Origin of the sequence: Pseudoalteromonas umbrosa, from assembly GCF_030125375.1 — a bacterium.
Taxonomy (GTDB): domain Bacteria; phylum Pseudomonadota; class Gammaproteobacteria; order Enterobacterales; family Alteromonadaceae; genus Pseudoalteromonas; species Pseudoalteromonas umbrosa.
In genome coordinates, this window is sequence record NZ_JASJUU010000008.1 from 121384 (window position 1) to 179054 (window position 57671).

The 57671-nt window shown below is 41.5% G+C and carries 48 protein-coding genes (1 of these 48 running past the window's edge); 27 read left to right on the forward strand and 21 right to left on the reverse strand.

Features of this window, described 5'->3' with window-relative positions:
* The coding region (locus QNM16_RS21820) for a pentapeptide repeat-containing protein (protein WP_284022396.1) at positions 1-1184 on the forward strand (1184 nt) is incomplete at its 5' end.
* A 31-nt stretch (positions 1185-1215) separates the two neighbouring features.
* Here QNM16_RS21820 and QNM16_RS21825 read toward each other — a convergent pair.
* A complete protein-coding gene (locus QNM16_RS21825; protein WP_284022397.1) occupies positions 1216-1527 on the reverse strand; it encodes a hypothetical protein in 312 nt (103 codons plus the stop codon).
* 411 nt (positions 1528-1938) lie between these two features.
* Between QNM16_RS21825 and QNM16_RS21830 the strand changes: the two genes are divergently transcribed.
* From QNM16_RS21830 to QNM16_RS21855, 6 genes are all read left to right on the forward strand, one after another.
* Positions 1939-3600: an H-type lectin domain-containing protein gene (locus QNM16_RS21830; RefSeq protein ID WP_284022398.1), complete on the forward strand. Its 1662-nt coding sequence runs from the start codon at positions 1939-1941 to the stop codon at positions 3598-3600.
* 360 nt (positions 3601-3960) lie between these two features.
* Positions 3961-5289 (forward strand): alpha/beta hydrolase-fold protein, encoded by a 1329-nt coding sequence (locus QNM16_RS21835; RefSeq protein ID WP_284022399.1) that lies wholly within the window; start codon positions 3961-3963, stop codon positions 5287-5289.
* An 81-nt stretch (positions 5290-5370) separates the two neighbouring features.
* The gene (locus QNM16_RS21840) at positions 5371-6060 is read left to right on the forward strand and encodes a response regulator transcription factor (RefSeq protein WP_284022400.1); all 690 of its coding nucleotides are present in this window, start codon (positions 5371-5373) and stop codon (positions 6058-6060) included.
* A complete protein-coding gene (locus tag QNM16_RS21845; RefSeq protein WP_284022401.1) occupies positions 6053-7402 on the forward strand; it encodes a HAMP domain-containing sensor histidine kinase in 1350 nt (449 codons plus the stop codon). The genes QNM16_RS21840 and QNM16_RS21845 overlap by 8 nt, the downstream gene beginning before the upstream one ends.
* A 214-nt stretch (positions 7403-7616) precedes the next feature.
* Positions 7617-8150 carry a hypothetical protein gene (locus QNM16_RS21850; protein ID WP_284022402.1) on the forward strand — a complete coding sequence of 178 codons (534 nt, stop codon included), beginning with the start codon at positions 7617-7619 and terminating at the stop codon, positions 8148-8150.
* 141 nt (positions 8151-8291) lie between these two features.
* A complete protein-coding gene (locus tag QNM16_RS21855; RefSeq protein ID WP_284022403.1) occupies positions 8292-8978 on the forward strand; it encodes a hypothetical protein in 687 nt (228 codons plus the stop codon).
* 84 nt (positions 8979-9062) lie between these two features.
* Here the strand turns inward: QNM16_RS21855 and QNM16_RS21860 are convergent, their stop codons facing one another.
* The 3 genes from QNM16_RS21860 to QNM16_RS21870 form a co-directional block, all read right to left on the reverse strand.
* Positions 9063-9941, reverse strand: a complete 879-nt coding sequence (locus QNM16_RS21860) for a CPBP family intramembrane glutamic endopeptidase (RefSeq protein WP_284022404.1) — start codon at positions 9939-9941, stop codon at positions 9063-9065.
* Positions 9942-10074: 133 nt separating this feature from the next.
* A complete protein-coding gene (locus QNM16_RS21865) occupies positions 10075-10233 on the reverse strand; it encodes a hypothetical protein (RefSeq protein WP_284022405.1) in 159 nt (52 codons plus the stop codon).
* Positions 10234-10574: 341 nt separating this feature from the next.
* Positions 10575-11765, reverse strand: coding sequence for a DNA alkylation repair protein (locus tag QNM16_RS21870; protein ID WP_284022406.1), 1191 nt, complete (start codon positions 11763-11765; stop codon positions 10575-10577).
* 742 nt (positions 11766-12507) lie between these two features.
* On the opposite strand from QNM16_RS21870, the gene QNM16_RS21875 reads away from it, so the two are divergent.
* On the forward strand, positions 12508-12819 hold the full coding sequence (locus QNM16_RS21875) for a hypothetical protein (protein WP_284022407.1): 312 nt from the start codon (positions 12508-12510) through the stop codon (positions 12817-12819).
* 281 nt (positions 12820-13100) lie between these two features.
* Entirely contained in the window at positions 13101-13343 is a 243-nt protein-coding gene (locus tag QNM16_RS21880; RefSeq protein WP_284022408.1) for a hypothetical protein, read from the forward strand.
* 47 nt (positions 13344-13390) lie between these two features.
* Here QNM16_RS21880 and QNM16_RS21885 read toward each other — a convergent pair whose 3' ends face one another.
* Entirely contained in the window at positions 13391-15238 is a 1848-nt protein-coding gene (locus tag QNM16_RS21885) for a haloalkane dehalogenase (protein WP_284022409.1), read from the reverse strand.
* A 192-nt stretch (positions 15239-15430) separates the two neighbouring features.
* On the opposite strand from QNM16_RS21885, the gene QNM16_RS21890 reads away from it, so the two are divergent.
* Positions 15431-16468 carry a sensor histidine kinase gene (locus tag QNM16_RS21890; RefSeq protein ID WP_284022410.1) on the forward strand — a complete coding sequence of 346 codons (1038 nt, stop codon included), beginning with the start codon at positions 15431-15433 and terminating at the stop codon, positions 16466-16468.
* Between the two features lie 6 nt (positions 16469-16474).
* Positions 16475-17215, forward strand: coding sequence for a LytR/AlgR family response regulator transcription factor (locus tag QNM16_RS21895; RefSeq protein WP_284022411.1), 741 nt, complete (start codon positions 16475-16477; stop codon positions 17213-17215).
* 22 nt (positions 17216-17237) lie between these two features.
* Here the strand turns inward: QNM16_RS21895 and QNM16_RS21900 are convergent, their stop codons facing one another.
* The 5 genes from QNM16_RS21900 to QNM16_RS21920 form a co-directional block, all read right to left on the reverse strand.
* Entirely contained in the window at positions 17238-17702 is a 465-nt protein-coding gene (locus QNM16_RS21900) for a hypothetical protein (RefSeq protein ID WP_284022412.1), read from the reverse strand.
* 144 nt (positions 17703-17846) lie between these two features.
* Positions 17847-18368 carry a hypothetical protein gene (locus QNM16_RS21905; RefSeq protein ID WP_284022413.1) on the reverse strand — a complete coding sequence of 174 codons (522 nt, stop codon included), beginning with the start codon at positions 18366-18368 and terminating at the stop codon, positions 17847-17849.
* A complete protein-coding gene (locus QNM16_RS21910; protein ID WP_284022414.1) occupies positions 18365-19834 on the reverse strand; it encodes a YHYH protein in 1470 nt (489 codons plus the stop codon). The genes QNM16_RS21905 and QNM16_RS21910 overlap by 4 nt, the downstream gene beginning before the upstream one ends.
* Positions 19835-20062: 228 nt before the next feature.
* A complete protein-coding gene (locus tag QNM16_RS21915) occupies positions 20063-21748 on the reverse strand; it encodes a nucleoside recognition domain-containing protein (protein WP_284022415.1) in 1686 nt (561 codons plus the stop codon).
* A complete protein-coding gene (locus QNM16_RS21920) occupies positions 21748-22869 on the reverse strand; it encodes an NAD(P)/FAD-dependent oxidoreductase (protein ID WP_284022416.1) in 1122 nt (373 codons plus the stop codon). Before QNM16_RS21920 ends, QNM16_RS21915 begins: the two co-directional genes overlap by 1 nt.
* A 205-nt stretch (positions 22870-23074) precedes the next feature.
* Here QNM16_RS21920 and QNM16_RS21925 point away from each other — a divergent pair, with 205 nt between their 5' ends.
* Both QNM16_RS21925 and zigA read left to right on the forward strand, forming a co-directional pair.
* Positions 23075-23485 (forward strand): TraR/DksA family transcriptional regulator, encoded by a 411-nt coding sequence (locus QNM16_RS21925; protein ID WP_284022417.1) that lies wholly within the window; start codon positions 23075-23077, stop codon positions 23483-23485.
* A gap of 46 nt (positions 23486-23531) precedes the next feature.
* Positions 23532-24740 carry a zinc metallochaperone GTPase ZigA gene (gene zigA, locus QNM16_RS21930; RefSeq protein ID WP_284022418.1) on the forward strand — a complete coding sequence of 403 codons (1209 nt, stop codon included), beginning with the start codon at positions 23532-23534 and terminating at the stop codon, positions 24738-24740.
* A 55-nt stretch (positions 24741-24795) separates the two neighbouring features.
* Here zigA and QNM16_RS21935 read toward each other — a convergent pair whose 3' ends face one another.
* Positions 24796-25188 carry a tellurite resistance TerB family protein gene (locus tag QNM16_RS21935; protein WP_284022419.1) on the reverse strand — a complete coding sequence of 131 codons (393 nt, stop codon included), beginning with the start codon at positions 25186-25188 and terminating at the stop codon, positions 24796-24798.
* Positions 25189-25445: 257 nt separating this feature from the next.
* Between QNM16_RS21935 and QNM16_RS21940 the strand changes: the two genes are divergently transcribed.
* From QNM16_RS21940 to QNM16_RS21955, 4 genes are all read left to right on the forward strand, one after another.
* Positions 25446-27998, forward strand: a complete 2553-nt coding sequence (locus tag QNM16_RS21940) for a serine protease (RefSeq protein ID WP_284022420.1) — start codon at positions 25446-25448, stop codon at positions 27996-27998.
* A 548-nt stretch (positions 27999-28546) separates the two neighbouring features.
* Positions 28547-30844 (forward strand): serine protease, encoded by a 2298-nt coding sequence (locus QNM16_RS21945; protein WP_284022421.1) that lies wholly within the window; start codon positions 28547-28549, stop codon positions 30842-30844.
* A 346-nt stretch (positions 30845-31190) separates the two neighbouring features.
* On the forward strand, positions 31191-33257 hold the full coding sequence (locus QNM16_RS21950; protein WP_284022422.1) for an LruC domain-containing protein: 2067 nt from the start codon (positions 31191-31193) through the stop codon (positions 33255-33257).
* Positions 33258-33266: 9 nt separating this feature from the next.
* Entirely contained in the window at positions 33267-33803 is a 537-nt protein-coding gene (locus tag QNM16_RS21955; protein ID WP_284022423.1) for a hypothetical protein, read from the forward strand.
* Positions 33804-33907: 104 nt separating this feature from the next.
* On the opposite strand, the gene QNM16_RS21960 is transcribed toward QNM16_RS21955, so the two are convergent.
* From QNM16_RS21960 to QNM16_RS21970, 3 genes are all read right to left on the reverse strand, one after another.
* On the reverse strand, positions 33908-35614 hold the full coding sequence (locus tag QNM16_RS21960; RefSeq protein ID WP_284022424.1) for an ATP-binding protein: 1707 nt from the start codon (positions 35612-35614) through the stop codon (positions 33908-33910).
* Positions 35615-36177: 563 nt separating this feature from the next.
* Positions 36178-37542 (reverse strand): serine hydrolase domain-containing protein, encoded by a 1365-nt coding sequence (locus QNM16_RS21965; protein WP_284022425.1) that lies wholly within the window; start codon positions 37540-37542, stop codon positions 36178-36180.
* A 135-nt stretch (positions 37543-37677) separates the two neighbouring features.
* Positions 37678-38115 (reverse strand): DUF4174 domain-containing protein, encoded by a 438-nt coding sequence (locus tag QNM16_RS21970; RefSeq protein WP_284022426.1) that lies wholly within the window; start codon positions 38113-38115, stop codon positions 37678-37680.
* A gap of 127 nt (positions 38116-38242) precedes the next feature.
* On the opposite strand from QNM16_RS21970, the gene QNM16_RS21975 reads away from it, so the two are divergent.
* Together QNM16_RS21975 and QNM16_RS21980 are read left to right on the forward strand one after the other, a co-directional pair.
* The gene (locus QNM16_RS21975; protein ID WP_284022427.1) at positions 38243-40246 is read left to right on the forward strand and encodes a protein-disulfide reductase DsbD family protein; all 2004 of its coding nucleotides are present in this window, start codon (positions 38243-38245) and stop codon (positions 40244-40246) included.
* A complete protein-coding gene (locus QNM16_RS21980; RefSeq protein WP_284022428.1) occupies positions 40230-40838 on the forward strand; it encodes a thioredoxin family protein in 609 nt (202 codons plus the stop codon). The genes QNM16_RS21975 and QNM16_RS21980 overlap by 17 nt, the downstream gene beginning before the upstream one ends.
* Positions 40839-40895: 57 nt before the next feature.
* Here the strand turns inward: QNM16_RS21980 and QNM16_RS21985 are convergent, their stop codons facing one another.
* Positions 40896-41582 (reverse strand): cupin domain-containing protein, encoded by a 687-nt coding sequence (locus tag QNM16_RS21985; RefSeq protein ID WP_284022429.1) that lies wholly within the window; start codon positions 41580-41582, stop codon positions 40896-40898.
* 463 nt (positions 41583-42045) lie between these two features.
* On the opposite strand from QNM16_RS21985, the gene QNM16_RS21990 reads away from it, so the two are divergent.
* The 4 genes from QNM16_RS21990 to QNM16_RS22005 all read left to right on the forward strand — a co-directional run bounded on the left by QNM16_RS21990 (position 42046) and on the right by QNM16_RS22005 (position 45158).
* Entirely contained in the window at positions 42046-42459 is a 414-nt protein-coding gene (locus QNM16_RS21990) for a LexA family protein (protein WP_063362145.1), read from the forward strand.
* Positions 42447-43706, forward strand: coding sequence for a Y-family DNA polymerase (locus QNM16_RS21995; RefSeq protein ID WP_284022430.1), 1260 nt, complete (start codon positions 42447-42449; stop codon positions 43704-43706). The genes QNM16_RS21990 and QNM16_RS21995 overlap by 13 nt, the downstream gene beginning before the upstream one ends.
* 410 nt (positions 43707-44116) lie before the next feature.
* On the forward strand, positions 44117-44905 hold the full coding sequence (locus tag QNM16_RS22000; RefSeq protein WP_284022431.1) for a substrate-binding periplasmic protein: 789 nt from the start codon (positions 44117-44119) through the stop codon (positions 44903-44905).
* Between the two features lie 79 nt (positions 44906-44984).
* Complete coding sequence (locus QNM16_RS22005) at positions 44985-45158, forward strand: hypothetical protein (RefSeq protein ID WP_155401410.1); 174 nt, start codon at positions 44985-44987, stop codon at positions 45156-45158.
* Between the two features lie 80 nt (positions 45159-45238).
* On the opposite strand, the gene QNM16_RS22010 is transcribed toward QNM16_RS22005, so the two are convergent.
* Genes QNM16_RS22010 through QNM16_RS22030 form a run of 5 tightly spaced genes read right to left on the reverse strand, consistent with a single transcriptional unit; the run spans position 45239 to position 50853 of the window.
* Positions 45239-46270 carry a sugar phosphate isomerase/epimerase family protein gene (locus tag QNM16_RS22010; RefSeq protein WP_284022432.1) on the reverse strand — a complete coding sequence of 344 codons (1032 nt, stop codon included), beginning with the start codon at positions 46268-46270 and terminating at the stop codon, positions 45239-45241.
* Positions 46271-46289: 19 nt separating this feature from the next.
* Entirely contained in the window at positions 46290-47207 is a 918-nt protein-coding gene (gene iolE, locus QNM16_RS22015; RefSeq protein ID WP_039607906.1) for a myo-inosose-2 dehydratase, read from the reverse strand.
* A gap of 54 nt (positions 47208-47261) precedes the next feature.
* On the reverse strand, positions 47262-47771 hold the full coding sequence (locus tag QNM16_RS22020) for a hypothetical protein (protein ID WP_284022433.1): 510 nt from the start codon (positions 47769-47771) through the stop codon (positions 47262-47264).
* Positions 47771-48934, reverse strand: coding sequence for a ferritin-like domain-containing protein (locus tag QNM16_RS22025; protein WP_284022434.1), 1164 nt, complete (start codon positions 48932-48934; stop codon positions 47771-47773). Before QNM16_RS22025 ends, QNM16_RS22020 begins: the two co-directional genes overlap by 1 nt.
* On the reverse strand, positions 48931-50853 hold the full coding sequence (locus tag QNM16_RS22030; RefSeq protein ID WP_284022435.1) for a GMC family oxidoreductase: 1923 nt from the start codon (positions 50851-50853) through the stop codon (positions 48931-48933). The genes QNM16_RS22025 and QNM16_RS22030 overlap by 4 nt, the downstream gene beginning before the upstream one ends.
* A gap of 434 nt (positions 50854-51287) precedes the next feature.
* On the opposite strand from QNM16_RS22030, the gene QNM16_RS22035 reads away from it, so the two are divergent.
* The 3 genes from QNM16_RS22035 to QNM16_RS22045 all read left to right on the forward strand — a co-directional run bounded on the left by QNM16_RS22035 (position 51288) and on the right by QNM16_RS22045 (position 55581).
* Complete coding sequence (locus QNM16_RS22035; protein WP_284022436.1) at positions 51288-52724, forward strand: glycoside hydrolase family 15 protein; 1437 nt, start codon at positions 51288-51290, stop codon at positions 52722-52724.
* Positions 52725-53062: 338 nt separating this feature from the next.
* Positions 53063-53893 carry an MBL fold metallo-hydrolase gene (locus tag QNM16_RS22040; protein ID WP_284022437.1) on the forward strand — a complete coding sequence of 277 codons (831 nt, stop codon included), beginning with the start codon at positions 53063-53065 and terminating at the stop codon, positions 53891-53893.
* A 32-nt stretch (positions 53894-53925) separates the two neighbouring features.
* Positions 53926-55581 (forward strand): alpha-keto acid decarboxylase family protein, encoded by a 1656-nt coding sequence (locus tag QNM16_RS22045; protein ID WP_284022438.1) that lies wholly within the window; start codon positions 53926-53928, stop codon positions 55579-55581.
* 105 nt (positions 55582-55686) lie between these two features.
* On the opposite strand, the gene QNM16_RS22050 is transcribed toward QNM16_RS22045, so the two are convergent.
* Positions 55687-56919 (reverse strand): DEAD/DEAH box helicase, encoded by a 1233-nt coding sequence (locus QNM16_RS22050; RefSeq protein ID WP_284022439.1) that lies wholly within the window; start codon positions 56917-56919, stop codon positions 55687-55689.
* 143 nt (positions 56920-57062) lie between these two features.
* Between QNM16_RS22050 and codB the strand changes: the two genes are divergently transcribed.
* Positions 57063-57671, forward strand: partial view of a cytosine permease gene (gene codB / locus QNM16_RS22055; protein ID WP_284022440.1) — the 5' portion only. 621 nt of this gene lie beyond the right edge of the window; 609 of the gene's 1230 nt are visible here — the first part of the coding sequence; the start codon lies at positions 57063-57065; its stop codon lies beyond the right edge, outside the window.

Here is a 57671-nt window from a genome sequence, read left to right on the forward strand (position 1 = left end):
GATTTGGTGAGGGTGACGTTAACTTCTCCAGAGCACAGTTTGGTGAGGGTGACGTTGACTTCTTCAATGTACAATTTGGTGAGGGTGACGTTAACTTCTTCAATGCACGATTTGGTGAGGGTGACGTTAACTTCTTCAATGTACCATTTGGTGAGGGTAACGTTAACTTCAAAGGTGCACGATTTGGTAAGGGTAACGTTAACTTCACAGGTGCACGATTTGGTGAGGGTGACGTTAACTTCTCCAGAGCACAGTTTGGTGAGGGTGACGTTGACTTCTTCAATGTACAATTTGGTGAGGGTGACGTTAACTTCTTCAATGCACGATTTGGTGAGGGTAACGTTGACTTCGAGTCCATAAAATTATCTGGCCAATTCAATTTTATGAATGCTACTAGAACGGAACACATCAAGTCCTTAACGTTCAAGTTTGCCACGTTTGACGGTCCTGTCAGCTTAGACGGCAATAGTTTTAATTGCGTGCCTGATTTCACTAACACCAAGCTATCACACCAGCTTAGTTTGAGTCATTTTACTGTTTCAAATAAACTAACTCATAAGAGCTATTTAATACCTAAGTGTCTAATCATATTAAAAGAACTTTGGTTTGGCTCAAGGCTCAAATATTCTCAAATCAAGAGTGCATTAAAACTCTCCAAAAAACTGTCTAGAAAACTCCCTTGGCTTAGCAAAGCCACAGCCGCCGACAGACAGGATATAGACCGACTAAGACGCCTTAAAGAGCTGGCTGAGAGTAATAAACACCATAAGCTTGCTTTAGACTTACATATTGAGGAAATGAAAAGTAGTCGATGGATTGAAACAACATCTAAGAGAGCTCTTTTTACTGAGTTTCTATTTCAAAAACTTGGAGATTACGGGCGGAGTATACAAAGACCACTTGTAAGTATTGCCACTATTGGGTTGCTTTGTTCTCCTATTCACTATTTAAGCAGCACTGTTAAAAACCCATCTTTTACTGACTCTATATATTACTCTTTCTCACAAATGCTGCATTTAATACCAAGTTCGAGGGCTGGCCGTACAGAATTTGCAACGCGCCTTTTTGAAAGTACAGACAAAATCCCTGATCATATTTTCTTACTGTCTTGGTTCCAATCACTCACATCTATAGCGCTCGTATTTCTAATAGGCCTTGCGTTACGTAATAGGTTCAGAATATAGGCGGAGACTGCACCCTTCCGCTTTTTCGCTTTTAATTATCTATTAGGTTAGTCAGGCGAATACCTCCGATCCAACCAGCTATCAGTACGAATACATGCATAGCATAAGTAATACCGTTTGCAATATCCCCCATGCTAGACGCTCCTGCAAACGGATTTAGTGAAAATCCGTGATACGACATTAGCCCGACAACAAAAATAGCGATAGAAATAGCATGTGTAAAAAAAGGCTCTGCGCTATTGAAGATGGCAACCAAAGCAACCTTAACCACAAAATACAATATTAATGCACCCAAAACACCAGTTATGCCCATTGTCACAATTGATAAAGCTGTATTTTCCATTCTCTCTCCATAAAGTAAAAAATCATTAGTACATTTACCACACAGTAGAAAAAAGGACTATTGAATATTTTTAATACAGTTCGTGACTGATGAGTTGTCTATATGTATCATTTACAACTTATAAGCCTCTATAAATATAAGGATTAATTGATGAAACGTATCATATTTTTATTTTCAGATATTTACCCACCATCGGCACACCTTAACCGCTAACCCTTCTATAAAGACCGTTTATGAAAGTGACTCGCTGTATCATTTGCGTTATGTGCAATAACTGGGCATAGTCTTCGCAGGTTACAAAGTTATAATGGATGCACTCACCTTTCAGGATAAAGGCCCACATAGCTTAAAATTATGTGTCATTTCTTTGTGTCATTTTATTAATTTAGGATATGTATTAGGGTTCTAATTATGCTTAAGATGTCACACACATTACTTTCTATTTTTGCTCTTTCTACAACAACAGTTTCAACCTTTGCCAATGCAAACAGCTGTGAAGGCGAGTTATTTTCTATTAACTCTGGTCGCGGTGCGCCAGGAGTACTATTTAGCTTGCAAGAGCAAGACAAGACCGCCAAAGCATTGTCTATGGCTGAGTTTAGTTCATCGGCGATGGCTTATGACTCAACGCTTAAACGTATGTACTACACCTCTTCACCAATGCCATTTGAATATAAAGTGGATTTAAGTGAACTAGATGCGCCCGCAGAAGTGCTCGCACAGATCCCTGTTCAGGGTGATCGATTTAAGTACAATCGCTTAGCGTACTACGATTTTGAAACCAAAACACATCACAGAGTAGACGGTATAACCAAGTCTTTGATTGGTATGACGTATGATGCGCAAAACGACCAACTGTTAGCGAATAGCTACACCAAGCTATACAGCATTGACAAATCAAACGGCAATGCAACAACCTTAATGCACTTTGATGGTGTTGAAGGTGAGTATCGCGGTGACCTAGTAATTAAAGATGAAACACTATATTTAGTCACTTCGAGTGCTGTGTACTTGATTGATCGTAGCGATCCTCAAAACTACAGTATGAGCAAGCTGTCTGACCATAACTTGATTGCTGTAACAGGCGCGACCCTTGCGCAAAATGGCGACATGCTCATTAGCCGTACCGTTATAAATGATCATGGTCATAAAAATCAATCTGAACTTTATAAGCTTAATCCAAACACGGGGGGTACGTGTTTAGTGGCGACTTTACCACTGCGTATTAACGATTTGGCGACCAATACCGACAGCTCAGTTGCTTGCTATACCCAAGATCCTTGCGCGTTAGACAATAAAATTACTTTGCTTTCCAACACCATTGTGAACGACTTGGATCATACGTGGCGCACCTATGGCTTTGGCAGTACAAACTTTTTTGCGCCCGCTGTATTCACCTCAGCGCCTACTTTTAATGGTGGCCATGGTGGTGTAAACCGCTTACAAAATGTGTCACCAACTTCATTCGAAGTGGCATTTAAAGAATGGAATTATCTAGATCAAGTGCACCCTAATAAAGAGTCATTTGATTACATGGTACTGGAACAAGGCCGCTATACGATGGCCGATGGCACCGTATTAGAAGTAGGCAGTTTTGAGTTAGATGGCACTAAAAGCTTTGATAACATCAGCTTTGAACAAACATTCTCTGCTAACCCTTATGTATTTTTACAAGTGCAAACCTATGAAGGTGGCCACACTATTGCAACGCGCGTAAAAGACATTTCAACAACAGGGTTTAAAGCCGCATTCTTTGAGCAAGATACGTTAAATGAAGGCCATACTACCGAAGTGGTGTCCTACATTGCGATTGTCCCAAGTACAGGTTCAACCGGTACACTCGACACCCATGCTGGCGCAAAAGGCTACAACTTATTTAGTGCCGATATTGATCATAATGGTGGCCAAATTGGCGAGCACTTTTACGTGTTAGCTGAAGAAACCTCTAAAGATGCAGAAACAGCTCATACGCTTGAAACCTTACATGTGCTTGATGTCGCCGGTGTCAGCCTAGTTCAGCAAGTGAGCAGTAATGGTGGCGATAACTTAAGTATTCGCCGTATTCAGCAGTAAATATCTTATCTTAAACAATAAAAAGCCTTTACAGCGATTCATTGTACAGGCTTTTTTATTTCCCCCTACTCGATTACATTCTTATGCGCAATGAATGGCCATTCGGATTACAGTGCTAAACTAGGTGTTCTATTCACTACTGATTTTGTGTCTGTAAATAAATATAAAAGAGAAAAAGCTTACATCCAACTCACATTTATTCCACACCAAGACTTCGGTTGGTTTCTACACAAAAACGAGCTATCCATATCTTATTAAGCCTACATGAAGAGACATTAAATAGATTTAATGTTTTAAATAACAATATTTAATTTTTGGTATTTAGCATAAAACGCAACTTGAACAAACACAGTGAACAAGATGACCTGTCTAAAACGTTTTTTAAGTGTACCCTTTATCGTATTCACACTGATACTTTCACCTTACGTTGAAGCGAATCACTCTACTGATCGCGTTGAATATTGTAAAGACTGCGCTAATGGAGTGATTAAATTTCACTTTTTTTCAGAGATACTAGAGAGCCGCCAGAAGATAGATATATATCTACCTAAAGATTACGACTTAGGAGCTAACAATGTCCGTTATCCTGTTATATACACCCTTGACGGCTGGACGCTTTCTGAATTGGTCGGGGGCGTAGTTAGGCACCTTAGCCAAACTGCTTCAATGCCAGAAGCGATAGTGGTTTCCATCGACCAAAACTATGTTAAAGGGATAACACCACAACTCTACAGCAGTGACAGTGGCTGGGCAGAGAACCCGAAAGAGAAAGCGTTCTGGTCTGATGATAACGGGGCAGACCATTACCTTAGCTTTCTAAAAGACGAACTTATACCATTTATTAACGAACGCTATAGAACCAATCATTTTAAAACGTTAGTAAGCATGTCGCCCACTGCAAGCTTTGCTATGCATAGCTTAATCTCCCAACCAGAGTTATTTAATGCGCACTTTATGTTCGCTGCAACAGATGTTATTGGCATGGGGTACACACCTGAAAAAACCTTGATAGACAGTTTGGTAGAAACATTAAATAAACGACCAAAACATGAAGGTTTTTTGTACGTCGCCTCATCTATGCGAGAGGCCAAAAAACACCCCGCTCAACACAAAAATATCGAAGCGCTAACTGATGCCCTAAAAACATTTAAAAACTTTAAAGTAAAGGCTGAGCACATTGAAAACTATGGCCATTACCCAATGGCTGTTACAGGACTACTATCCGCGCTTGATCTGGTTTTTCCGCGTGCAAAGTTTGACTCAAGTACAATACTTAATCACATGCGTGAAAACCCAGAAAATGGGACGGTTACGCAGCAACTAATGCAACATTATAAAGTGCTAAGTGATTATGTTGGCTTCGAAGTTAGACCGTATTCAAACCTGACTAGAAACGCGAATAGCCTTCGCTCAGTAACGAGAATGTTACGTAAAGAAGGCCGCTTTGATGAAGCCATCGAATTAGGAAAGCTGTGGGTAAAGCAGCAGCCCAAATCAGCCTATGCGCACTACAAGCTCAGCGAGAGCTATATTGCCGCTGGTTCATATAAAGCCGCAAAAAAGCAAAACTCAATAGGCTTAGATATTGCCAAAGCGAATAAAGACCCTAATATGGCACATTATATAAATCAGAAAGTAAACATTGAAAAGCTGCTAAGTGCTCCTGCTCAAGCAAAAAATAACGAGTAAACTGTATGCCACATAATAAGAAATTAGAGATTTACAGCATAGTGTTAGTTTAATCTGGAAATACATATAAAAATATAAAGCATGAATATTTTATTAATCGAAGATGATAAGCCAATCGCCCAGTATATATCCAAAGGGTTTAGAGAAGCGGGCCACAATGTTGAGTGGGCCGATAATGGCAGAACCGGATTTACACTTGCTGTAGAGCACCCATTTGATGTGTGTATTGTCGACAGAATGCTGCCAGAACTTGATGGCTTAGCCATTATCAAAGGGCTCAGAGCTATAAACAATTCCGTGCCAATTATCATTCTATCTGCTTTATCGGATGTAGATGAACGAGTAAATGGTTTAACCTCCGGTGCTGACGATTATTTGGTTAAGCCATTTGCGTTCAGCGAGCTAGCAGCCAGAGTGAACATCTTGGCAAATCGCCCCAAAGCGTCACAGGTTAACGACTCAACTACACTTGAATTTCAAGACATCACACTGAACTTAATTACTCGTGAAGTAAGCGTTAATAGTTCAATTATCGAGCTGAAGAACAAAGAATTTAGCTTATTAGAAGCCCTTATTCGGCAACCCAGTAGAGCTTTCTCTCGTACTATGTTAATGGAAAAAGTATGGGGCTATAACTTTGACACACATACAAACGTGATTGATGTACACATAAGTAACCTGAGAAAAAAAATAGAATCGGTAAGCACGCAATGTGTGATCAAAACACTACGAGGTGTTGGGTACACTTTGGAAAAAGCAAATCATGAATAGCTATATCGGCAGACTCGCTACAGCTTATGTCTGTCTCTGCGCTGTAACTCTAGTCATGCTTTTTCCAATCTATAAAGAAATTGAATCACAGCAAAACGTACATATTAAAAATATATTGGTCCCCGACTGTCCTTATTGTGAGTTACGCCAAAAATATATAAAAGACGGCCCTTTCGCGTTGAAACAATACCTCAATCAAGACTCAAAATGGATAAGTTTTAAGTTTCTTGCACTTGATGAGATAACACGTTTTTCAACTTCTGTGTGGTTACAGCAAGAAGTCATTAAAGCTGCTGAACTCATTAGCTCAGATAAGTTATATGTCACATTCAATATAAACCCGTCCGCAGGTAAAAAACTCACTCTGGTCTATTTAGAGCTTGATAATTATGTAGTGATAGAAGAAAAGCTATTAAAGCCTGCAAACAAAGCAACTGAGGTTGCTGAAAAAGTAAGTGATTACTTATCTCTTAGTTTATTAATTACAGCGCTTATCATCAGTACATTTTTACTATCGACATTGTATATATCACGCAAAATCTATCAAAAAATAAACAAAATTAACCTTATCTCAGAATCCATCAGCAAAACTGGAGATTTATCCAAAAGGATCCCTGTCAATGACGATAACAACGAGTTTAATCGTCTAGCAAAGCAATTAAACCAGACCTTTGCAACTATTGAAGCCAAAGTCTGCGATATAAGTAATATGTCTAACACCTTAGCACATGAGTTAAAAACCCCTTTGACCCAACTCACCCATCAGATAGAAGCATTAGATATTCCTTATGACGAGTATGTAATTTTAAAAAATAGTGCCGAAAAAGCGACAGATGTATTTAACTCCATACTGCGGATCTCGCGCTTGGAAACCGGCAATGCGCGGCTGATAAAAGAATTATCTGATATTAATGAAATTATCACTGATTCGGTTGATTTATTGTCACCAATAGCCGAGTTGAAAAAGCAAAACTTGCAGATAAATACCAAACCAATACAGGCCCATGTAGACAAGAGTTTAATTTTCCAAGCCGTTTTAAACCTTTTGGATAACGCCATCAAGTATTCACCGGATGAGTCTGATATTAAACTTTCAGCAGACATCAACGAGCACACATTAATAATTTCAATCCAAAATGCTTGTAAGCCTATAGATCAGAAGGAAATCAATAATTTGACAAGTCGATTCATTAGAGGCTCAAATACCAACAACAGTGATGGGCTTGGGTTGGGCTTAACGTTAGTGAATGCCATTGCCGCAGCACATCAAGGAGAATTAAAGCTTAAGACAACAGGTGAGCGATTTACAGTTACATTATTAATTGCTTTGAAAAAAATATAGAAAAGACAAAAAATACTCACTTATCAATGTGATTGCCCCCTTGATCCACAAAAAAATATAATATAAATAAATTAATACCCCCCAAATTAAAACAGCAATGAATTTACATTTATTTTATCAAAAACTGATCCACATAAACGCAACTACCGTAAATAGGATTGCTAATGAAAACCAACAGGTCATTGGCAATAAAAATCAAACAAGGATTTTAAAAATGATAAAAATAAAGAATAACTTACTAAAAGCACTTTCATTCTCGGGATTAGCTGTATTTGCCACTCCGTCTTTTGCGGCAGTTGATGTATTCGCAGCAAACTCTGCCTGCAACACCCTAGTCGGTAGCACTGAAACAGCAGGAAGTGGCGGGATCTCAAATGGCTCTGGTGGCTTAAGAGCTACCTCTGACCTTACAATTATCTCCTGCGTCTTACCAACTAACACCCCAACACCCGGTGTTGAAGCATTTATTTTAGATAAGGAAGTAGGACTCAGCTTTGGCAGTCAAAACAGCCAAATACCAAGCTTTAGTGGTACTACAGCCTGTAGTTTAACGGCTTATGATTTATTTGGTAATGTGAGATTTTCAGATACTGACTTTTCTAATCAAACAGGTAAACGTACTTTATACGTCAGGTCAACACGCTCAAATACAAATGGATATTATGGCTTTGCTTGTCGCTTAAGCCTTGGCGATGAGCTGTATATGTATCAGCTTTACCCTAAAGGGCTAGAGCCTGGTACATTCTAAGTATAAATAATATAGTTTATGATATATAAAATGTGAGTGTGCTAATTGGCGCGCTCACTTTTAATGCAAATCATATATACTAACTACTTTAAATTAAACCTTAATAATACCTATATAATAAAATCTTAAGGTAATTTCACTATGAAAATTATTGTCAGTATTTTTTTCACGGCAGTCATCACAATCTTCTTCACCATTAGTTACTTAAAAACAGATAATCAATCGCTCGCCTCATACAGCAGTGGAAAAAGTAGCTTAGAGTCTACAGTCGAATCAAATACAAATGATAAGCAATCACCTAAAAACGTAAATTATTATGACTCGACATCAGTGAAAAGTAATATAGATTCATTGATTGAAACACAAACGGCATTGCTCAATACCTTAAATAATATGAATAACCGACTTACTACCTTAGAGAATCGGCTAAATCAAATTGAACCTCAAACAGCATCATCTACTCAGCCTTTGACTCGGCCTAATACGGAAGCACAGCTGCAAGCAGCAATATCAGATAGCAATGCACGTCAGGAGTTTATGCAAGCTGAAAACACGTTTTACAGCCAAAGCGTTGACTCGACTTGGGATGCGAAAATGACCTCTGCTCTTCAAGATGTAGAAACAGCATTACGTAGTGCATTTGAGGACTCAGTGTATATCAGCGAACAAGAGTGCCGCAGTGATAGCTGTCGAGTTGAATTTTCACTAGAACGAGACAACATTAACTTGCATCCATTGATGTTAGCAGCGCAAGGCAGTAGTAAGATGTTTTTCGATGAGCAAATAGTAAACGGCCAAAAAAAAGCCATTGTTATCTATCAGCGCTAAAACATATATAAATGACTTGTCAAATTGTTATTGCCCAAATACCAAAATGGTAAAGGGCAACAGGCATCAAAAACCACAAATAGATTAAGCTAAAAACGGATAAGTAAAAAAGCAAAAATGCATGAGATTAAACACAAAGTGTATATAGATAGGCACTAGAACATTATTAGTTTTTTGATAACCATAAGCACAGCCTACTCCCAATAGCGTCGCAATTAAGGTATATGCAACCCCTGCAGGGAAGTGCACAACACCAAACAAAGCACCTGAACAAGCTATCGTAAGCGCTTTTTGATATCTTAAATTTTGAAAAGCCCTGTGCATTTGAGTTTGTATAAACCCTCTGAAAAAAGCTTCTTCTGCATAACAAGTGATAAATAAGTTAGTGACTACCCAGCCCATCAATATGGGGCTCAGTTTTGGGTCCCACTCAACTAAACCAGACAAAACACCACCAGCTAATCCAGATAAAATCACCAAGGTTGATACAATTACAACCTTACTCATATCTTTGTTACGGCTATCGCGAATGCTTGGTACCACAAGTGACATAAGCGCAATGGCCACCATCAGTTTGTCAAAATTTAAATGTTTAGAAAACGGTACTGCGTTTTCGCTCACTAAATAAGATTCAATCACTAATGGATTATTAAACCCAGGGAATGCATGAACAAAAAATAAGATAGAAACAACAAATATGCCTGAACCGAGCAGCCAACGAACTCCACTTCGTTTAAAGTAATTAAATCCATAGCTCATTAAAAATAAACTTAGGACCCCAATAACTCCATGGGTCTCAACAATACCAAAACGATAAGCGAATAGAAGCGAAATCGAGGTTAAAACAAGTGCAATACGCTGCATAGCCAACGTCACAGCACAAATCGCTAACAAGGCAGGAAGAAAAGACAAAACAATGCTTGTGCTCAGAGTTAAACCAAACAGTTCAAAAGGTGAATTCATCTCAATAACTACTTAAAGTCTCACTTGTGTGGACGAAAAAATACTTTTTATACAAGGTGGTGCATGGGAGTTTACGATGGTTCAATTCAATTGAATAGTAAAATATAGCCCAGCGAAACTGGGCTTAGCTCAATTAGCAAATTTGAGCTGTTGGACAAAATACTGGGGCTGTATAACAAGCGCCAAAGTCTCGACTATAAGCTGAAGCACCGCCTCCAATTTGACGTGTTTGCTTGTCGTTTAAATTTTTAGTGCTGCTTAGTTGTTTTAAGTTTACTTTGTTAAGCTTCATAATAAGTCCTGTCGTTAAATTACATTCTTTTTATTTCGATAAGCAGTAAAGTACGCCGCTTATCCATTCAAGACTGTGTTCAATTAATGTGCACAATGCAAGCTTAAAAAGTTTAAATTATATCTCCAAATATTTAGGTATCTGTTTTATAAGTTATTTATAATATTGAAATTTTATCATATTACATAAAATTAATAGCGTCATAAAAATAGCTCTCTTTAAAATAATTCATTGCACTCACAGCTTAAAAATACGACAGCCATAGCAACAACCATTGATTTAACCCAATTGGCCATTATTTCTTAAAACTAAACGCTTAGTAATGCATGCCAGCGGCGAGTTCATAAACCATAGTTTGACATCTGCAAATCGAACTGAGTATCTGCAACCACTTTACCATTTATCTGCAATTCAACTTTATGTACGCCTGGGTAATAAACACGAGTTGTAATTGGCTTAATTGTATGACGCTTTTTAAGCGAAATTTGGCTTTTTGGGGCTAACTCTAAAGTTTTCCATTTAAATACTTTTGGTGATGTTGAACCATTAGCTTTTTGATGGTGCACAATATAGTCAATCATAAGTGACTGCGTACTATCATTGTCGCTCTCAATGTTCGCTATTAATTCGATATGTGCGCCAAATTTAAGTATAGGTGATGAAGTACTTAATTTAATATTTGATAACTGAGCCGGTTTATAACCAAGCGCCTCTAAAGTACCTATATGGCCTTTTTTAACTAAAGTGCGACAACCATGCTTAATAAGCGCAACTCGCTCAGGGCTTGCATTTTGTAACCACTCGATGGCCACTTCGCATACTCTATCTGGGTGGTCCTTAGCGATATCATTCAAATTATTTGCTACAGAGCGTCTTACATATTCACTGGGATCATCTTTGAGTAGTGATAACAGCTCAATAACAGGCTCAGGATCATTAACAAACGTTTTTAAACGCAAGCCCCAAGGAAGCCTTGGACGACACCCTTCACTTGCAAGCCTTCTTACGTCAATATTGTCATCAAGCGCCCATGCTTTCATCACTGCTAAAGTGCGCTCAGGCTCTGCTTCCAAAAAATACCTTATCGCAAATTCTGCAGTATTTCGTTTTGTTAGTGCTTTTAGCAAGTGCATCGCGTATTTAAAATGTGCTCTGCCCCTTTTAGCGACATAGTCGGCCATCGGCAAAACAGCCCAACCAGAAATACCATTTTCATTGCTTGTAGTAGAACTCCACTCGCCTTCAATTTGATCACCTAACGACAACTCAATAATACGTGCCGCTTGCTCAAAATCTTGCGGTAAATACACCTCCATAACATCAAAAATTCGGTTACTGCGCTGCTTAAACTCAAGGCTATCAAAATCAAGACTAACCTCTTGTATAAACGCGTCATAAGCGAAATCAGGATAAATACGTTGAAAGTGACGTGCCATGTTGTGCACTAGGTCTAAGTCAAAAACATTTTTAAAAGGCTCTGGCATGATGTTTAAACACTCAAAGGCGCATAAGTTCAGTGATTGAGTAAACATACATGCAAAGCGACTTAAACAAAAGGGTCTTATAGTACTACTTTGAGTTTAGCGTTAAACGCATTTATGCAAAAAGTCTACTAGCCCTTATACATCGCTCTGTGAGTAAAAAATCAATTATTAACAAGCTTAATATATAAACCATTCAGCCCACTAATAAATTACTAAAAACTAAAAATAACTTAGCTAAAACCATATACTCTCAATTTCCATATTATATAAAGCATGAAACTAAGTCATAAAAACACCAATCAAATTAAAAATTACAAAGAACTTAAAGTTACTTTCAAGTGATAAAGGTTTAGAGAGTAGAATAATGCTTCCAGTTACGGGGTAAACTTCACATAAGCGTAGAGTTACGCATAAACAATAAGGTGTGCCGCTAACAACAAAAAATGTTGTCATGCTCCCGCTGATGCGGGCTGTAGAATCGATTAACCCGAACAGTGTTAATCCAGTAATAATGTGAGTACGCTACTTGAAGGCACACTCAAACTTACTTTTTAACGACACCTAAACCAACGCTAGATAAAACAATATAGAATACCCCTTATCGCTAACATTCAATTCCTAAAATGTGAAAAACATTGCGCCTATTCACTAACTGCCTTTGAGTTAAAGAACAAATATGACCCTGCTCAAGATCAATACCTCATCATATTTCACGCTTGCAGCCTTGAATATACGGCCCCTTGAGATGTAAACTAAGTGTAAAACATAATGGGACAAAAAGGAGCTTCACATGGAAAAATCCAAACCAGCTATCAAGGCTAAAATTGGGCAATGCAATGCTGAAGATACGTTAGAGCAATTGACTCAACAAAATCATGAACTCATATCTAACAAGCCGATCACCAGCGGTAAATTCTTTGAAGCTTTGAGCGATATTTATGTTCGATATTGCGATATAGCGTCTCAATTACAAAGCACAGATAAGAAGATAGTCGCTTTTAGCGTTGACTATGAAACACGTAAAACAGACGGCCTGTGGAGCACTCATCCGTGTTATAAAGTGCACCTTTCAAATAAAGAGGTTCTCCCTTTTTTCAACTGAGCATTTAGGAACCTTCAACCTATAATATCAAGACCACACGATGCCAGAATTGGCATCGTCACTACACCGATTATGCACCGCTAACTCAGCGATGATAGAGTATATAACCATTATAAAAATTGATTTTCTATTTATAAACTTGGTGCTTGCAATTACAATAAAGTATTTAAATTTGACAATTTTTATCAGAACGATGGCTATGAAAATTTGTCTAACCTTCATTAAACTGGTACTTTAGGGTGTGTTTTTACTATTCAACCAGATTTCAAGGATGTGACATTATGAAGGCTCATAGGATAGAGCGATTTTTAAAGCTGTTTTTACCTCTTTTACTAGCAAAATACCTTGCCAGATCTCCAAAGCTTCTTATTGGTCTAACGCTATTTTTTATTTTACTTATCGTGTTTATTGTCAAAGTAGCCACATTTGCGATTTATTCTTTTCTCTTTGGTGGACTCTTATTTATCGGCTGGCAAAGCTGGAATGCTACAAAACGGCTTTTTAGAAAACAAAAAAAATCATAATCGACTCATATTCGTCACCTCGCACACTGGCGAGGCAACAAGTGCTATTACTGTACCAGCTGATAACTATTGCCCAATTCATCTTGCAGTACATACGCTATACCGTTAATAGCCGTGACATCCAATGGCTCAGTCAGTATACGGCTTGAATAGTACCAGCCCTCTGGTAACTTTAGTCGCTCTCCTAAATTCGCTAAATCATCCATTTGCAATGACGCATCCGAAATACGGCTAAATGATTGCATTACATAAACTTGGCCAGTGTCGTCTGTAATTTCATAAACACGTCTGCCTTGATAAAAGTGCCAAGTATTACTTCTAGATACTTCACCGGCAACGTACGGAGCTTGCTCACCGCCAGCAGCGCTTATATCAGCAGTGGTAAGCAGGCGCATTTTTACATCACCAAATTGACGAAATTCAGTATCTGCATCCAGTGTAATTGTGTCACCACCTCGGCTTTCGTCCACCACAAAAAAACGCGGACCATTTGGTATTGCACTCAGCGCATCGTATTGCAGTGCAACTTCATCAAAATCAATGGCATCCCAATGTGCTTGACGGCACATATCAACCCCTGGGGTGCCCCACACTTGCGCAACGACTTTGCCGTTTTGCTGATAAGGCAATAAAATTTCACAGTAGCGCATGTTGTAGCTTGGCCCCCCTGTGACAAGCGGCTCTTGCACTTTGGTCGATTGCATAAACGCTAAAAAATGCAGCGCCAAGTCTTCCCCCACATCATCCTGAATAAAATGCCCTGCAGGAAAACGGCGATGGTCAGCGCCATCAGCCCCCGGAACATGGTTAACCCATTTTTGTTGGTTAGATTCGCTCCCAAGCCCCGTATCGTATTCACCAGCGTTAAACATAAATGGATTGTGATAAGCCCCTAATGTTTGCCACGCAGATAACGTTTGCATCTCAATCCCTGATAACATGGACGGAAATGCGCGAATCGCCGCTTTATACTGCACATTTGGATACGGCGCGTTGTATGCTGTGACTTCCGAATCGCTTAACTCAATTGCTGAGAGCTTTTGAACCACATCACCCGCCATTAACTCAGGCACACTGGCTGCATAATTAATCCACTGCTGAAACCCTTCGACACGATCGCTCGAACGAGAATCAAAAAACGAGCTGGCATCTGCAGTGATTGATTCATCAATCTCAAAGCTTGGTAACTGATAAGGGTTACTGCCTGTCGGGATAATTGGCATATCACCATTAGCGACAACAATTCTGGCAAACCGCTCAGACATATTACCTGCTATTCTCAGCCCGATAAGGCTACCCCAGTCTTGCACAAACAAATTGATATCTGTGAGCTGTAGCTGATCAATAAATGCCTTAGTCCAAGCCACATGATGCTCATATTGATGCACTGCCGTATTTAAAGGTTTATCCGATTTGCCCATGCCCATGTTATCTAAAGCAATCACTCGATAACCTGCATTCGCTAAGATAGGGATCATTTTACGATATAAATATGACCAGCTCGGCTGACCATGAAGCATAAGTACAACTTCTCCCTCTTTTGGTCCTTCATCAACATAGTGCATTCTTAGTCCTTCTAGCTCTACATAATTGGTTGAAAAATCATAATCAGGTAAGCCATCAAAACAGGAGGCTGGGGTTCTAATAAACTCTATGCCTTTAGCTGTGGTCAACGTGTTAATATCCGCCTCTAAACACGCTTCACTTAATGGACCAGTGACAGGTCTCGTCTCAACGGGTGCTTGAGCGGCGGTTTCTTCAACTGTGACGACTTCATCATCGTTATCACTGCATGCCACTAATAAGCTACTTAGCAAGCACACCCCAAGTACTTTTTGCAAAGCCACCGCAGAGTGCCTCAATTTAAACTGCTTATCTAGAATGTTATAAATCATATTTGTTTTTCCTTATGCCTTAGCTGACAATTGCTTGTCGTGTTAGACATAGGAATATCACCGCAAAAAGCAGTCGCGTAGTCAGTTGTGTGCAGATGGTGTAAAAGTCTGTATCAATGGTGTTTTCGCGGCGTATCATCAAAACGGGTTTGCTTGTACCATTAAACATCTCGATAATTGCTGGAATACTTAGTGGATAAATTAGATATGCCACCGAGCCAAATTGGGCTTTATAGTAAAAGAAAAACGCAAGCTTGGATATTTTTACTCATTTGGCCTTGGTTCAATATCTTGCTGCTGTCATGTGTACTACTTGCCCTTGATGCCTTCACACTGCAGTTATTTGCACAGGCAACATTCAAGGTTTGGAGCGGGTTTTGCGCAGGTTATCTTTTATTTAATATCTTAGAGCCTGTTTTAGCGCGGCTTTTTACTGTAAATCTGCGCCATAATGTTTGGCTATTTAGACCATTTGTAATCATTGTATTCTATGCGCTGATTGGCCCTATTGTGAACTTGCCCATCAACAGCGCTGCCCCTCAAGTGACTTTTTTACCTATTGTCATTATGTTACTTGAAACCTTGGTTTACATTGCGGTGATGCTCATGTTTAAACAGCAAACTTATCACTTTCAGTCTCAGCTACAAACACAAAAAGCAGAACTACAGATACTGAAAATGCAATCTAACCCGCATTTTTTGTTTAATACTCTGAACCTCATCGCCAGCGAAGTAACACACCACCCACAAAAAGCCAAAGCGCTAATTTACGATTTGAGTGACCTATTGCGAGAAGCCATGCAGCAGGCCAAACAGCAATTTATTCCCCTTGAACAAGAGCTAAAACTGGCTGAGTTGTATCTAGTTTTGCAGCAAAAACGCTTTGCCGATAGGCTTACCTTTGATATTGATTGCCACAGCGAGTTAGAACAACAGCCTGTCCCCTCTTTACTTTTGTTGCCGATTGTCGAAAACGCGGTAAAATATGGCATTGCGCCCTACGCTAAGGCGGGCCACATCAGTATCATTATTGAAAAAAAGCACTCAAACCTACATATTGAAGTGCAAGATACCGGCGATCAATTTGATGACAGCCAAGTTGTACAAGCTGAAGGGCTGCGCATCGCAACAGAAACCCTCAAATTACACTATCAAAGCCAAGCCACATTTGCGTTAAAATCCAGTCATGAAGGCACCAGTGCGTTTATTCAAATACCAGCATTACATTGAGCAACTATGAATACAAAAACTGTGATCATTATCGACGACGAGCCCGCTGCAAGACAAAATTTAAAGGATGTGATCGAGGGTTTTGATGACCTCACAATTATTGGCGAAGCATCAGATGGTAAATCCGCCATAGAGCAAATCATTATAAAACGCCCTGATCTCGTCTTTCTTGATATTGAAATGCCTGAACTAAATGGCTTTGATGTTGCCAAAGCGACCCAAGATATAAACTATCAGCTGATTTTTATGACTGCTTATGAGCATTATGCCCTCAAAGCCTTTGATACCAAGGCCATTGACTATTTGGTCAAACCTGCAAGGCCAGAGCTCATCGTAAAAAGTATCAATAAAATTACAACTCAACATACGCACTATCACGCTCATAAATCCACTGAACGCCTTATCCTCAGCGATCATGCTGCGCAAAAAGTCATTGAATTTGACCATATCAATTATATTGAAAGCATTGGCCGCTATCGTCGAGTACATTTAACTCAATCGGGTACACACATGCACAACACAGCGACCATCATCTCAGAAAAAACCCTAGATGGGTTTGAGGCACAACTACCAGACTCGCAATTTTATCGACTGCACCGAAGCTATATCATCAATGCCAAACGGCTCATAGAACTTAGATATCAAGCACGCAAACATTTCGTACGACTTGCAGGCACGGATACAGACATTCCGGTTTCACGCAGTTTTGTCAGCATATTAAAAGCCCGTATCGCACACCATGACTGACAAGTTAAATTAATAACGAGGTTTATCGGCTTTGCCCAATCATTGACACCAATATCTGACTACCTGGTAACCAACTATGCATGATGGATAGTATCTGTCCTTTTGTTGTTTTCACTTTATACACACCGGACATCGAGTACTGTTCAAATTCCAGTTCCTGCGGAGCATACTGGGTAACCACTCCTTTGTTATAAACATTGATTTTATTGTTTTTGATAACAAAATGTGCATTGTAGTACTTTAAGCATTTTATGTTCATAAACACTGTGAACACGAGATATGAGTAAAAAAGTGCTTTAAGTGCTTCGGTAAAAGTGAGCTTAAGATCACTCAAGATCCCCATATACAAAGAGGTTGCAAGTAACATAGAGATAATACACATTGCACTCAAATGCAAAACTTTAAACCAACCCGGTGTATCTATTTTAATTTCATCATTTAGCATCTCGTACAGCTCATCCATATTATTATTTTGAATGACTACCATCCAATTACCGTAATAAACAACCATACAATTGCAAAATAAACAATAAAAAACTTTATTACTATAAGAGCTTTAATTTTAAATATAATATTTCTAAAAAATACATATAAATATAAAACAAGCAAATAACACACAATCTTGTACTACTTATAATTTAAATTCTGCTTTTTCCCCTGCGCCAATCAGCTGCTGCTTTGGTTGCACTAAACTGGTGTAAACACGACCCAGCGACTTTGGCAGTACCAAAGAGACTGCACTTAACTGCTGATGGGGCGATACGCAGCCAAGTCTAAAATAAGCGCGGCTGTGATGCCCTTTGTGAAGCTGGTTAAGCTTTGCGGGGAATTCATTTAGCTGACAGCTTAGTAACGCACCATTAGCCTGTATTTTAGTATGAGTACGCACGAGCTCCTGAAGCTTTTTACGTTTTACTTGCTCTGTTTGCCCATCTTGCAATACCAGCTCAGTATCTCCGAGCAACCAAGCTTCATTATTGTGTAATAAACTCAACCAATAACTAAAATCCGTATTGACCAGCACATCTATTTGACCGCTTCGCACTGTTATCGTGGCGGTGGTTTCTTTCAGTGCATGTGCGTGGGTTATGGCACTTGTGCACAGCATCACAGTATAAATAGTAAAAGATAAAAAGTGTTTAAACAGGCTCATCGGCAGTATGTCCCAGTTTGAATAGCTCCATTATTAGAAATAGCTTTCATTTCAAATTCATAGCAATTCGCTTTGTCTTTACTGGATGAGTAAGTGACATAATAGTTCTCACCTTGATAGTCATAACGCATCGTTCGCTTTCCATCCGCATCCACAGTATGTGTCAAGTTTTGCACATCCCCCGCAGGCGGTCTTAGATCTGAGCGATCCGCGCCACCACTCAATGGCGCTACGCGTGGTAAATCACGAGTGTCCACTTCACCCACTAAGCACTGAAGCACATAAGGTGGCGCAGTCGATAAATGATATCGATAGCCAAACGTGTCATCAGCAATGCCATTACACAGCTCTAAATCGCCTTGCGAGATAGCACTGCCATCTGGGTTGTTAAAACCATAGAGCGGATAACCATCATACCCCCAGCCAATTATGGTATCGTCGTTGAGCGTTTCCATCGCATCCATCATGCAAGTCGGTGCAGCATGATAGTGATAATCATCTCCTCTGCCCGCATGACCACCGCAATTATCTAATTGGCCAAGCGCAACCGTATCGACACTTGGGTCGTGGTTAAACAAATCGAGTTCGCCCGCAGCTGAATAGTCATAAATGGGCACCCCATTTATTGCCACACCAAGCGCTGCATCTATCGTTGTGGGGTTGGCCGCAGGTTGCGGCTCCAGTTTGATTGGCGCTGCATATCCAAGCGCAGGGACAGGGATCTGTTCATTTGTCGCCTTTATACCGTTCATCAAGTCATGACTTGGGTAAGTATCCGAGGTGATATAGGCATAACTATCATCACAGGTTACAACAACATCATTTTCAGGAGACATCGCCACTGATTGGCGAATAAGTTCACAACGTGTTAGTTCTGTTTGCACATCACCGCTGAGCGTGTATTTGAAATCTAGCGTGGTACTGAGTTCACCGTCGCTGTAGCTTATTTTCTGAGTATATTCACCTGCAGCTTGCTCAGAGGTATCAATAGATTGCGGTGTAAAAATAAGGCTATCACCATTGCTATCATTGCAAGATAAATAACTACTAACAATCAAGCTTGACTGGGATAGAGACACGTTAGGCTGACTGCTTTGCAAACAGCTCGGTGCTTGGTTTGTGATTTGATATGGCAACTCCACTTGCGTTTGCCCACCTTGGCCATCGGAGATAGTAATGGTTTGAGCATACGCTCCAGATCCAAGCCCATCACTTTGAATTGTACTTGGCTCATAACTCAGAGCATCACCATCCGCATCACTGCATTGCAATAAGCCACTTACTGCAACTGCACCGTTGCCTCGTGGGATATCAATCGAATTGGCGATGCATTGTGGTGCAGCATTCTCGCTAGAGTTGGTCGGTAATGATGCATTATCCGCACTTTCACCACCACCGCCGCCGCAACCACTCAGTGATAAAAATAACAGGGTTATACTACTTAATTGAAATACCGACATTGTCATTTTGTGCCCTTTTTTATAATAAAACCCCAAAACATGTGGAATTTTTTATTTAGACTATACAAAATAAACCAATAACACTATTGCGAATTCAACAAGTAATCAAAAAGCACATAACCCTAATCTGATCATCAAGCAAAAAGCATTCAAAAGCCCTGCATAATGTATGTATTTTTTATCACTTCTCATCTCATCCGAACAGTGAAAAAATACGATAACCTGCGTGACTAATTAGCTTAAAACCCAACCTATCCCCCAAGATAGTGACATGGTAAACATCACCGCCCACGAGACTTGTCTTAGTACCATTTTAGATGCAAAGCGCCACTGCATTTCCCGAATAATGGTGAGCAGCGATACGATACAAGGCAACATCACCCCCGCCAAATACACGGCACATAACAATTGAACGTCTGTGATTTCAGCGATTTTTAGCCCTTGCGTACTACTATCAATCAACCCAATCGCCAAACCATCTTTACGAATGGCCCCTAAGATCACCGCAATAGCTGCGCTTTCAGGTAAATTCACCACACTCATCAATGGTGCTATCACGCCAATTAAAGCATCGAAAAAGCCAAGCCACGCTAAAAAACCAGCCGCTAAGCAGATCCCCACAAAAAGCGGAAATGCCGTCATGAAAAATGACTTGAGTACATCGGTCATTTCATTGAATGCAAAACGCCAATTAGGCGGTTGTAAAAAGCCTCGATTCAATAAGTTATGAGAGGCAGCCGCTTTTCGCTGCGCCGCAGAGGTTGTCACAATCAAATAAATACAGGTTGTAACAGCCAAAATGATCAAATATGGCAAGGTTAAATAGGGCTTACCCGCAGCGGAGAACACCGCAACAGTGGCTGGCAATTGATATGAGCAAGCAGAGCCAAACGATATCGCCGATACACAGCTGCCACGAGTGCAGCAAGAACAATTACGAGTTTGAATTATCGCAGGTACATTGCAGCCAAATCCCATGATCACACGCACCAAGTCACGACCACTTAACCCGAGTTTGTGCATAACTGGGTCTAAACGATAAGACAGTCTATCTATGAGCCCTGTGGTTTTATACAAAGAGATGATAATCGAAAAAATAACCACCGTTGGCAATGCGTACAAAACTAAAAACGGCAACATAGACACCAAGCCATAATCACCCACCAGCATATGATTAAAGGGCTCAGGCAAATGAGAGAGCTTTGATTTAATTAAGTCGACTGGCTGCTCAATCGTTGGATACAGCCAATCGGCAAATGTATTTGCATTGGTTACGGCCAGCCAAGCGGGCAGCACCAATAATAAAAAGGATAAAAGCGGGGCAAGTCCTGTTTTCTCGAAAAACAATAACTTGGGTTTTACCGACCAATTGGCTGACAACTTCGGCGCACTTTTTGGAAAACGAGATGGACGCGCTAACGCCTGCTCTATTTCTGTTAGTTGCGCATCTGAAATATGTCGATTATCAATCGTTACCCATGCCAAATTAGTACCTTCTCGAAGTCTCGCCAGCTCCTCCTGAACGCCAGCTCTGTCTTTTACTAAATCCCAATAAGTTAAAATTACAATACCTGTTTGGCCTTTCGCCAAATGCCATAGGTCTGATAAATCACTTTGCAAATCAGACGCCTTTAACGTCAAAATAATGTGCTCACTGGTTTTTAATCGGCTCAAGACTTGAGAGGTCACGACGCTGTCCATACTGGTTTGTATACCAGGCGTGTCCGTGATTGTTTGGCCATTCCAAGTGTACTCTTTACAAAATAACGAACTGCCTTGAAAGTTACTTTTACCCGACTTTTTACCTACCAAGTTTTCCGTGAATGCGGTTTTCCCCACGCTCTCTTTGCCAATCAATAACCAATTATTTTTTTGCTTTTGCTCTGGGTAAAAAGTCTGTACATCGATAAACTGCGTCATTAGCAGAAGCACTCCTGCTGCTTGCAACAGTCCATATCCTCAAGCACCATACCCGCTTGGCGATAGTGCTTCATCACCGACATATCGAGCTCTAACTCTGAACCAATGACTCTACATGGCGCGGCAAAACGGCCTCTGAACTTATAGATAAAACAAAGCAGAGTTGGGTCGTGATAGAGTCTGGGCCCTGCTAAGAATAAATTTCTACGCTTAGTTGACTCATCAAATGCGCTGACCCACGGATAACCATTGTCTTGGTAGACAAAAAGATCGGATACAGGACCAAGGTCCATCTCAAACCCCGTGCAATTAATCGGTGGAAATAGCGTACGCACCTCGTTGCCATCAGTAGATTGCACAACGTACTCATTGCCTTCTTTGTACACTGAACTGACTTCAAACTCGCCATCAAAATCAATATCTTTATTGTCTGCAATCGATTTCATACGCTCCATAGTATACGGAGATAATACTTGGCTGGGGTCATAGGTATCGGCGTCATTTGGCTTGCAATCGAGTAAAGTGACTTTGTTTGCAGAATTAGCCAAATTAAACGTGGCGTCTACTCCGCTCTCATAGCCGCCAATGACCACATAATGGCCCTGCTCTAATGCTTGCCAATCACGGATATGGGTATTGTGCTGACACAGCTCTGCGCCACTAAAAGCATTCATACTGGGCGATTGGAATTCGCCCCCTGCCCAGATTAAAAATTTGCATTGGATCTCAGAGTCGCTCGTTTGCAAATAAAACCCGTCATTTGGCCCTATCGATGATACTTCTAATAGCTCAGTTTGTGTCGTGACTGGGATTTTGTAATGGTTAACCACCATATTTAAATACTTTGCATACTCTTTGCCGCTCAAATGTTCTTTACCCGCATTAAAAGCAGGTGAAGTATCTGGGGTGATGGCGTTTAAGTCTGTTTGGTGATAGCCATTACAAGGAAAGGAAGGAGTAATAAAGCGCATGCTGTCTGGCCATCTTAAAAAGCTCTCCCCCACTTCGCCTCGCTCAAGCACAATGAGTTCTTCATCTTCAATGCCCATTTGCTTTAATAAAGCTGCACACCCGAGTCCCGCAGGGCCTGCGCCAACGATTACGACTTCCGTTTTGATCATGTGAGGTTCACCTATCTCGTTAAAACTTAAATTTGATACGATATAACACAGCAATATACACAAATACAAATGAGAATTCATTGCATTAATTGATTAATCTTGCTGGTCGTACCCTTAAACATAAAAGCCTGTAGCAATTCCAATGGTGAAATCACAAAAATATGTTATAACATAACAAATAAGCAAAAATAGTGGTATATCAATTATGACCTCCGCGATTGAAGAAAAGATTATTAATGCTCCGGAATCAGACTATATGAATGACGAGCAGTTAGCATTTTTTAAAGACCTGCTCATCGAGTTACACGACACAACCAGAGCACGAATAAAAGAAGCTAAAGAGGAAATGCTCAACCAACCAGATTTGCCAGATTTTAACGACCGAGCCTCTTGGGAAGAGCAATGTGAACTCCTAATGCGCATTGTAGATAGAGAGCAAAAATTACTGCCCAAAATTCAACTTTCCCTTGAGCGCATTCGTTTAGGCACCTATGGATATTGCCTTGAAACCGGCGAGCCCATTGGGGTTCAACGACTGATGGCAAGACCGACCGCAGAATACTGCATTGACGTCAAAGCATGCCAAGAAATGAAGGAACATTTAATCCGATCTTAATCGACAAATTCAACCAACTATGCAAGTAACAATAAGGTAGCAAGTTATGTTACAAACACCGTCAAAATTACCTGTTACAGTACTTTCCGGCTTTCTTGGTGCAGGGAAAACCACCCTATTAAACCACATACTCAATAACCGAGATGGGCTGAAAATAGCGGTTATTGTTAATGATATGAGCGAAATTAATATCGACGCCGCCACCGTTAAAAATGAAATCGGCGTTAATCGCGCAGAAGAAAAGCTTGTCGAAATGAGTAATGGCTGTATCTGCTGCACGCTACGAGAAGACTTACTCGAAGAAATCACCCAGCTCGCCAAAGAAGGTAAGTACGACTACCTCGTTATTGAATCCACAGGCATATCAGAGCCACTCCCAGTGGCTGAAACATTCACCTTTACCGATGAAGATGGTCAAAGCTTATCTAACGTTGCCACTTTAGATACCATGGTGACTGTTGTCGATGCCCTTAACTTTTTAAAAGACTACGACCAAGCCCGTTACTTACAAGAAGTGGGAGAAAGCTTAGGTGACGACGACCACCGCAATGTCGCTGACTTGTTAGTTGACCAAATCGAGTTTGCTGATGTAATTGTGATCAGTAAAACCGACCTTGTCACTGAAACAGAGCTACGCCGTCTACAGAGCATCTTAAGTACGCTTAATACCGAAGCCATACAAATCCCAGTATTAAACGGCCAAGTACCGCTCAAACAGATCCTTGCAACAGGTAAATTCAGTTTTGAGAAAGCCCAGCTAGCTCCAGGTTGGTTGAAAGAGCTCCGCGGTGAACATGTGCCGGAAACAGAGGAGTTTGGTATCAGCAGTTTTGTATATGCTGCACGCAAGCCTTTTCACCCGCAACGATTTTATGACTTTTTACACAGTAAAGACAAAAAAGGTAAGCTCATACGCTCTAAAGGTTTCTTTTGGCTTGCATCACGCCCTCAATTTGCAGGTAGCTGGAATCAAGCAGGCGGTATGGCACAATATGGCGTGGCGGGCCTTTTTTGGAAAGCAGTCCCACAAGAGCAGTGGCCAACCGATCCAGAGTACATTGATGCGATACAAGATATGTGGGAAGAACCCTATGGAGACATGCGTCAAGAACTCGTATTTATCGGCCAAAAGCTCGATAAACAAGCGATTATCGATGCACTGAATGGCTGCTTGTTAAGTGAGGAAGAAATGGCACTTGGTATGCAGCTTTGGAGCACGCTACCTGATCCGTTCCCTGAGTGGGAAACAAAATAAATTAAACCGAGGCAGTTGCACTTAAAACCCTGCCTCGCTTCAAATTAATTACGGTTCATAGCTCCGCTTCCAACACTGCAAGTGCGCGTTTTTCCGCTTCGTCGACGACACCATCAGCCTCGATAACTTTAATGACAAGCTCTTTGACAAATTTACGCATAGGCTCATCAACAATATGATGCATCCTGTGCTGAATGAACGACTCAACATCATTTTGCTTCACAGCTAAAATAGATTTGCTCAAACTGTCTTCAAAATAATCTTCAAGTGCGATAGTAGAGTTCCACTGCAACTGATTTGCCCATTCATAAACAACACGCTTTTCGCTATCGTCTATTTTTCCATCAACTCCAATAAACAATAAAGCGAGGTCTAATAATGATTCTTTCTGCAATTGATCGATGCAGATCCCAGTATCAAAATGACTCAATAGTTGCTCAAATTTCATTATTTCTCCTTACAAAATTGAATAATCCAATATATTGAAATGACAAGGATGCGTTTGTGACTATGCAAACATAACTTACCTACATACGTTGTTCAAAACAATTTAGCACACATTAATTAACTATCCCTTTAAATGGTACAAATAAAAATATACAATGCTCGAGTGACATAAAATAAAGCAAAATTCAACAATCAACACAATAGAACAACAAATACAGCGTCAATTTAGTAAGCTGGATGTAAATTATAGGAATTAATATGCTCGGAAAGATTCAAGGAATTCTTCTCTTTACCACAATAACAACACCTCTAGTGAGTTATGCAATAGACAAACAACAACCAAAGCCGGAAGCTTATCAAAAAAGTCTATCTATGCTAGCCACAGAGTCTGCCCCTCGTATTGTAGGGGGAGAAGAGGTAACACCATTTTCATATCCATTTATGGGTAGCTTACACTTACATGACAGCCACCATTGCGGACTTTCTTTTATAGGTGATAATAAAGTACTCACTGCATCACACTGTGTTGAAAACCTCTCTCCATCTGCGCTTACTGTTAAATTCGAAGGTCATGATTTAACAAACCCTACTCAGTGGCAAACCTATCAAGTGACTCAAATTTTGATGCACGAAAACTATAACTTCGGATATCAATATAATAATGACATTGCAGTTTTAGAGCTTGATCGTAACGTCGAAAATATAGAACCAATTAAGCTTGCAGACCAAGAGCTTAGAGATAGCCTTACAGTAGGTGAATCTCTTAAGGTAATGGGTTGGGGTCGATTAAGCTCTGGGGGAGAATCACCTACAAAACTAAGGGAAGTAGATGTCCCTTATGTTCCTAACGAGACATGTAACGATGTAAATCACTATAATGGTTCTATCACAGACACCATGATATGCGCGGGATTTGAAGAGGGTGGTAAAGATTCATGCCAAGGGGATAGCGGTGGCCCACTGATTATTCAAAAAAATGATGAATGGGTACAAGTAGGTGTTGTTAGTTGGGGCTACGGTTGCGCTGCGCCGAACAACCCTGGGGTTTATGCTGATGTTGCGTCTCTCCGACTTTGGACATATGCGAATGCTTTCGATTTAGGTTTCAATAAACAAATACGAAATGCTTATATTACAGACCAACCTTCGGCAAGAATCACCGGACCGTTTAAGAATAATTTAGATGAATCAATAACAATCTCGAAATTCGAACTTGCCGAAACATCACCTCTTAATAGTGTGACTGAACTAACAGAGCAAAACTGTAGCGCCTCTACTCTTTCACCTGAACAAGAGTGTACTTTTACAGTGCAGACCAATGATGACTATCAATATGGCCAATACACTCTTAGCATTGACGTTGAGCACCCTTTCTATTCACAGTACCCAGCTAACCTCTCTTTCCGTAAAACAACTGAGTTTTCTGAAAATATCAGTGAATATTTAGCAACTTCAGACAGTATTACTTGGAGCACTGGTGGTGACCAAAAGTGGTATACTGGTGAACTCGCCTCAGGACAAAAAGCCCTATTTAGCGGTGATATTCTTGACCAAACTGAAGATAATACCCTAGAGCAATCAGAGCAGAAGTCATATTTGCTGATACAGATTGATGAACCACACATTGGTGCAATAAGCTTTGATTACTCATTATCAAGTGAACAAAGCTATGACTTTATCTATGTCACTCACAATGGTGAGAAGTTAGTTTCTGATAGCGGTGAAAAAAATGAGCCTATCAATGTCGAGATAACACTCGAGAAAGGACTTAATCAAATCCTAATCGAATATCATAAAGATGCTAGCGTATCACATGGTACTGATAACGTTTCGATTCATAATTTCAGCACGACATTTGCAAATGAAACACCAACCGCAGTCATCACCCAGTCGGAGATAGAAGTACGAAGCGAACTTGAGTTTTTCATGGATGCAAGTCAATCTTTAGATGTAGACGGCGACACAATCACCTATCAGTGGACTGATACAAGTAACCCTGAGACAGTGTTAGGCAGCGAAGCAAATATTACACTCACGGCTGAAAAAGTATCCATAGACACGACAAAAACTTACCAAGTTACTGTCACTGACGAGTTCGAAGCAACTGATACCGCGCTTATTACTGTAAACATCAAAGCAAACCAAGCGCCCGTTATTGAACTTAAAGAAAAAGTTATCGACGTTAGAAGTGAACTTGAATTTGTACTGGATGCCAGCGCCTCAATTGATCCTGAAAATGACGCACTAACATATACGTGGACAAAACTTGCAGCTGAAGACGAAGCCATCAGTGACCAAGCTGCTGTTACAACGAGAGCTGACAAAGTTATCGAAGACACTACTGTTATTTATCAACTTACCGTAACTGACAGTTTCGGAGCTGCTGTAACAGATCTAGTAAAAGTAAATATCGCCAAAAATAATGCACCTGAGTTCACTCTAGAAAGCGGAACCCAAAGTGTCTCTGTAGGCGAAGAAGTACTAGTTACTGCAACAGCTAATGATCCGGATGGCGACGAATTCACTTACACTTGGTCTCAGACTTCAGGCACAGAAATCACATTACCTGACAATAGTAATGAATTGAAATTTACAGCACCAGCTGTTGCTCAGGATGAAACATTCACCTTTACACTGACTGTCACAGACTCATTTGGTCTATCCCACTCACAAGAAGTGAGTATTGATGTGAAAGCTCCAGTAACCGAAACTGTGAAACCTCAGGAAAAAGATGATAGTGGCTCATTAGGTTCTTTCAGTTTATTGTTAATTGCATTTGCAGCTGTGTTTAGACGATTCGCAGCCAAATAAGTAATAACTTAAAATGCCTCCTGTAATGGAGGCATTTTTCAAAACGGCCTTCGGATCACCTTAAAACATTTATGCATTACTATTTAATGAATCAGATAATGATCTTAACTTTAAAACTAGCTTGCTGCCACTTTAGACTCTCAGATAGAACCTCTTAAATTTAAATTCCCCATCACTGAGCTTCCTGAATTAATAACTGCTTCATCAGCCTAAGCTTTACTCCTCGATTCAATTAAATAAACGCTGCTCAGACTTGCACTTGCCTCAGGATAAAGTAAAAACACACTGTAGCGTGTCCTTTCATCTTTTATTGAGTATTTTTATATATTAAACAGTCTAATAAACACTTCGTCTCCAATTAATAAATAGCCTACACGTTTATAAAACAGGTTTTAATTATTGGTTTTTTTTTAATTATTAAATATTACTAGAACGATATATAAAAATTTTGGCAATACTTTTACCCATAAAGGCAATATTATATTAGTATAACTATTCAACATCCCCAGTTTTTATTTTTAAATTTATAGCTAACAATAGGATTTAACATGAGCGTTAAGATGAAAGGATTGCTTCTTATCGTGACTGCTATCGCTCCAGTCATTGGTAATGCAACAGAATATAGTACTTTAGAACGAATCATACATACGCCAAGCTTACAACAGCATGTAACGCCGTATATAGTTGGTGGCGGTGAAACAAAGCCCTTTAACTATCCATTCGTTGGCAGTCTACAAAAAGAAGGTCGTCATCAATGTGGTGTTTCTTTTATCGGAGAAAATAGAGTACTTACCGCTGCGCACTGTGTTGTGTCAGGCTCATTTAGCGACTTTAGAGTCAAATTTGAAGGACATGACCTCACCGATGAATCCCAATGGCAAACCTATAGAGTCCATGAAGTCATTTGGCATGATGAATATAATTGGGAATATAGAGAAAATAACGACATTGCGATTTTGGAGCTTGATCGACCTGTTGAAAATATCACTCCTATAACCCTTGCAGATAAGGGGATTAGAGATAGCCTTGTTGCAGGCGAAACATTAAAAGTAATGGGATGGGGGCGACTCAGTCACGGCGGAGATGCTCCCCAAAAAATGCATGAAGTCGATTTACAATACGTTCCTAATGAAGTATGTAATGATAATAACCATTATGATGGTGATATCACAGAGTCAATGATGTGTGCAGGAGTACCAGCCGGTGATAAAAGCCCTTGCAATGGAGACAGTGGTGGACCTTTAGTTGTGAAAAAGGAAGGTGAATGGGTCCAAGTCGGCATCGTCAGTTGGGGTTATGCCTGCGGAGCGCCAAATAAACCTGGTGTTTTTGCAGATGTGGCTGCGCTTTCGATGTGGCACCTTGGAAAAACTTTAGAATTTGGGTTTGATACGAAAATACTGAACTCATTCAAAGAAAAACAGCCATCTTCTACTTTCTCAGGCACATTTAGAAACACCTTAAGCTACCCTATTAGCATTTCCAACTTTGCGATTGCAAACTATCCTGATTACCCAAATTTAAATTTATCAAATGCTGAGCTTATTGAGCAAACCTGTGCTAATTCAACTTTAGAGTCTGAACAAGAGTGCCAGTTTACCGTGCTAACTAAGGATCAATATGCCTATGGCAGCTATCTTATGGAAGTTGATATAGACTCACCATCAGAAGGATACTTTTCTGAGTTTTTAACATACTACAAAACATCAGAACCCGACTCTAACTTTAATCAACACTTATCCGCACCAACAAGTATTGATTGGTCAACCGGAGGGGATGCAAACTGGTATACAGAGACTACAGAATCCGGAGAACGGATATTGGTAAGTGGTGATATTACAGATCAAACCGATGACGCAAATTTGGATGGGTTTGAGCAAAAGTCATATGTGATGGCTGTTATTAATGACCCTCATATTGCTTCAGTTAGCTTTGATTATCTTATCTCCAGTGAGTTTTATTCAGACCACATTACTGTCTTTCATAACAACAAAGAAATTCTCAAAGACAGTGGCTTAGATAATGACCTCAAACGTGTAAGTATTGAGCTCACAGATAACGAAAATCAAATTGTGATGATATACAAAAAAGACGCCTCATATTCTGCTGGAAACGATAATGTCAAAATTCATAATTTCAATACCACCTTTACCAATAAAGCCCCTGTCGCTGAAATAATACAAGATAAAATCGATATTCGAAGTGAGCTAGATTACACGTTAGATGCTAGTAATTCATCTGACCCTGAAGACGACAAGCTCACTTTTACATGGATTGACTTAAACACACCTGACGATATTCTTAGCCAAGAGAAAACAATCACACTGACAGCCGACAAAGTCGCAGAAGACACAACAAAAGTCTACCAAGTGACCGTAACCGATGAATATGAGGCTTCAAGCGCCGCTTTAGTAACGGTCAACATCGCAAAAAACAATGCGCCTATTGTTGCTTTATCAAGTAACACGCTCGATGTAAGTCAGGGCGACAAAGTACTCATCACCTCAGAATTCACTGACCCCGATGATGACAATTTAACCTACCAATGGTCGCAAACTTCAGGCACAGAAATCACACTGCCACAAAATACGCAAAACTTGGAGTTTAGTGCACCCAACGTGCTTCAGAATGAAACGCTCACTTTTTTGCTCACCGTAACCGATGACTTTGGTCTTGCGAGCTCAGAGCACATCGATATCAAAGTTAGTGCACCTGAAGTAACAGAAAGCAAACCCACGCCAACGGATAATGACAATAGTAGCGGAGGCTCACTCGGCTTTTTAAACTTATACATATTAGCTTTATTGCTGATGCAAAGGCGTAAACAAGCAAAAACAGTACACTAAACCATTCCCACTAAATAGCCTTCATAATACCACTGAAGGCTATTTTAAGTTCAAGAATTGGAACAAACAGCACACACTAATTTAACTCGCTTCCAAAAACAAAAAGTTTACTAATGAGCAGTTTACTCTCACCTAATCACATTTCTATCTCACAGAACTCGCCACCTTCTCAAGTAGCTAACGCCGTACTAATTCATTTTTAAAATGAGAGTATCGATTTAAAAATGCTTTGCATTATGCGATAACAGAAAAACACAATTTTAAAACTTCATATTATTCAACACTTTACCTTTGGCATCAGGATTGCAAACAGTTAAACCAGCAAAATTGCATCTTGGAGAAAGTCATGAAATACAAACTATTGAGCTTGTGCCTACTGTCTGCTGGCGTGAATGCAGCACCTTTCGATACTTGCCCTTCTAAAGCATTTTTAGTGCAAGGAAACACAGCCGCCATTTACGGCGTTAACTTAGTATCCGGTGCGTATACAGAATTTGCACCAAACGTTGGCACCAATAACAAGCTCAACGGGTTTGGTTTTAACCTCCATGACCGTTATCTTTATGGCTGGGATTACAGCCGCAAAGATATTGGCCGCGTCGGTAACGACTACACATTAGAGCCTCTAACCACTGTTGGCTTTCCAGACACCAACTTTTACGTCGGCGATGTAGCGATCCACGAAAACGCTTATTATGTCTATAGAAAAGGCAGTTCTTACGGCTTGTATCGCGTATCCCTTGACGAATCAAGCAATGATTATTTACAAGCAACACGAGTCATTAATGGTGGTGACCTTAATTTAAACATTTTCGATATGGCGTTTGCACCTAACGGCGAAGCTGGTATGGCATACAGTGTTGATAGCAACGGTAATTTGCACCGCATCAACGCAATAACAGGCTCCAGCACTGTCCTAGGCAACGTAGGCCAATCAGGCACCTTTGGCGCAGTATATTTTGATGTCGATAACAACTTCTACATCAGCCGAAATCAAGATGGCCATATCTATCAAGTAAATATTGAAGACCCTGCTGATACACAGCTTTTCGCATATGGCCCAAGCTCTGGATCCAATGACGGCGCACGCTGTGCAACAGCTCCAATTATTGATGAAAGTGAAGACCCAACCATGGACTATGGCGATGCGCCAGAGAGCTACGGTACCTCTTTAGCTGAAAATGGTGCTCGTCATGTTGCAGGAGACCTTTACTTCGGCGATGGTGTCAGTGCAGAGCACTTGCCAAAAGCGCAAGATGATGACGATGGCGTTAGCTTCGTCACAAGCATAGAAACCGGATATGACGCACTCATTTCATTTACATTGTCTACCAACGGCTATGTCAACGCATGGGTAGACTGGAATCAAGACGGTGAATTTCAATCTTCTGAGCGCATTATTAACGAGTTATCAGGCGTAGCAGGCGAAAACCGCGTGTTAATCCCCGTGCCTGTAGATGCTTTAGAAGGTAATACATGGGCTCGCTTCAGAGTGTCTAACAACCAAGATATCGCGCCAACAGGGGGCGTAGACAATGGCGAAGTTGAAGATATCGCAGTTTCCGTAGTAGCAAGCAGTTTAATTGAGTCATCAACGGCTTGGCAAACAGCGGCATTTGAAGACTTATGGCCGCAAAAAGGCGATTATGATTTCAACGATGTAGTCGTGAGATACAGAGCAACAACCGGCCAAATTGGTAATCAAATCGTGCAATATAAAGTAGAAGGCGCTTTAGTTGCCGTCGGTGCAGGCTATCACAATGCATTTGCGCTGCGCTTTAAAGACATAGCACGCAACCATGTTAATGAGTCACAAATTAAGTTGACTATCGATGGTGTTGAGGCGCAAAACAGTCCGCTTGAAGCAAATAGAAACGAAGCCATTGCCGTTATTTTTGCAAATACTAGAGAGATGGTACCAACACAGGAAGGCTGCAAATTCTTCCGAACAGAAGAAGGCTGTAGTGATATTCAACGCGCGCCAATTCCATTCGAACTGACGCTACCGTTATCAACAACCTACAGTGCGAGCGTAGCAACTTTGGACAAGCTCGACCCATTCATTTTCGCAGTCAATGGTCATTATCACGGCCCATATGTAGATAGCAATAATGGTCGCGGGTGGGAAGTGCATTTGAAAAACCAGACACCAACAGAGGCCTTTGACAGCAGCTATCTAGACCAAGGTGACGATACGTCATCGACAAATGGATACTTCCAAACGGGTACTGGTTTACCGTGGGCACTGATAATCGATACCGATTGGCAACACCCAAAAGAAAGAGTTGATATGTCCATTGCATACCCACAATTTGCAGAGTTCGCATCATCAGCAGGCCAAAACAACGTGACTTGGTTCGAAAACCCTGTCGCAAACTACCAATACACTATCAGCAGCGCATCACAGAACTAGGAGCAGACCATGAACAAGTTAATTATCACTCTAATGACATTAGTACTTACAGCATGTGGCGGCGGTTCTGGTGGCTCGGAAGGTCAAAGTAACCCTAGCGCAGCAACTTCAAGCAGTAGTAATGCGGCAGCGCCCGCGCCAGCGACAACCAGTACAAGTACACCAACAACGGCAGAGCAAGATACGACTGATACTGGCGATACAGTAGTGGCACAACCTCAAGGTGAAGGTATGGATAGTATGGATGTAGATGTGGCATTTGATTTCAGAAGCAACGTGGCGGTCGAGGTAACCTTAAGCGAAAATGTAGTCAGTGAACGCGCTTTCATCAATATCTGCAAGCAAGGTGAAAGTATCACAAACGCTGATAACTGCTTCTTAAGAGCGCCGTTGGACAGCAATGGTTTTACAACACAAATACAGCTACCGCATGCAGATCAAAAGCTTAAAGCCGAGATATGGTTCTACAGCACATCGAAAGAGCCTTTGGTATACAACTGGGAAGTAGATGCCAGTCAACAAACACAAACTTGGGTAATCAACTAACTCCAATTTGCTCAGGGGGCATGAAATCATGCCTCCTACATTTTCATTCCTAAAGCCTTCCCCAAAAGATCATCAAGCAACATCACCGACCTTTCAACCAATATTCAAATTAGGCGACTAATCGCCTTAAACATTGAATACATAGCGACAGGCTTACCGATGTGATCGGCAAACCCCAAAGCTTTATAATGTGCGATATCTTGGGGCATTACATTGGCGGTTAGCGCAATGATGGGCACATTTGAGTTTACTTTATGAATTAACGCGAAGGCTTCCAGCCCATCCATTTCAGGCATTTGAATATCCATCAGCACGATATCATAGCGTGCCTTCTCAAACGCCTGCACAGCTAACCAGCCATTTTCAACCAAATCGACTTGCGCCCCTGTTTTTTCCAGCATCTTTTCAATGACGAGTTGATTTACTTTATTATCTTCAGCAATTAGCACCTTAATACTCGAGAAGTCAGGTAGCGTATCTTTGTCAGACTTTGCACCTACCTTATTAGAATCAGCTTGTGCCAAGGGCAAAGTCACCGCTATTTGTGTGCCTTTACCTTCCTCGCTGGCAATATCTATCTCCCCTTTCATCAAATTGACGAGACTTGAAGTAATCGCCAAGCCAAGCCCCGTTCCACCATATTTTCGAGTTGTAGACGAGTCTGCTTGCTTAAAGCGGCTAAAAATAGACTTTTGCGTCTCTTGGTTCATTCCGATACCCGTATCTATCACCACAATAGATAACCCGTTGCGTCCTTGGTCCTGCATCGTTTTAACTTTAATTTGAATACCACCAGCATGAGTAAACTTGACAGCATTTGACACTAAATTAAGTAAAATTTGCCGAACCCGCACTGCGTCACCTAGCCAGATTGGATGACAGCTCTTCTCAATGTCTGTTTCAACAGTGATCGACTTCTCGTGCGTTGCACTTTTTAAATCCGCGACCACCGACTCTACGGTTTCTAATATCGAAAAAGGCGCAACTTCCAATTCTAACTTGTGTGCCTCGATTTTCGAAAAATCTAATATATCGTTAATAACGGTCAGTAAAGACTTTGCAGAATACATGGCCTTTGAAACTAGGTGCTTAGACTCGGTATCTAGGTTACCTTGCTCTAGCAACTGCAATGTCCCCAAAATGCCATTCATTGGGGTTCGGATCTCATGACTCATATTGGCTAAAAACTCACTTTTAGCACGAGACCCCTGCTCTGCCTTATTTTTTGCTTCTATTAATGCTTGATTTTGTTTGCGCATTTTATCGCGAGAACGTTTTAATTGACCTGAATACTTTCGATTAAAAAACCCCACGTTACAGCAATATAAATAAATACTTGAAGCCGCAACAACTTGAGTTATAAGCGGTGATTGCTCAACAAAATCAAACCCCAATAAAAGCCCACCTGATATGCCTCCTACTATTAAACAAGCACTACAGCTGTAAAACCGCTTTATCCCACCTAATATTAAGCTATTGAGAGAGTTGACAATTAATAGCGCAAACACCACCCAAACCTGAAAGCCCACAACCGCAAACCAAGTACCATAAAACAATGCATCAAGGTGTAAATTGGAATACTCTGCGGCCTTTTCATCAGACACTACTCGGCTGTGAAAGCGGGCTAAGTGAGGCCAAATAAGGCAATTTAAAATGATAAAGACAATATAGGTTGGTGTTAGATTGGCATACAGCGCCCCAACCAACATCACTGCCATAAGTACGCCACCGATTACTCGAGGTGCATAATTTTGCTTTGCCAACGAAGGCTTGTGTTCGGCAGTTTTTCTTTTTGTTTGAGCAGACGTCATGTCAAAGGTTTCTGTCTAAGCGCAGCTTATCCTTTAATTTTATACACTAAATCACGCATTATTATCTATTTTTTAACTTAATTTGTTAAAAAGTTTCTTTGAAAAGCACCTCATAGCTGCCTCACGCCTATGAGAGCCCTCTCTTGACGGGTTCAAAATAACATAGATAAGGCATGTAACGTCATGACAATAGCCAAACTCAGCGCTCCCCCCACTCCAAGCCTTGAGGCGTGGCTTTTCGATTTAGTTCTTGCCCATACAAACCAAATCATAAGAGAGTAAAGCAGAATTTCGCTTAAATATTTAGTCGATAACACACTGATTGATAGATCAGTTTGCCAAAATGCCGGAGGTAAGCTCAAAAAAAGCCAAGACCAACTCAACTGGTAAAGGACGCTTATTGGTATAAAGCATAAAATTACCGCTTTCCATAACGGGTAAACGATTGCTTTATGCTCTTCAAGATTCGTCTTGTCTTTACTCAAGCTTGAATAAACCTCTTACTGGATAAGGATAAAACAAGTATTTTACCCTTCTATTTATCATTTACATCTTCAACTTACTTATAGTTTAACGTAAGCGGCTTGTTCACCATGGATAAGGTGCGTTGGCACTAGCTTAATTTTGTTAGCATTTTCCCGTAAAGTAAAATAATGTTCTGTACATTCATAGGAGTAAGCGTTGTTCTCTCGCGGTATAATAAGACGTTTTTCCTCTCCCTCATGTTGAGAATAAAGACGATTGTTTTCAAACGTAATAGAAAGGGTTTGGGAGTCTATGGAGCGATAATCGCCCACCAATTTTTCAGCCAATGAGGTTATTTTGTCTTCGTCTTTGATCGGCTTTGGAGACAGCTCAAGCGTAATGGCAACCATATCGAGCAATGCAAGACCCGGAAAGTACTTATCTTGGTTACTCATTCCGGTGGCGACCAAGTCATGTTCAGGCAAATACACATGCCAAGTAAAAAAGCCAGGCACCATACCAGCATGGTTGTAACTTATCTCTCCCCCTAATTTAAAGACATTCAGCCCCAATCCATAATTTACAGTTGAGTTATCATTGAGTCGCACTTTTTGGGTCATTAAGTTCAAACTTTTTTCACTGACAACTTGCCCAGACATCAAGGCTTTATTCCATACCTTCATATCTTGTAAAGTAGAAGCGATAGCGCCTGATGCGTGGATCCAGCTACGATCCACTTTCCATGCCCTGTCTTTTGATTTTTCTGCTTTAATGTGCTTTTTGGGTGCATCAAAGTTGGTCGTATATCCAACCACGTCATTCACACGTATCCCTTGTGTGACAACAAATGTATTGTCCATCCCCAAGGGCTTAAAAAATGTATCTTGCATATACTGGTTATAAGGCATACCAGCGGATACCTCTATTGCTTTGCCTAACAGGATATAGCCTAAATTAGAATAGACATGTGCATCTCCCGAGTTAAAACTCAGCGGCAGCCTCGTAATGATCTTAATCACTTTATCTAGTGATGCATAGTTTCCCCAGACATTGTTCACTGTAGGGTCACCTAAGTAATCGGATAGGCCAGACGTGTGGGTTAATAAGCTAAAAAGCGTTAAACCTCTATACTTAGGATTAATATCAGGAATAAACTTCCCTATCGGATCTTGCAAAGACAAGGTGTTATTTTCAGCCAACTTTAAAATGGCAGCGGCCGTGAACATTTTTGTCACAGATCCTATCTGCATTACATCATTTATCTTAAGCGGTCTTTTTGTCTTAAGATCTGCCAAACCGGCTGCACCGCTATATATGACTTCATCGGATTGCACCAGCTGGACAATCAACCCCGGTTCATCAGCAGCACTGTGACACTGTAAAACTGCATCAAACTCTCTGTCATCTGCATGACTAGTAAATGCACATAGCCCTAAACATATACTTAGTACACTCTTTTTCATCTTAATTCATATCCTTTGGGTCTTGTTATTGTTGTGACCGAGCTATAACGTGCAAAAGTGATAAAAAGGGTGAAAATTTATTTATAACCTACTTTGACCCACAAAACAAAGTAACGATATTGGCACAAGACCGCGTTACCTTGCCTTTAAGCGACTTAGCTCTAACTGCCTCATTGGCATAGCGTCAATGTCTCGATATATGGTGTTTTCATTCAAGTTTTCAAATCTATAACTTGCTTTTATAGTGCCATCCAAGCCAATTAAATGCGCTGTACTTTCAGGCATGTCATCGCAAAGTTGAAACTCCAAAGGACTCGATTGCATATAACCTTTATTGAGTTCAAAAGCACCAAAATATGAGTTTGAAAAAATCCGTAACCGCCGTTTATCTAACTCCTGATGATTGAATTTCGCAGCCAAACGCGTCAGATTACGCTCTTGCAGAGCACACACAACCAGAGCTCTACTTTGCCACCGCAATTGCTCTAATGTAGATATATCAGCCCAAGCGGGATAAACCATGCCAAGCTTGATAGCGACCACCAGATGAAATACTGTTTTATTTAAAAGCATACTTCCTCCCAAAACGATTTAATACGTCTTGATTACATAGTAAGCTCATCAATACGGTCATTTTATGATCTAATTTTCTCTATATTGGTATAACTATAATTAAAAAATAATAGGATAAAGCAGTGTCATGGTAAGACTCGTGTGTTTGTTATTGCTGATTTTCTCTGCTGGTGTATTTTCTCAAAATACCGCGACTGGGCCGCATATTGAAGTGGCACTGGTGTCAGAGCATAATCAAGTACGTGTTGGTGATACGCAGTGGCTAGGAGTCTTACTGAGCCCAGATAAAGACTGGCATACCTACTGGCTAAACCCCGGTGATTCAGGTGAGGCGCCCACCATACAATGGCAAAGTGATGCAAACATTGAATTTGGAGATATTCACTGGCCGCTTCCAAAGCCCATTCAAGTCGCTCACCTTGTTAACTATGGCTACGAAGGTGTGACCTTACTCATGGTTCCTATTAACCTCAAGCAGATAACCAAAAAACGCATCTCTATTAGCGCCGACCTATCTTGGCTAGTCTGTAAAGAAGACTGTATTCCCGGCTGGGCAACATTAAAGATAGATTTGCCTGTCTCAGACACTATAAAACTTTCAGAACACTCAAACCTATTTGAGCAGACGCGATTAAACTTACCAGAAAAGCACAAAAACACCGCGCAGTTTGAACTTACCAGCACGCACCTAGGATTACAAACCACTCTACCTTATCAATCTGACTGGCACGTATTTCCTTTTAGAGGAGATGTGATTGCTCATAACGCAGAGCAAGCTTGGGCGCATCGAGCAAACAGATCACAAGTGGTCATATCCTTATCAGACTACTTTGCGACTCCAAGCGAGCCACTCAACTTTTTAATCAGCGATGGTAAAAATGGCTTTTACGTTGAGGCCATCCCCAATGATACAAGTGGCGCGGATAACAATTCCCCGTCACAATCCCTTTGGTTAATGCTGCTATTCGCGTTTATCGGTGGGCTCATTCTTAACATTATGCCCTGTGTCCTACCCATTCTGTCTATGAAAGCGCTGTCTTTCGCACAGTCACAAAAGGCAAATCAATGGGGATACCCCATCGGTGTTTTAGTCAGCTTTTGGTTATTTGCGAGCATCATTCTGGTATTAAAAGAGGCTGGGAGCGCTGTTGGCTGGGGCTTTCATCTGCAAGAGCCATTGCTTATTGCTGGGCTGGCGTTTTTATTCACCTTTATTGCCATGATGTTGTGGGATTTACTCCCAAAAGGCATCAATCTGGCAGGCGTGGGGCAATCGTTAACGGGCGAAAGTACCTTTACTCAGCAGTTTTTCACTGGAGTACTGGCTGTCATTGTCGCCTCTCCCTGCACCGCGCCATTTATGGCTACAGCGCTCGGTGTAGCCATGATAAGTCCAATGTTAGATACCCTCGCCATTTTTACCGCACTCGCTGTCGGGTTTGCACTGCCTATGACGCTACTTTCGCTGTCTACTCGTTTTGCTGCATTGCTCCCAAAACCTGGGGCTTGGATGCAAACATTTAAGCATTTTCTTGGCTTTCCCATGCTGGCTACTGTTGTCTGGCTTGCTTGGGTATTTCTGTCTCAGACCAGCAGTTTTGGTCAGCTGTGGTTGTTATCAGGACTATTAGGGTTTACATTTTTTATTTGGTTGTCCGCAAAAGTTAATCGGGTCTATTGTGTTATGAGTCTATTGCTTGCCATGACATTTGCAACGTTTTGCAGTGTCAAAGGCACGCAAGCAACCAAAGTAATCAGCAAGCAAAAAAACAATCACTTTAGTGCACAAAAACTCACCGAGCTACGTAATAACAATCACGTGGTGTTGGTGAATATGACCGCAGATTGGTGCATTACGTGTAAAGTAAATGAGCAAGTGGCTTTGAACAATGCTGACCTACAAGCCTTATTTGAAGACAGCAAAGTCGACTATTTAGTGGGTGATTGGACCAACAAAAACCAGGCAATTTACGAGTATTTAGAACAGTATCAACGCTCTGGTGTGCCTTTATACGTTGTGTATGCGGGTAACCACAGTAAGAAAGTTTTACCTCAGGTTTTAACACCTGACATCGTAATAAACGCTATTCAACAAGCAAAGAAGGAGATTAACCATGCAACGTCTAACTAAATGGCTCATGCTGTCTATGCTGTTTGCACCATTGCTCAGTATCGCTGCAGCGAAAGTAGACACCCTCGCCCCTGACTTTAAGCTGCAGGACTCATTTGGCAAAACCGTTAGCCTGTCTGACTTTAAGGGCAAATATGTGGTGCTTGAGTGGACAAATCATTTGTGCCCATATGTCGTGAAACACTATGGTAGCGACAACATGCAATCTTTGCAGCGGCAATACACGCAAAAAGACGTCGTGTGGCTTTCCATTATTTCCTCAGCAGAGGGAAAGCAAGGTCATGTTAGCGCAAAAAAGGCCAATGAACTAACCCAAAAACGCAATGCTTCGCCGTCACACGTATTGTTTGATGAAGATGGACAAGTCGGGCGATTATATAAAGCAAAAACCACCCCACATATGTACATCATAAACCCACAAGGTAAGTTAAATTACGCAGGTGCAATCGACAGTATTAAATCAGCCAACCCCGCTGATATCGCAAAAGCAACCAATTATGTCACAGCAGGCTTGAACAACTTGCTGGCGGGTAAGCCTGTTACACAAAAACTAACAAAACCTTATGGCTGCTCGATAAAATACAAAAGTTAACTCAATATAGGATGTCGAGTTGAGTGCCCAACGTATGCGCTAACTCATTCGAAGCAATCACTCGACTTCTATCTCACCCAAGTTACAAATATACTCATCGCCCCACTCCATCACTTGATGCTCATCTAACTCCAATGCGCCTTGGTTTTGCAACGCAATGACTTTAGAGGCAACCAGTTCAAGTTCGTTCACATCGCAGGGCGCAAACAATTCAGGATGTGCCTCAGCTATTTTTTTCGCATTTTTTGGACAAACCGTATGTAATGGGTGCTCAAATGGCACATAAGGGCCAAGCAACACTTCAACCACCATGGGCTCGTCTTCAGCACCCCAAAAGCAATGTGGCGTAGCATGAGGGAATAAAATCACATCTCCCGGACCTACTTCTTTTTTCGCCATTTTTCCTTTGCATGTTTTCACAATAGCGGTACCAAAACCTTCCAAAACAGAAATCAGTCGACTACTTAAAGGATGTACATGCACATCACCTTTGGCCGCTGACTTTGGCGGAAACATATCAAATCCAAATGACAAACCATCTGCTTTTTGCATGACAATTTTAGTCAACATGCAATCTATTTTTTCCCATGCAACTGACTCAAACTCATTGTGGTTAGGCAAAACATGTGTGGGCACACGCAAAAAGTGATTGCCCTGCTGCCACTGCGATAGAACAAACTTATCAAGCTCAGCTCTTGTTAAGTCCCCTCTATTGGCAAGCAAATTGGTTAAGTTAGCAGACATATTCATATTCCTTTTTGACACTGTTCAAATTTCAGTTATCCGCTAGCTGTGTGGCTGTAGCTGACAACCTAGACAACATATTTATAGATGGTACTGACTGTAAAAACTCAAAACGAGTGCAAAGCGCACATATTTTTCGCTTTCCGACTGTTCAAACACAATTTAAAGTTAAAAAAATGTAACCAAAACATATGTAATGGTCAAATAAATACCCACAAAAGATATTAAGATTGGGTAATACGGGCCCCAAATTGCGCCCTCAAAACTGCGTCTCAGTTCATGTAAAAACACTCAACTTGTTAATATTAATAGCTTAAATGGCAGTTTAGCTGCACCAGATAATTCAATTCAAGGTGCACAGCTTCTTAGCTTTTATGAATTTTTTATACACTTGATGGCTGTGCTACTTGCACGACACGCAGGCCTCACACTATACTGTATATATAAACAGTATAGGTAACGTATGAAAGTAATCCCCATCAAAGCCCAAGCAGGTATCACTGGGTTTGAATCACCAGCGGCAGAATATAAAGAACTTGGATTATCGTTAGATCAACTCTTAGTCAATCACCCCAACGCCACATTCATCGGGCTCGCATCTGGCGACTCTATGCAAGGTGTTGGGATCTTTGATGGCGATTTGTTATTGGTTGATCGCGCTGTTTCCCCTCAGCAAAATGATGTCATTGTTGCAAATTTTAATAATGAATTTGTCTGCAAGCTGCTCGACTTACAAAATAGAGTGCTGCGCTCAGCATCTACCCTTTATGCGCCGGTCAAGATCAGTGAATGTGATCAATTCCAACTAGAGGGCGTGGTCACAGGTTCAATACGTATGCACCGCACAAACCCGGGCTTGACCAGATGTATGCGCTAGTCGATGCCACCTCATTTTATGCCTCTGCGGAGAAAGTCTTTGATCCGAGTATTCGCAATAAGCCTGTTGTGGTGTTATCAAATAACGATGGCTGTATTGTGGCAGCTTCGCCTGAGGCTAAGCGTTTAAATATTCCCAAGTTTCAGCCCTACTTTAAACTGAAGTCGGTTTTGGCTGAGCACAATGTCATTATTCGCTCTTCCAATTATGAGCTGTATGCAGATCTGTCAGACAAGATGATGAAGGTGATTAATCAATTTAGTGATAATCATCATATCTATTCTATCGATGAGTCATTTTTAAAATTCGAGGGGTTTGGCGACCTTGTTGACTCTTGGGAGCAATACGGACATGTTATCAGGCGCAGCGTATGGCGCTCCACCAAGCTGCCAGTTGGCGTGGGGTTTGGCCCAACCCCAACACTTGCAAAAGCGGCAAACCACGCTGCTAAAAAATTTAAAAATGCGACGGGTGTTGCGGTTATAGATAACCAACAAAGCCGCAGGCAAATACTGGCGAATTTAAACGTGGAGGATGTCTGGGGCATTGGCAAACGCCTGACCAAACAGCTCAATCAACAAGGCATCTATAGCGCCTTAGACTTAGCCAATCAAAACCCGCGTTTGATGCGAAAACAGTTTAGTGTGGTTTTAGAGCGCACAGTATCTGAGCTCAATGGCGAAGCTTGCCTGTCTTGGCATGAGATCACACAAAGAAAAAAAGAGATATACAGCACACGTAGCTTTGGCGAGCGCATCACAGATCCAAAAGCACTCAAAGCCGCATTGGCAACCCACTGTGCCATTGTCAGTAAAAAACTCAGAAAACAAAATTCATTGGCAAAAAATATTGTGATTTTTGCACATAGCTCACCGTTTGAAGACAGCTACTACAAAAAGTCTTTTATTCAGAAGCTCCCTGTCGCTTCGAGTGATGTTAGAGTATTTACACATGCTGTTAGTGACATTTTTCATCAACTATTCAAATCTGGCGTCAAGTATTACAAAGCAGGGGTTGGCGCGATTGAGCTTGAAGACGATACGTTTTTACAAACTGACTTATTCAGTCAATCTCAAGATAGCCCAGCTCTGATGAAATGCCTAGATGAAATCAATACCAGATTTGGCAATCACACAGCACGCACTGGCGCACAATTACAATCTAACGCTTGGCACATGCGCCGCGCGTTTTTATCGCCTTATTACACCACGCGCTGGTCTGATATTCCCTTGATAAAATGCCAATAACACCAATTTACCCACAGTGATCCAATTGAGTCACCTTCCTTTAGGAGAACTTAGCGAAAAAAACATCGCACCAAGACAGCATTTTCTATCCACAGTTTTTGTTAATAGGCTGTGGTTAACTTTTTTTATCTCTCAAATTTAATCAAAATATATAGTGATGTAATACTGTGTTCTATGCAACGCTAAGTGAATACAACAATATCGCCTCGCAATATATAAAATCCACATAAATCGATGAAAAATATAAAGTTTAACTTTATCACTCACAGATCCACTATCATTACTTTTCACAGCCAAGCAATCAAAAATAAAAATAATGGTGAAAATACAGGCTGATACATCACATGTTTCTCCATATTTATGAACTAAACTTGCATAGATATTAGCTGGTTGTTTTTTGTTCCAAATAAATGAGAAAGTATCTTTTTTTAATATTGTTCAGTTGTTGGCATGCCTATGCAGAAAACAGTATAAACATTGCGACTGGAGAATACCCACCATTTACTGGTAGCCAATTGGTTGATGATGGCTTCGTCAATCATATCATTCGTCTCGCCTTTGCAACGCAAGGAATGCAAGTGTCTTTCGTTTATTTGCCATGGAAACGTAGCTTTCATGCTGCAAAACTTGGCCAATTTGATATGGCGTCATACTGGGTATGCGAAAGTGAATATCAAAAGCACTTTTACTGTAGTGACGAGATATATCAAGGTGAGCTAAAAATGTACTTTAGAAAAGAAACACCTTTACCAAACTGGGAAAAACTCAAGGACCTGCAACCCTACAGGATAGGCGCAACACTGGGTTATGAATATGTTCCTGAGTTCCACAAGGCCATTAAAAATGATGAGTTGGATGTGCTCATGGTAAGTAACGATCAGCTCAACCTCAATATGCTCTTAAATAACAGAGTAGATTTAATTTTACTCAATGAAACAGTTATGGAGACACTGTTAAAAGAGCAGTTTTCTACTGAATACCAGAAACTACTTCAAGCACACCCAAAACCCTTTCTTAAATATCGTGCGCAGGTTTTGTTTCCAAAGGTATTAAATAACAGCCCACAACTCAGGAAAGCTTTTAATTCAGGGTTACAGCAGCTCAAAGAGTCTGGAGAGCTGAGCAAGCAATGGCAACGCATGATCCGAGGTGATTTTTCCAAGCTAAACAATAAAAATAAACAAAAAACACAAAGTTAAGAATAAAATATTCACAAAGGGACGATTAAGTGGTAAGTTTCAGTCTCAGCAAATTGGCTGACATTCATAAAGGAGTAATATGATGAAAAACATGAAATTGAAAAAGACCCAACTAAAATCTTTGTCACTTAAAAATAAAGCGCTTTCACACAAAAATACACCAGCCGTGGGCGGTGGTGCATCAGGCACTATGTGCATTACGCTTTCAGTAGATGACTGCTGTACGATTCCCCCAACAAAAGATTTTTGTTAATAAGTAAGTGAAAATAAAAGAAGTGACAGAGATGTCACTTCTATTGAACAACATTAAATATAAGCAACAAATTTATCCGTTCAACACCGGCTCTGCTGCAACTTACTTCTCACCTCATTAAGCTTCGCTTGAGTAAATTCATAAGCTTGCTGCGCTATTTGATAGGCATCTGGATATTGATTCGGCGTATCCACTTCAGGCACCCAAAACTTGCGTCGGGTCAAACGAAGACCCTGATCAAATGCACCCACCGCATTAAAAATCTCCACCGCAATAGGGCCATCAAATCGCGATAAAATAGGCGTAAATATGCCTTCCCACGGCAGCCAACAATGCACTAAATCCCCCCGGTCTGGCGGTGACGCTTGTGCGTAGTGCAAACGATTTTGATCAGCAAGGTAATTAATTTGCTGTGCAAACACCTCAGGCCCATCACCATCTAACGTCTCTTGTGCACTGTCGAGTACAACCCCCACAGTTGGATCTTCTATGCCATCTAAAAACGTGATCAACTGCGCCAGTTTATTCGGCCCAGGCGTCTCCCAATGGCTAATTGGCTCAATGGCTAATTTAACGCCTTTAGAAGAGGCATAAGCGCCAAGTTCAACAAAGCTTGGCTGTGCAGTTTGATAACGTAGCGCAAGTTCATCTTGTAACTTGTCACTCCATACGGCTTGACCATTTGGCGCATCAAATACAAAACCACCATAGGGGATCACCAATGGTCCCATCATGATTTCACCACCTAATGCAGCGGTAATATCAATGCGAGATTTTAAATAAGCAATCCCTGCATCGCGAACAGATTTAATCGCAGAGCTTGGGTCACACGATGTTGTTGCACCGACATTGGTCGCGACTTTGATATGCTCGAAACCCTCATCATCCATACGCTGACGAAAAGCCTTATAGGCATTTAGTTCATCCTCGTAAGTGGCAAATGCATAGGCTGTGGTGTCCTCTCTACCGGGATGAAACTCAAAACCGGTGTAACCCATTTCAACCAAACGTCGAATATGGGTCATCGCTTGGTCCAAAAATGCATCATCCTCTATTGAGAAGTTTGACCCAAACATAAAAAAGCTAAAATACATCTCCGTATTATGCTGCATGTGATAACTCCTTTATCACTTAAAGGCCAGTAACTTCTTGAAGATACTTACGCGCCATTTGCGCATACAGGAGCGGGGTTGCATTGGCAGGGTTTTGCTCTGCCTCGACAATCAACCACCCAGCAAAGTTTTTATCTGCCAGCGCCTGCAATATCTCTTTAAAGTCTAAGCAGCCTGCGGGGTCTCCCGGCACAGTAAACACCCCTTTTAAAATGGCCTCTTTAAATGACAAGTCATTGGCCAAACTGTAATCCATAATGTCTTTACGGATATTTTTTAAATGAACATGTCTGATCCGCTCACCATAAAGTCGAATAAACTCTAAATTGTCACCACCTGCAAAAAATAGGTGCCCCGTGTCCAAACAAAAATGCACACAATCAGGGTCAGTTAACTCCGCAAATCGCGCAATTTCGTCCATCGTCATCACCCCTGTGCCCATATGATGGTGATAACACATTTTCACCCCGTGACAATTGGCTTTATGGCCAAGCTCATTTAAGCCATCGGCCAGCCTACGAAACTGCTCATCTGTAAACTTAGGTGCATTAGGCACTAAGGCAATGGGTTGCTGATGAGATGAACCGCCAAGTTCAGCCAGTACTAAGTCCCCACTTTGCATCTCTTTCAAAAACTGGATTTCTTGCTCAAAACTTTGAAACGTTTGCTCTTTCATATCGTTTATAGTGAAGTAAGTACTAACCCACGGCTCAGAAATCACTAGTCCGCGCATATCTAACTCACGTTTTAATACCGCTGGATCAGATGGGTATTTATGCCCACGGCTACAGCCTTCAAAGCCAGCCAGAGCCATCTCACTGACAATTTGCTCAAATGGGATCCCGATATCAATATCTAAAAAGTCATCGTTGACCCATCCAGTTGGGGTAATACCAAATTTTACAGCGCCTTGTGGAAACATTGTTTGTCTGCTCATGATAAACATCCTGTTGGTGACATAAATGAAAGTAATTACTTACATCTATTTTGATTAAACACTTTGCTGCTTTACAAACTGCCAGCTGTTGTCGAAATGTATTCTAGGTGGCTCGCTCCAAGAACCATAACCCGGTCCTTTTGCGCCTGATGGATTGGCATCAATCGCTTGCCAAAGTAAGCCCTCGGTATATGAAGCAGAGCTTACAAAAAACGTTTTATCCTGCTCACTCTTACCATAAGCCTCTTGCCAAGTACGTGGTAATTGATACCAAGTGCCGGTGTACCAAAGCTTGATGATATTTCTGGCGACGGGCCCCAACTTCACATCCCCCATGATCTGTTGCCGAATACCAATTAAAAACATGTGCTCGTCACAGGCACATTCATACACGGTTTGAAACACGCAAAGCAATTGTTCAACCGTGTCATAGCCAACAATGTCATTAAGTGTTTTATAGTAATGTTCAACTTGGCCTGTACCATGTAGTGCAAACGCATTGAAATCCGTGAGTGCACCTGATAGCTCAATAAATTGCTGCTGTTGATTTTGCTGAGTATTCATTACGCCCGCTCCTTATGTACACAAGTCTGTCCTACTGTATCGTTCAACGAGCCACGGCTACTGGCGTCAATCTCGAATGTGGGGCCTGCGTGCATATTAGGCTCAATCGAAATCGGGTTACGGATCAGTTGGCTGGCGAACTCTTTCAACCGGAACATGTCGCACACCGCACCCAACAAAAGGTTTTGATGACCACTGAACGCATCATTGATGATGCCTAAAAACTCATGGTAACTATGGTTAAAATCTTTCGCGGCTTTTAATAAAGTTGGGTTTTCTGCAAAATCCGACAGCTTGGGGTTTGTCTTGATCGGATATACCTTACTAAAATCGACTTCGAACTTTGCGCCAGTTGGGTTACTTGGCCTATCACCTTTTTGATAATAACGGCCAAACTGTAACTGCTTGAATCGATAGTAATGGGATAGCTCTCCCTCACTATCAAACTCTTGGTTCTCTGTATCTTCGCCCAGTTCTGCCTTCCCTTCACCTTGCTCTTTGATCAAATTCAACGCGGCAATGGCCGATTTTTCATCCATGACTTCTATGACTTCGCCACCGCCGGAGTAATAGTACTTATTGGAAACCTGATATTTAGGGTCGCCGATAAAAATGGTTTCTCCGCACTCTCTGGCCTGCGTCTCTAAAAATTTAATGCCGTCTATAATGGCATCGTAAAAATCTCCAATGCTGTAAAAACTATATGTTGGCGATTTTAGCGGTTTTATCGCATCCAAATGAAAGCGCGCATGATTTGCACGTGTGATACAGCCATTAGGGCAAGTACTTGAAGTATTTTTTGGAGGCTTTGAAGGCCGCTCAATATTCAAAAAAGTCTCAAGGGTCTCTGGTGTAAAAGCGGCAATCGAGACTTGGAAGTCTTTCTCACCATCCGGCAAATAAGTTGGAAATGAAGGCATAAAGCCTTCACTCAATACATTGGGATGTCGACCCAATGCATTGAGCACATTCGCAGACAACGTCATATGAAGCATCTCTTCAACCAAAACCGCTCTAATAACCGCCGTGGCCTCTAAATTGGTTTCAGGATGGATACTATATAATGCCGTTAAATACGGCGGAATTGTCGCATGTTCCAACTGAATCGCGGCATCTAACATCTGATATAAATCATCAATGGTATTGATAATACGTTCGTTCATGAGTGCGCTCCTTTAGCCAGTTTAAAGGCATCATCAGCTACGACATTCACGGGATAACTGCTCAAATGTGCCAAAATATGCTCAGTGGTTTTAAAGCAAAGCGCTGCAAGTGTCAGGGTAGTATTAGACGTACCAATGCTTGGCATACTGCCAGAGCCAATCAGGTATAAGTTACTGTGATCCCATGATTGCTGATATTCATTCACCACAGAGTTTTTGGCAGAGGTACCCATAACATGCGTACCAGAAAAGTGGTTGCCACCACGGAAGTAATAACTCTCACCTTGGTAATTGAACGAGCCATAATCAAGCAATGAATAACTTGAAAAGTCCTGTGCACCAAGGCGCTGAAAGAATACCTTTGACGTTTCACGTGCGTAGGCAATGCCTGCTTTGGAGTAATCAGACAAGTTATAATTGACGATTGGGCGCATGTTACCGAGCGCATCTGTATATTCTGGGTCCACCGTAATGCGGTTGCTCTCATCTGCTGGCTGCTCGACCATATAAGCAAACAGCAGTTGATTTGATATTCTCTCAACGGTACTTTGGCGAAGTGCCTTACCAAATTTATTTTCCGTATCGACCAACTCTTCGATATCAGAAAAAGGCGAGCCCGTTGCCCAGCCCCAACCATCATTATGAATGTCTACACCAAACGGCGCTTGTTTGGCTCTGCTTTGTCCATATCTAAAGTCCGCAATGCCAGAGGTGCATTTTGTCCCTCTCATTGTCCCCGCCGCTTCTGGCAATAAACCCCAAGCGAGCAAATAAGTATGGTCCATTAAATTTTTGCCCATTAACCCACTAGAGCTGGGTAAATCAGACGCGAGCATGAGTCGGGCGTTTTCTACCGCGTTGGTCGCCAAAATAAAGGTTTTTGCAGTGATATTACCTTTCGTATGCTCAGGCGAAGAGGTATTGGTATAGTGCTTGAATTCAATATGACTGACTTGATCAGTACATCCATCGACAAAGACTTTGCTGGCAACCGCTTGTGGTAAAAAGTCAAGATTGCCAGTTTGCGCCGCATGGTATAGGGTTTTACGTGCATCATATTTGGCTTGTACAGGACATATCGGCACACAGTTGTTATTACCTTGGCAGCGCCCGCCTTGCTCACTCTGCACAGCGCCCACAGCTCCGACAGGATTAAACCCCGCACCGTTTTGATAATCCGCATTGGGAATCCCATTTCGGCCTTGTGGAAACGGACGCACTTTTACCGTGTGTACTTCGCCTGCAAGCTCAAACTCAGCCCCATCAATGCCTTTGCCCACCACCTGGTCAAGATAAGAGGCCGGCAACCCATGCATTGGGTATACGTAATCAGGTTCGTACTTAATCCCGTAAAAGCCTTGCTCCTCAACATTAGCAGATACGCCAATTTCACGTTCAGCCATGCGGTAATAGGGCATTAAGTCATCATAGCTGATGGGCCAATCTAACCCGACACCATAGTGGGTTTTGATTTTAAAATCATCTGGTAACATGCGCAGAATTTTGGCTTCCCAGTGCATGGTTGTACCACCCGTAACCCGCGTGTAGGTGCTATCTAGTGCCAAAGGCCCATTTTGTACCATGTACCCTTGGGTATCCATTTGACCCAAGCATAGTTTGCGAACATCAGTCGACCTAGGCATAGGTGCATTTGGGTTATCAGGATATGGCGCGTTGTTATCTTTTGACGCGTTGACATAATAATTAGATACATACTCCTTGAAGCCGTCATAACTTAAGCTTTTTGCGGGTGCAGCTTCAAGCACAAGTACTTGATACCCTCTAGAAGTGAGTTCTTTCGCGGCAATCGCACCGCTAATCCCTGAGCCAACGATCACTGCATCATATTTACCGTCATTCGAATTTTGAATTGCTTGCTCAGGTGTTACTTGCTCTATTGTTGAATTTGATTCACTCATTCAAGTGTCCCCATCTTATTCCATTAACAACAGCATTAACATTCAAGCTAAAAATCAGTGTAGCAGATATTACAAAATGGCAATTATAAATTAAGTACCCGAAAAACCTCCGGTATTGATATAATAGAAATAGGTTCCTAAAATCGATGTATATGTAGACAAAATAAGCAAATAAGTATAAAAACTCAAAATCAACCATCTTGAAACTAGTCTTTCATAGCAGCGTTTTAGTTTCCCCAATCAAATTAATAACTTGTTAAATAAATCGAAATATTTAAGCGAGTAGCTGTTTTTTGTGTATATACTTTCTGATGCACTCAGTGCGACTACAACGGATTGCTAATGTGAGACAGTTAGTGAATGAACTTGGTTGTATGTTTGATTTCTCACACCGACATTCCGAGACAATTAACACCTTTACTCTTGGAACACTTATGACAACTCAAACGAACACGGTACTCAAATCAGAGCAAGAATACCCGACGGCTATTGATGCACAACCACTTGAAAATTGGGCAAAAGTGGCAAGGCAACATGTGCTAGATAGAATGATTGCGAATATTTCACCCGACGACGGAGAGCGTGGAGCTGTACTCGCCTCTCCCTCACGCACCAACCCAAACTATTATTACCACTGGGTAAGAGATGCGGCACGAACAATGAGCGAAATTGCCAAGCTCAATGGTCTTGATCATAGAAATTTTAAAGATAACTACTACGACATGATGATTGACTATGTCGAGTTCACCAAAATAAACCAAACAACACCAACTGTCAGTAATAGTTTGGGCGAACCCAAGTTTTACGTCACTGGACAAGCGTTCAACGGACCCTGGGGCAGACCACAAAATGACGGCCCAGCGCAACGTGCGCTCACCATCACTCGCTGGGCAAATACCCTGTTAGAGAATGGCGAAAAAAGCTATGTTACAGGCACTTTATACGATTCAAAAGAGCCTTCATTTAGCATCATCAAAGCGGATTTAGATTTTGTTGCGAACCACTGGCAGGACCCTTGCTTTGATCTGTGGGAAGAAGTAGATGGCACCCATTTTTATACTCGACTGCTACAACGCACAGCGCTGCGCGAAGGTGCTGATTTAGCGAATAAGCTTAATGACTCAGGTGCAGCTGATTACTATAACCAACAGGCGGCTTTAATTGAAAGTTCAATAGAGGATTTTTGGAGTGAAGAACAGGGCTATTTTCTAACCACACTAAACCGTGTTGGCGGGCTAGATTACAAGTCGTCAAACCTTGATGTTGCGACAACTTTAGGCATCTGCCAAGCACTGTCAGACACCCACCCTTTCCTAAACCCGCACGAAGATAAAGTGCTGGCAACCGCCTACGCACTGCACCAAGCTTTTGACCCACTTTATCTGATCAATGCTATAGAGCACACCACATCTGGCGACCCAGTCGCACCGGGAATTGGACGCTATCCAGAGGATAAATACGCAGGCAGCGCGCCACTTGGGCAAGGTAACCCTTGGTTCTTGTGTACCGCCTCTTTGAGCAGTATTTGCTACAAAGCCGCAGCCCTATTTGCTGATCAAAAAAATATTGAAATCAACAAGTATAACCTCGGCCAATTGAATCTGGCAGTGAAGTTGGTCGATCCAAAGTGCCAACTAGAAGTGGGCGAATGTTTCAGTAGCAGAACCAAAACATTCAAATCCATCATCTCTGGCTTAAAAGCGCTTGGAGACGCGTATCTTCGCCGCATACAGATCCACGCAGGGGAGCATACGTCATTGTCGGAGCAATTTAGTCGCTACGACGGCTACATGACCAGTGCTGAGCACCTAACTTGGAGCTATGTATCCGTAGCCATAGCCATTGATTTACGCAATGCGTTAAAGATTTGAAATCACCGACGACCGCAAGCACTAAGGTTACGGTCGTTATTAGAGTTTATTAAACCGTACTTGGCCAAAAGCAAATAATCACGCTTTTAGGATGTGGCACACAGTAACAGCGGATGTTGATATGGTAAAAGCACAGCAACTGTACCCACATTATGCGCAGCGTAAGTTGCGCATAATATCTGTGTTTACTGCCATATCACCTTGTAAACCTGCCATTTTTAATCGTCATACCCGCTGCCTTTGGCCAGCCCTTCTACCGTCTCATTATCTATTTAGCTGTTACAAAGCACGCCGTGCATGTGCTTTGTCTCTTTTATCTATCACAGCGAGTAAATGCTATGAATATACCTATTACCAACCCAATCAAAATTGTTGTTAAACACACTGGCAATGTGAAAATTCACACCTTCATCTCTTCATACGAAGGCGATAATATTGCCAATGCAACACACATTATTGAAAGTGAAAATGTCCTAGTACTGATAGATGGCCAGTTTTTAAGTCCCTATGCGAAAAAGTTTCGTGAATACGCCGACAGTTTAAAAAAGCCCATCGAACGTTTGTATTTATCACATCGCCATCCAGATCATTGGTTTGGCCTTGGAGATGCATTTGCAGATATTGAAATATATACATTGCCTGAAACCATAGATTTTTTAAAAGCACATGGTGAAGAGTCTCGTGAAGATCATATGGGTAAATTAGGCGATCTCGCGCCAGAAAAAGTCGTTATTCCACAACATACGGTCAGCCCCGGTATTGAGGTCATTGACGGCGTAAAGTACGTCATCGAGCGTATCGTCGATACGGAAATTGACTATGGGATCACCTTAAAGCTTCCTGACCTTGGCGTATTTATCGCCCAAGACTTGCTTTACAGCGGCACGCATTTGTATCTGACTAAATATCTCGATCATTGGATGGAACAACATGAAGATATGCTGACATCCGATTATGACTTGTTCTTACCCGGGCACGGCGCACCTGCAGATAAAAATGAAGTACTGGAAAACCTCAAGTATCTGATTGCTGCTAAGCAAGCCATTGCTGACGGCCTGAAAAATCAGGAATTTAAAGCGTTTATGCTCAACAAATTTCCGACTAGGCAATGTCCAGCCATTTTCGACATTTACCTACCCCGACTCTTTGACGGCGCTAGCGAATATTAATCAACACTAACCAAATTGATAGGTGGATCAGCATGGATACACAATACACAGTAGGACAGTACCTCACTCAAAGACTTGAAGAGCTTGGCCTAGGCCACTTGTTTTCAATCGCGGGGGACTACACCATTGAATGGATCAACAAACATATTGAGCCAAGCAGTATTGAGCTTATTGAAGAGGTCAACGAACTTAACGCAGGCTATGCAGCCGATGGCTATGCCAGATTAAAAGGCATTGGCGCTATGTGCTTTACGTATTCTGCCGGTACCCTCAGCGCGGTAAACGCGGTTGCGGCATCCTATGCAGAACGCATCCCTGTGGTTGTGGTCAACGGCGCACCGAGCATACAAAAGCGCCTCACAGCTCAACAAACTGGCTTTACGTACCATCATATGATTGATGGCGAAACCGACTTAAATATCTACAAAAATATCACCGCAGCAGCGATAAAAATAGATAATCCTGAACTTGCGCCAAGACTGATTGATTATGCACTGACTGAGTGTATTTCACAAAAACGCCCCGCTTACATAGAGCTACTGGAAGACATGGTAGAACAGCCTTGTGCAGCGCCACAAGGCAAGCTTACACCGCTTGCGCCTATCCCGCTGCAAGACAATGTAGACCAAGCCATTGATAAAATTCAGCAAGCTTTAACACAGGCTGAGCGCCCTATTGTTTGGTTAGGTGCTGAAGTTGATCGTATGGGCCTTCATGAGGAAGCCAATGCTTTAATCAGAAAACTAAACTTGCCTTATGTAACAGAGCTCATCAGCAAAGCGGTATTTTCCGAAAACGACCCGCTCTTTGCAGGTGTTTTTGATGGTCAAGCTTCCTCTGAGGTCACCCAAAAATTAGTCAATGAGTCTGACTTTATTTTAGGCTTAGGTGTTTGGTTGTCAGATATCAACTCACTGGGCCAAGCGGTAAATTATGATAAAACTGCACTTATTTCATGGGATACTGTGAAACTGGGCACCTACTTTGTGCCACAGGTGCCACTGGCAAACTTTATCGATGAACTGAATCAAAAGCCACTCTCAAACTTGTCTGCATGTGCAATCCCAAGCGAAGCACCAGACAGTAGCGAGCAATTTAATGGAGATATCAGCTACCAAGGCTTTTATGACTTTATCCAGAGTAAAGAGTACATTAACGACAACGTGCTTATCGGCAGTGACGCCAGCTTAAACTTTTTTGGCAGCCTACTGCTCAAAGTCGGCACACCAAGAGGGTTTGTCGCACAACCGACTTACTCGTCCATTGGCTACATTGGTCCAGCGGCAACGGGCATGAGCCTTGCTAAACAAGACCACCAGCGTGTATTTGTATTCTCAGGAGATGGGGGATTTCAAATGACACCTCAGTGCTTGTCCACGCAAACTAGGTTTAAGCTCAACCCAATTATTTTTGTCATGGACAACGGTGTATATGGTGTAGAGCAGTGGCTATATGATGCGGAAATTTTCTCAAGCGATCAGCCATTCTTTGAGTCATGTATTTTGCACCAGTGGGATTACTGTAAACTTGCCGATGTATTCGGCTGTAAAGGCTGGAAAGCCAATACCTATGAAGAGCTCAACGAGGCAATTTTAGGTGCGCTTGAAAACTTAGATAGCCCTTCATTGATACAGGTTCGTGTCCCACCTAAATCACTCCCCGATAATGCAAAGTGGAAGAAAAAGTGATTTGATAGCGCTGAAATCAAAGCCGAAAATATAAACACCATAGGTAAATAGGCAAATCATTGCCAAATCGAAAAAAGGAGCTTTATATAAGCCCCTTTTTTTCATTTACTTTTTTCTGCGCCTTGTGCGCTGGCCTAGAACACGCTTTTTATCCCTTTGCTTTCTCGACTTCGCAGAGTTTTTACGATTGTCTTTAGGTTCTTTGGTTAAATCAGGCTCATACCCTGCCAACCACTGAGGTGTAAGTCGAGCATCAAGTAATACTTCTATTTCTTCCAATAACCACTGCTCATCAATACTCACTAAAGAAATCGATTGGCCGCTGTTTCCAGCACGGCCTGTCCGACCAATACGGTGAATATAATCTTCTGCGACATAAGGCAACTCTGCATTAATGACATAACTTAATGCTTTAATATCAATACCGCGTGCTGCAACGTCCGTTGCCACAAGGACGCGTGTTTTACCGGATTTGAATTGCTCTAACGCGCGTTCTCGTGCACCTTGAGACTTATCGCCATGAATAGAAAGAGTCGCCAAACCATCTTTATTCAGCTCACTTGCATACTCATCTGCACTCTTTTTAGTGCGTGTAAATACCAGCACCTGCTGCCAGTTATTTTTACCAATTAAGTGCGAGATCAGTTCACGTTTACGGTCTTCATCTACCGCATAAAAAGTTTGCTCTACCTTGTCCGCCGTGCTGTTTTGCTGCTCAACGCCAACGCGATCAGGGGTATTCAGCCACATTTTTACCTGCGTCAGCACGCTCTCATCCATTGTTGCCGAGAACAACATTGTTTGACGCTTTTCAGGCATTTTACGCATAATGCGCTTAATTTCGCCAATAAAACCCATGTCTAACATGCGATCAGCTTCATCAAACACCAAATGAGAAATAGCATTGAGAGACAAAGTCCCTTTGATCATGTGATCCAATAACCGTCCAGGCGTGGCGATGACGATGTCGACCCCTTCTTTTAAGATCTTTTCTTGAGGACCAATATTGGCGCCGCCATACAAACAAGCCACCTTTAAGTGACTGAACTTGGCCAAGCGTTTAGTGTCTTTCGCAACCTGTTGCGCCAGCTCTCGAGTCGGTGCAAGTACCAAAGCGCGTACAGCGGGCGTATCAAATTCACTTTGTAATAGGGTATTTAAGATCGGCAACATAAAAGCCGCAGTTTTACCTGTGCCTGTCTGGGCTGTGGCCAGTAAGTCTTTGCCCTGTAGAATAAGTGGAATACTCAGCGCTTGAATTTGTGTTGGCTCAGTAAACTCTAACTGTGCTAGCGCTTGATTGAGTTCATCTGCAAGATTTAAAGATTGGAAAGACATAGGTGCCCATTAGTACTGCCAAAGATTCGCCCAGTATAACAAACCCAGAACACACTTGTGTACAGTGCAATAAAGTTAACTCTCCATAATTGTACTGCAATTTCACAATACACTTTATACTTAAACAGTAAAATGGAGCCCTTATGTCAGCGCATGAATTCGATTTAAAACCTGTCCCCATAGTAGCAAGGCGAGCATCAATTGCCATGGTAATGTTAATGCTGGGCCTCACTTTTTTCTCAGCAAGTATGTGGACAGGTGGCAAACTCGGCGTTGGCTTATCACAAACTGACTTCATAACAGCGGTTGTTGCTGGCAACCTTATTCTTGCCATATACACTGCATTTTTAGCCTATATCGGTGCAAAAACAGGGCTTTCGACCCATTTACTTGCGCGCTTTTCTTTTGGCTTGAAAGGCTCGTGGCTGCCATCCGCACTCCTTGCTGGCACACAAGTGGGCTGGTTTGGCGTTGGTGTCGCCATGTTTGCGCTGCCTGTGAGCAAAATTACCGGATTTGATATTGGCTGGCTCATTCTCATTGCGGGCGTATTAATGACCACCACTGCATATATTGGGATCTCCGCCCTCATGGTCCTCTCAATGATAGCGGTACCAGCTATTGCCCTACTCGGCGGATTCTCAGTGTGGTTAGCTATTGACGGAGCAGGCGGACTGTCAGGTTTGGCTGCTCAACCTATCACTTCACCTCTGAGTCAAACTCAAGCGATCACCTTAGTAGTCGGTTCGTTC

Bases quoted from the DNA above. Each gene is read 5' to 3' on its own strand.
- QNM16_RS21865 (WP_284022405.1), bottom strand. From the start codon at position 10,233: ATGAAGCTTAACAAAGTAAACTTAAAACAACTAAGCAGCACTAAAAAT.
- QNM16_RS21985 (WP_284022429.1), bottom strand. From the start codon at position 41,582: ATGTCTGCTAACTTAACCAATTTGCTTGCCAATAGAGGGGACTTAACA.
- QNM16_RS21900 (WP_284022412.1), bottom strand. From the start codon at position 17,702: ATGGTAGTCATTCAAAATAATAATATGGATGAGCTGTACGAGATGCTA.
- QNM16_RS22030 (WP_284022435.1), bottom strand. From the start codon at position 50,853: ATGAGTGAATCAAATTCAACAATAGAGCAAGTAACACCTGAGCAAGCA.
- QNM16_RS21830 (WP_284022398.1), top strand. From the start codon at position 1,939: ATGCTTAAGATGTCACACACATTACTTTCTATTTTTGCTCTTTCTACA.
- QNM16_RS21975 (WP_284022427.1), top strand. From the start codon at position 38,243: ATGGTAAGACTCGTGTGTTTGTTATTGCTGATTTTCTCTGCTGGTGTA.
- QNM16_RS21925 (WP_284022417.1), top strand. From the start codon at position 23,075: ATGACCTCCGCGATTGAAGAAAAGATTATTAATGCTCCGGAATCAGAC.
- QNM16_RS21945 (WP_284022421.1), top strand. From the start codon at position 28,547: ATGAGCGTTAAGATGAAAGGATTGCTTCTTATCGTGACTGCTATCGCT.
- QNM16_RS21850 (WP_284022402.1), top strand. From the start codon at position 7,617: ATGATAAAAATAAAGAATAACTTACTAAAAGCACTTTCATTCTCGGGA.
- QNM16_RS22020 (WP_284022433.1), bottom strand. From the start codon at position 47,771: ATGAATACTCAGCAAAATCAACAGCAGCAATTTATTGAGCTATCAGGT.
- QNM16_RS21955 (WP_284022423.1), top strand. From the start codon at position 33,267: ATGAACAAGTTAATTATCACTCTAATGACATTAGTACTTACAGCATGT.
- QNM16_RS21940 (WP_284022420.1), top strand. From the start codon at position 25,446: ATGCTCGGAAAGATTCAAGGAATTCTTCTCTTTACCACAATAACAACA.
- QNM16_RS22035 (WP_284022436.1), top strand. From the start codon at position 51,288: ATGACAACTCAAACGAACACGGTACTCAAATCAGAGCAAGAATACCCG.
- QNM16_RS21995 (WP_284022430.1), top strand. From the start codon at position 42,447: ATGTATGCGCTAGTCGATGCCACCTCATTTTATGCCTCTGCGGAGAAA.
- QNM16_RS21920 (WP_284022416.1), bottom strand. From the start codon at position 22,869: ATGATCAAAACGGAAGTCGTAATCGTTGGCGCAGGCCCTGCGGGACTC.
- QNM16_RS21905 (WP_284022413.1), bottom strand. From the start codon at position 18,368: ATGAGCCTGTTTAAACACTTTTTATCTTTTACTATTTATACTGTGATG.
- QNM16_RS22050 (WP_284022439.1), bottom strand. From the start codon at position 56,919: ATGTCTTTCCAATCTTTAAATCTTGCAGATGAACTCAATCAAGCGCTA.
- QNM16_RS21855 (WP_284022403.1), top strand. From the start codon at position 8,292: ATGAAAATTATTGTCAGTATTTTTTTCACGGCAGTCATCACAATCTTC.
- QNM16_RS21825 (WP_284022397.1), bottom strand. From the start codon at position 1,527: ATGGAAAATACAGCTTTATCAATTGTGACAATGGGCATAACTGGTGTT.
- QNM16_RS21980 (WP_284022428.1), top strand. From the start codon at position 40,230: ATGCAACGTCTAACTAAATGGCTCATGCTGTCTATGCTGTTTGCACCA.
- zigA (WP_284022418.1), top strand. From the start codon at position 23,532: ATGTTACAAACACCGTCAAAATTACCTGTTACAGTACTTTCCGGCTTT.
- QNM16_RS21970 (WP_284022426.1), bottom strand. From the start codon at position 38,115: ATGCTTTTAAATAAAACAGTATTTCATCTGGTGGTCGCTATCAAGCTT.
- QNM16_RS21875 (WP_284022407.1), top strand. From the start codon at position 12,508: ATGGAAAAATCCAAACCAGCTATCAAGGCTAAAATTGGGCAATGCAAT.
- QNM16_RS22000 (WP_284022431.1), top strand. From the start codon at position 44,117: ATGAGAAAGTATCTTTTTTTAATATTGTTCAGTTGTTGGCATGCCTAT.
- QNM16_RS21960 (WP_284022424.1), bottom strand. From the start codon at position 35,614: ATGACGTCTGCTCAAACAAAAAGAAAAACTGCCGAACACAAGCCTTCG.
- QNM16_RS21860 (WP_284022404.1), bottom strand. From the start codon at position 9,941: ATGAATTCACCTTTTGAACTGTTTGGTTTAACTCTGAGCACAAGCATT.
- QNM16_RS21965 (WP_284022425.1), bottom strand. From the start codon at position 37,542: ATGAAAAAGAGTGTACTAAGTATATGTTTAGGGCTATGTGCATTTACT.
- QNM16_RS21910 (WP_284022414.1), bottom strand. From the start codon at position 19,834: ATGACAATGTCGGTATTTCAATTAAGTAGTATAACCCTGTTATTTTTA.
- QNM16_RS21835 (WP_284022399.1), top strand. From the start codon at position 3,961: ATGACCTGTCTAAAACGTTTTTTAAGTGTACCCTTTATCGTATTCACA.
- QNM16_RS21935 (WP_284022419.1), bottom strand. From the start codon at position 25,188: ATGAAATTTGAGCAACTATTGAGTCATTTTGATACTGGGATCTGCATC.
- QNM16_RS22045 (WP_284022438.1), top strand. From the start codon at position 53,926: ATGGATACACAATACACAGTAGGACAGTACCTCACTCAAAGACTTGAA.
- QNM16_RS22005 (WP_155401410.1), top strand. From the start codon at position 44,985: ATGATGAAAAACATGAAATTGAAAAAGACCCAACTAAAATCTTTGTCA.
- QNM16_RS21870 (WP_284022406.1), bottom strand. From the start codon at position 11,765: ATGTTTACTCAATCACTGAACTTATGCGCCTTTGAGTGTTTAAACATC.
- QNM16_RS21880 (WP_284022408.1), top strand. From the start codon at position 13,101: ATGAAGGCTCATAGGATAGAGCGATTTTTAAAGCTGTTTTTACCTCTT.
- QNM16_RS21885 (WP_284022409.1), bottom strand. From the start codon at position 15,238: ATGATTTATAACATTCTAGATAAGCAGTTTAAATTGAGGCACTCTGCG.
- iolE (WP_039607906.1), bottom strand. From the start codon at position 47,207: ATGAGCAGACAAACAATGTTTCCACAAGGCGCTGTAAAATTTGGTATT.
- QNM16_RS21915 (WP_284022415.1), bottom strand. From the start codon at position 21,748: ATGACGCAGTTTATCGATGTACAGACTTTTTACCCAGAGCAAAAGCAA.
- QNM16_RS21845 (WP_284022401.1), top strand. From the start codon at position 6,053: ATGAATAGCTATATCGGCAGACTCGCTACAGCTTATGTCTGTCTCTGC.
- QNM16_RS22040 (WP_284022437.1), top strand. From the start codon at position 53,063: ATGAATATACCTATTACCAACCCAATCAAAATTGTTGTTAAACACACT.
- QNM16_RS21840 (WP_284022400.1), top strand. From the start codon at position 5,371: ATGAATATTTTATTAATCGAAGATGATAAGCCAATCGCCCAGTATATA.
- QNM16_RS22010 (WP_284022432.1), bottom strand. From the start codon at position 46,270: ATGCAGCATAATACGGAGATGTATTTTAGCTTTTTTATGTTTGGGTCA.
- QNM16_RS21950 (WP_284022422.1), top strand. From the start codon at position 31,191: ATGAAATACAAACTATTGAGCTTGTGCCTACTGTCTGCTGGCGTGAAT.
- QNM16_RS21990 (WP_063362145.1), top strand. From the start codon at position 42,046: ATGAAAGTAATCCCCATCAAAGCCCAAGCAGGTATCACTGGGTTTGAA.
- QNM16_RS22025 (WP_284022434.1), bottom strand. From the start codon at position 48,934: ATGAACGAACGTATTATCAATACCATTGATGATTTATATCAGATGTTA.
- QNM16_RS21895 (WP_284022411.1), top strand. From the start codon at position 16,475: ATGAATACAAAAACTGTGATCATTATCGACGACGAGCCCGCTGCAAGA.